At 68.0% G+C, this 57,671-nt stretch carries 47 protein-coding genes and 1 tRNA gene (1 of these 48 running past the window's edge); 19 read left to right on the top strand and 29 right to left on the bottom strand.

Going from position 1 to position 57,671, the window contains the following annotated elements; all coding sequences use genetic code 11:
* Positions 1-155: 155 nt before the first annotated feature.
* The 3 genes from gdhA to AC5RW2_RS12655 all read right to left on the bottom strand — a co-directional run bounded on the left by gdhA (position 156) and on the right by AC5RW2_RS12655 (position 3,784).
* Positions 156-1,496, bottom strand: a complete 1,341-nt coding sequence (gene gdhA, locus AC5RW2_RS12665) for an NADP-specific glutamate dehydrogenase (protein WP_494000635.1) — start codon at positions 1,494-1,496, stop codon at positions 156-158.
* Positions 1,497-1,931: 435 nt separating this feature from the next.
* On the bottom strand, positions 1,932-2,411 hold the full coding sequence (locus AC5RW2_RS12660) for an ArsR/SmtB family transcription factor (protein ID WP_494012833.1): 480 nt from the start codon (positions 2,409-2,411) through the stop codon (positions 1,932-1,934).
* A 170-nt stretch (positions 2,412-2,581) separates the two neighbouring features.
* Positions 2,582-3,784: an acetoin utilization protein AcuC gene (locus tag AC5RW2_RS12655; RefSeq protein WP_494074025.1), complete on the bottom strand. Its 1,203-nt coding sequence runs from the start codon at positions 3,782-3,784 to the stop codon at positions 2,582-2,584.
* Positions 3,785-3,908: 124 nt separating this feature from the next.
* On the opposite strand from AC5RW2_RS12655, the gene AC5RW2_RS12650 reads away from it, so the two are divergent.
* On the top strand, positions 3,909-5,321 hold the full coding sequence (locus AC5RW2_RS12650) for a TrkH family potassium uptake protein (protein WP_494000638.1): 1,413 nt from the start codon (positions 3,909-3,911) through the stop codon (positions 5,319-5,321).
* A gap of 40 nt (positions 5,322-5,361) precedes the next feature.
* Positions 5,362-6,000, top strand: coding sequence for a potassium channel family protein (locus AC5RW2_RS12645; RefSeq protein ID WP_494001300.1), 639 nt, complete (start codon positions 5,362-5,364; stop codon positions 5,998-6,000).
* 58 nt (positions 6,001-6,058) lie between these two features.
* On the opposite strand, the gene proC is transcribed toward AC5RW2_RS12645, so the two are convergent.
* The 5 genes from proC to AC5RW2_RS12620 all read right to left on the bottom strand — a co-directional run bounded on the left by proC (position 6,059) and on the right by AC5RW2_RS12620 (position 13,576).
* Positions 6,059-6,919, bottom strand: coding sequence for a pyrroline-5-carboxylate reductase (gene proC / locus AC5RW2_RS12640; protein WP_494074072.1), 861 nt, complete (start codon positions 6,917-6,919; stop codon positions 6,059-6,061).
* Between the two features lie 308 nt (positions 6,920-7,227).
* Positions 7,228-8,244 (bottom strand): Ppx/GppA phosphatase family protein, encoded by a 1,017-nt coding sequence (locus AC5RW2_RS12635; protein ID WP_494025356.1) that lies wholly within the window; start codon positions 8,242-8,244, stop codon positions 7,228-7,230.
* Positions 8,245-8,333: 89 nt separating this feature from the next.
* Positions 8,334-11,054: a type I DNA topoisomerase gene (gene topA, locus AC5RW2_RS12630; RefSeq protein WP_494074024.1), complete on the bottom strand. Its 2,721-nt coding sequence runs from the start codon at positions 11,052-11,054 to the stop codon at positions 8,334-8,336.
* A gap of 178 nt (positions 11,055-11,232) precedes the next feature.
* Positions 11,233-11,886, bottom strand: coding sequence for an ArsR/SmtB family transcription factor (locus tag AC5RW2_RS12625; RefSeq protein WP_494074023.1), 654 nt, complete (start codon positions 11,884-11,886; stop codon positions 11,233-11,235).
* A gap of 79 nt (positions 11,887-11,965) precedes the next feature.
* On the bottom strand, positions 11,966-13,576 hold the full coding sequence (locus tag AC5RW2_RS12620; RefSeq protein WP_494012838.1) for a DUF7059 domain-containing protein: 1,611 nt from the start codon (positions 13,574-13,576) through the stop codon (positions 11,966-11,968).
* A 129-nt stretch (positions 13,577-13,705) separates the two neighbouring features.
* Between AC5RW2_RS12620 and AC5RW2_RS12615 the strand changes: the two genes are divergently transcribed.
* Positions 13,706-14,284 (top strand): GNAT family N-acetyltransferase, encoded by a 579-nt coding sequence (locus AC5RW2_RS12615; RefSeq protein ID WP_494074022.1) that lies wholly within the window; start codon positions 13,706-13,708, stop codon positions 14,282-14,284.
* A 141-nt stretch (positions 14,285-14,425) separates the two neighbouring features.
* Here AC5RW2_RS12615 and trhO read toward each other — a convergent pair whose 3' ends face one another.
* Positions 14,426-15,331 (bottom strand): oxygen-dependent tRNA uridine(34) hydroxylase TrhO, encoded by a 906-nt coding sequence (gene trhO, locus AC5RW2_RS12610; RefSeq protein WP_494074021.1) that lies wholly within the window; start codon positions 15,329-15,331, stop codon positions 14,426-14,428.
* A gap of 97 nt (positions 15,332-15,428) precedes the next feature.
* Between trhO and AC5RW2_RS12605 the strand changes: the two genes are divergently transcribed.
* Together AC5RW2_RS12605 and AC5RW2_RS12600 are read left to right on the top strand one after the other, a co-directional pair.
* The gene (locus AC5RW2_RS12605; RefSeq protein WP_494000646.1) at positions 15,429-16,103 is read left to right on the top strand and encodes a GNAT family N-acetyltransferase; all 675 of its coding nucleotides are present in this window, start codon (positions 15,429-15,431) and stop codon (positions 16,101-16,103) included.
* A 166-nt stretch (positions 16,104-16,269) separates the two neighbouring features.
* Positions 16,270-18,624, top strand: a complete 2,355-nt coding sequence (locus tag AC5RW2_RS12600; protein WP_494074020.1) for a DEAD/DEAH box helicase — start codon at positions 16,270-16,272, stop codon at positions 18,622-18,624.
* A gap of 122 nt (positions 18,625-18,746) precedes the next feature.
* Here AC5RW2_RS12600 and AC5RW2_RS12595 read toward each other — a convergent pair whose 3' ends face one another.
* The 7 genes from AC5RW2_RS12595 to ssd form a co-directional block, all read right to left on the bottom strand.
* The gene (locus AC5RW2_RS12595) at positions 18,747-19,247 is read right to left on the bottom strand and encodes an Rv3654c family TadE-like protein (RefSeq protein WP_494049471.1); all 501 of its coding nucleotides are present in this window, start codon (positions 19,245-19,247) and stop codon (positions 18,747-18,749) included.
* The gene (locus AC5RW2_RS12590) at positions 19,234-19,674 is read right to left on the bottom strand and encodes a TadE family type IV pilus minor pilin (protein ID WP_494074019.1); all 441 of its coding nucleotides are present in this window, start codon (positions 19,672-19,674) and stop codon (positions 19,234-19,236) included. The genes AC5RW2_RS12595 and AC5RW2_RS12590 overlap by 14 nt, the downstream gene beginning before the upstream one ends.
* Before the next feature lie 3 nt (positions 19,675-19,677).
* Positions 19,678-20,121, bottom strand: a complete 444-nt coding sequence (locus AC5RW2_RS12585; RefSeq protein ID WP_494074018.1) for a DUF4244 domain-containing protein — start codon at positions 20,119-20,121, stop codon at positions 19,678-19,680.
* Positions 20,122-20,248: 127 nt separating this feature from the next.
* Positions 20,249-20,815, bottom strand: a complete 567-nt coding sequence (locus AC5RW2_RS12580; protein ID WP_494074017.1) for a type II secretion system F family protein — start codon at positions 20,813-20,815, stop codon at positions 20,249-20,251.
* Entirely contained in the window at positions 20,812-21,618 is an 807-nt protein-coding gene (locus AC5RW2_RS12575) for a hypothetical protein (RefSeq protein WP_494074016.1), read from the bottom strand. Before AC5RW2_RS12575 ends, AC5RW2_RS12580 begins: the two co-directional genes overlap by 4 nt.
* Positions 21,615-22,778: a TadA family conjugal transfer-associated ATPase gene (locus AC5RW2_RS12570; RefSeq protein ID WP_494074015.1), complete on the bottom strand. Its 1,164-nt coding sequence runs from the start codon at positions 22,776-22,778 to the stop codon at positions 21,615-21,617. Before AC5RW2_RS12570 ends, AC5RW2_RS12575 begins: the two co-directional genes overlap by 4 nt.
* Positions 22,775-23,893: a septum site-determining protein Ssd gene (ssd, locus tag AC5RW2_RS12565; RefSeq protein WP_494074014.1), complete on the bottom strand. Its 1,119-nt coding sequence runs from the start codon at positions 23,891-23,893 to the stop codon at positions 22,775-22,777. Before ssd ends, AC5RW2_RS12570 begins: the two co-directional genes overlap by 4 nt.
* 116 nt (positions 23,894-24,009) lie before the next feature.
* Between ssd and AC5RW2_RS12560 the strand changes: the two genes are divergently transcribed.
* A complete protein-coding gene (locus AC5RW2_RS12560; RefSeq protein WP_494074071.1) occupies positions 24,010-25,710 on the top strand; it encodes a bifunctional 3'-5' exonuclease/DNA polymerase in 1,701 nt (566 codons plus the stop codon).
* 126 nt (positions 25,711-25,836) lie between these two features.
* On the opposite strand, the gene AC5RW2_RS12555 is transcribed toward AC5RW2_RS12560, so the two are convergent.
* Genes AC5RW2_RS12555 through AC5RW2_RS12545 form a run of 3 tightly spaced genes read right to left on the bottom strand, consistent with a single transcriptional unit; the run spans position 25,837 to position 28,992 of the window.
* Positions 25,837-26,541: an NUDIX hydrolase gene (locus AC5RW2_RS12555; RefSeq protein ID WP_494074013.1), complete on the bottom strand. Its 705-nt coding sequence runs from the start codon at positions 26,539-26,541 to the stop codon at positions 25,837-25,839.
* Between the two features lie 2 nt (positions 26,542-26,543).
* Entirely contained in the window at positions 26,544-27,365 is an 822-nt protein-coding gene (gene nth, locus AC5RW2_RS12550; RefSeq protein WP_494049464.1) for an endonuclease III, read from the bottom strand.
* Positions 27,352-28,992 (bottom strand): hypothetical protein, encoded by a 1,641-nt coding sequence (locus AC5RW2_RS12545; RefSeq protein WP_494049463.1) that lies wholly within the window; start codon positions 28,990-28,992, stop codon positions 27,352-27,354. The genes nth and AC5RW2_RS12545 overlap by 14 nt, the downstream gene beginning before the upstream one ends.
* Before the next feature lie 325 nt (positions 28,993-29,317).
* Here AC5RW2_RS12545 and acs point away from each other — a divergent pair, with 325 nt between their 5' ends.
* The 3 genes from acs to AC5RW2_RS12530 all read left to right on the top strand — a co-directional run bounded on the left by acs (position 29,318) and on the right by AC5RW2_RS12530 (position 33,010).
* A complete protein-coding gene (acs, locus tag AC5RW2_RS12540; RefSeq protein ID WP_494049462.1) occupies positions 29,318-31,297 on the top strand; it encodes an acetate--CoA ligase in 1,980 nt (659 codons plus the stop codon).
* 131 nt (positions 31,298-31,428) lie between these two features.
* Entirely contained in the window at positions 31,429-31,881 is a 453-nt protein-coding gene (gene aroQ, locus AC5RW2_RS12535) for a type II 3-dehydroquinate dehydratase (protein WP_494012851.1), read from the top strand.
* Positions 31,882-31,900: 19 nt separating this feature from the next.
* Positions 31,901-33,010, top strand: coding sequence for a DUF2332 domain-containing protein (locus AC5RW2_RS12530; protein ID WP_494049461.1), 1,110 nt, complete (start codon positions 31,901-31,903; stop codon positions 33,008-33,010).
* Here AC5RW2_RS12530 and AC5RW2_RS12525 read toward each other — a convergent pair.
* The gene (locus AC5RW2_RS12525; protein ID WP_494001302.1) at positions 33,007-34,191 is read right to left on the bottom strand and encodes a MarP family serine protease; all 1,185 of its coding nucleotides are present in this window, start codon (positions 34,189-34,191) and stop codon (positions 33,007-33,009) included. The genes AC5RW2_RS12530 and AC5RW2_RS12525 overlap by 4 nt on opposite strands.
* Before the next feature lie 248 nt (positions 34,192-34,439).
* On the opposite strand from AC5RW2_RS12525, the gene AC5RW2_RS12520 reads away from it, so the two are divergent.
* A complete protein-coding gene (locus tag AC5RW2_RS12520; RefSeq protein WP_493966729.1) occupies positions 34,440-35,117 on the top strand; it encodes a Crp/Fnr family transcriptional regulator in 678 nt (225 codons plus the stop codon).
* Positions 35,118-35,250: 133 nt separating this feature from the next.
* Here the strand turns inward: AC5RW2_RS12520 and AC5RW2_RS12515 are convergent, their stop codons facing one another.
* From AC5RW2_RS12515 to sp36, 3 genes are read right to left on the bottom strand one after another with little or no spacing between them, the layout of a single operon-like run.
* Entirely contained in the window at positions 35,251-36,183 is a 933-nt protein-coding gene (locus tag AC5RW2_RS12515; protein WP_494049460.1) for an NUDIX hydrolase, read from the bottom strand.
* Positions 36,167-36,661, bottom strand: coding sequence for a RidA family protein (locus tag AC5RW2_RS12510; RefSeq protein WP_494025339.1), 495 nt, complete (start codon positions 36,659-36,661; stop codon positions 36,167-36,169). Before AC5RW2_RS12510 ends, AC5RW2_RS12515 begins: the two co-directional genes overlap by 17 nt.
* A gap of 2 nt (positions 36,662-36,663) precedes the next feature.
* A complete protein-coding gene (gene sp36 / locus AC5RW2_RS12505; protein WP_493978079.1) occupies positions 36,664-36,819 on the bottom strand; it encodes a Sp36 family protein in 156 nt (51 codons plus the stop codon).
* A 37-nt stretch (positions 36,820-36,856) separates the two neighbouring features.
* On the opposite strand from sp36, the gene AC5RW2_RS12500 reads away from it, so the two are divergent.
* Positions 36,857-39,157: a transglycosylase domain-containing protein gene (locus AC5RW2_RS12500; protein ID WP_494074012.1), complete on the top strand. Its 2,301-nt coding sequence runs from the start codon at positions 36,857-36,859 to the stop codon at positions 39,155-39,157.
* Between the two features lie 2 nt (positions 39,158-39,159).
* Entirely contained in the window at positions 39,160-40,158 is a 999-nt protein-coding gene (locus tag AC5RW2_RS12495; protein WP_494012856.1) for a metallophosphoesterase, read from the top strand.
* 225 nt (positions 40,159-40,383) lie between these two features.
* Here the strand turns inward: AC5RW2_RS12495 and AC5RW2_RS12490 are convergent, their stop codons facing one another.
* Positions 40,384-42,249 carry an HNH endonuclease signature motif containing protein gene (locus AC5RW2_RS12490; RefSeq protein ID WP_494074011.1) on the bottom strand — a complete coding sequence of 622 codons (1,866 nt, stop codon included), beginning with the start codon at positions 42,247-42,249 and terminating at the stop codon, positions 40,384-40,386.
* 105 nt (positions 42,250-42,354) lie between these two features.
* Complete coding sequence (locus tag AC5RW2_RS12485) at positions 42,355-43,005, bottom strand: nicotinamide mononucleotide transporter (RefSeq protein WP_494074010.1); 651 nt, start codon at positions 43,003-43,005, stop codon at positions 42,355-42,357.
* 161 nt (positions 43,006-43,166) lie between these two features.
* On the opposite strand from AC5RW2_RS12485, the gene AC5RW2_RS12480 reads away from it, so the two are divergent.
* The 3 genes from AC5RW2_RS12480 to AC5RW2_RS12470 all read left to right on the top strand — a co-directional run bounded on the left by AC5RW2_RS12480 (position 43,167) and on the right by AC5RW2_RS12470 (position 46,983).
* Positions 43,167-44,963 carry an ABC transporter ATP-binding protein gene (locus AC5RW2_RS12480; RefSeq protein WP_494074009.1) on the top strand — a complete coding sequence of 599 codons (1,797 nt, stop codon included), beginning with the start codon at positions 43,167-43,169 and terminating at the stop codon, positions 44,961-44,963.
* Entirely contained in the window at positions 44,960-46,768 is a 1,809-nt protein-coding gene (locus AC5RW2_RS12475; protein ID WP_494074008.1) for an ABC transporter ATP-binding protein, read from the top strand. The genes AC5RW2_RS12480 and AC5RW2_RS12475 overlap by 4 nt, the downstream gene beginning before the upstream one ends.
* 138 nt (positions 46,769-46,906) lie before the next feature.
* A tRNA-Pro gene (locus AC5RW2_RS12470) sits at positions 46,907-46,983 on the top strand.
* Positions 46,984-47,306: 323 nt separating this feature from the next.
* On the opposite strand, the gene AC5RW2_RS12465 is transcribed toward AC5RW2_RS12470, so the two are convergent.
* Positions 47,307-47,492 carry a hypothetical protein gene (locus AC5RW2_RS12465; RefSeq protein ID WP_494074007.1) on the bottom strand — a complete coding sequence of 62 codons (186 nt, stop codon included), beginning with the start codon at positions 47,490-47,492 and terminating at the stop codon, positions 47,307-47,309.
* A gap of 118 nt (positions 47,493-47,610) precedes the next feature.
* On the opposite strand from AC5RW2_RS12465, the gene AC5RW2_RS12460 reads away from it, so the two are divergent.
* Positions 47,611-52,071, top strand: coding sequence for an NACHT domain-containing protein (locus AC5RW2_RS12460; protein ID WP_494074006.1), 4,461 nt, complete (start codon positions 47,611-47,613; stop codon positions 52,069-52,071).
* Between the two features lie 26 nt (positions 52,072-52,097).
* Here AC5RW2_RS12460 and AC5RW2_RS12455 read toward each other — a convergent pair whose 3' ends face one another.
* Positions 52,098-52,424, bottom strand: a complete 327-nt coding sequence (locus AC5RW2_RS12455) for a hypothetical protein (protein WP_494074005.1) — start codon at positions 52,422-52,424, stop codon at positions 52,098-52,100.
* 330 nt (positions 52,425-52,754) lie between these two features.
* On the opposite strand from AC5RW2_RS12455, the gene AC5RW2_RS12450 reads away from it, so the two are divergent.
* Both AC5RW2_RS12450 and AC5RW2_RS12445 read left to right on the top strand, forming a co-directional pair.
* Positions 52,755-53,912, top strand: coding sequence for an FAD-dependent monooxygenase (locus AC5RW2_RS12450; RefSeq protein WP_494049453.1), 1,158 nt, complete (start codon positions 52,755-52,757; stop codon positions 53,910-53,912).
* 85 nt (positions 53,913-53,997) lie between these two features.
* Positions 53,998-54,720: a hypothetical protein gene (locus tag AC5RW2_RS12445; protein ID WP_494074004.1), complete on the top strand. Its 723-nt coding sequence runs from the start codon at positions 53,998-54,000 to the stop codon at positions 54,718-54,720.
* On the opposite strand, the gene AC5RW2_RS12440 is transcribed toward AC5RW2_RS12445, so the two are convergent.
* Together AC5RW2_RS12440 and purD are read right to left on the bottom strand one after the other, a co-directional pair.
* Complete coding sequence (locus AC5RW2_RS12440) at positions 54,698-55,654, bottom strand: phosphoribosylaminoimidazolesuccinocarboxamide synthase (protein WP_494074003.1); 957 nt, start codon at positions 55,652-55,654, stop codon at positions 54,698-54,700. The two genes, AC5RW2_RS12445 and AC5RW2_RS12440, sit on opposite strands and share 23 nt — an antisense overlap.
* Before the next feature lie 11 nt (positions 55,655-55,665).
* Complete coding sequence (gene purD / locus AC5RW2_RS12435; RefSeq protein WP_494074002.1) at positions 55,666-56,979, bottom strand: phosphoribosylamine--glycine ligase; 1,314 nt, start codon at positions 56,977-56,979, stop codon at positions 55,666-55,668.
* Between the two features lie 67 nt (positions 56,980-57,046).
* On the opposite strand from purD, the gene AC5RW2_RS12430 reads away from it, so the two are divergent.
* Positions 57,047-57,671: the 5' portion of an asparaginase gene (locus AC5RW2_RS12430; protein WP_494012864.1), read on the top strand. Its footprint extends 380 nt past the window's final position; 625 of the gene's 1,005 nt are visible here — the first part of the coding sequence; it begins with the start codon at positions 57,047-57,049; its stop codon lies beyond the right edge, outside the window.

Genomic DNA, 57,671 nt, shown 5'->3' with positions numbered 1-57,671 from the left:
GGTGAGCTTACTCGGGGCGTCCCGCCGCCGCGGAGGCCGGGCCGGTCCGTCAAGCCTGGCCGGACCCGCGGGATGACCCGTGCGCACCAGAACGAAACGGTGCCCGCCGTGGCGGGCACCGTCGTCGTCATCAGTGCTTGGCTGTGTGGGCTGCCTTAGATGAGGCCCAGGGCGAGCATGGCGTCGGCTACCTTCTTGAAGCCGGAGATGTTCGCGCCCGCCACGTAGTTGCCGGGCATGCCATATTCCTCGGCGGTCTCGGCGCAGCGGTCGTGGATGCCGACCATGATGTCCGCCAGGCGCTGCTCCGTGTACTCGAAGGTCCAGGCGTCGCGGCTGGCGTTCTGCTGCATCTCCAGGGCCGAGGTGGCCACGCCGCCGGCATTCGCGGCCTTGCCCGGGCCGAACAGCAGGCCCGCGTCCTGGAAGATGGAGGCCGCTTCGCTCGTGCACGGCATGTTGGCGCCCTCGGCGACGGCGACCAGCCCGGACTCCACCAGGCGCCGGGCGGATTTCTCGTCCAGCTCGTTCTGGGTGGCGCACGGCAGCGCCACGGTGCAGTCGACGTCCCAGATGTTGCCGTCGGCCACGTAGTGCACGGCCGAGCCGCGGCGCTCGGCGTACTCCGAAATGCGGCCCCGCTCGACTTCCTTGATCTGGCGCAGGAGTTCGACGTCGATGCCGGCCTCGTCGACGATGTAGCCGCCGGAGTCGGAGGCGGTGACGACCGTGGCGCCGAGTTCCTGCGCCTTTTCGACGGCGTTGATGGCCACGTTGCCGGAGCCCGAGATGGCCACGCGCTGCCCGTCCAGGCTCTGCCCGCGGGTTTTGAGCATTTCCTGCGCGAACAGCACCGCGCCGTACCCGGTGGCTTCCGGGCGGACCAGCGAGCCGCCCCAGCCGATGCCCTTGCCGGTGAGGACGCCTGACTCGTAGCGGTTGGTGATGCGCTTGTACTGGCCGAACAGGTAGCCGATTTCGCGGGTGCCCACGCCCATGTCCCCGGCCGGAACGTCAGTGTATTCGCCGATGTGGCGGTAGAGCTCCGTCATGAAGGACTGGCAGAAGCGCATGACCTCGCCGTCGGACCGGCCGCGCGGATCGAAGTCGGACCCGCCCTTGCCGCCGCCGATGGGCATGCCGGTCAAGGCATTCTTGAAGATCTGCTCGAAGCCGAGGAACTTGATGATGCCCAGGTAGACCGAGGGGTGGAAGCGCAGTCCGCCCTTGTAGGGGCCAAGCGCGGAGTTGAACTCCACGCGGAAGCCGCGGTTGATCTGGACGTTGCCGGCGTCGTCCACCCAGGGCACGCGGAAGATGATCTGGCGTTCCGGCTCGCAGATGCGCTGCAGGATGGCGGCGTCGGAATATTCGGGGTGCCGGGCGGCCAGCGGCTCGAGGGTTTCGAAGACTTCGGTGACGGCCTGGTGGAATTCCGTTTCGCCTGGGTTGCGCCGGAAGACTTCGTCGCGGACTTCAAGCAGGTGGGCATCCATGGGTGCGTCCCTTCACTAGCTGACGTATGGGGGCACTCAGGTTGCTGCGGGCCCTCACACAGAAAACCATAAGAAGCGGGATCTAAGAAACACACCTGACACATCGCCGAACCACCTCGTAACGCGCCGGACGGCGGTACAGTCGGCCGGTTTGTCGCACTGAACGGGGCAGTTCCGGCACCGCTGGGCGGGGTGGCAGGGCGGAAAGTGCCGGCCGTCACGGGCGAACGCGCCCACCCGTCGGGGCCCGAATGTGCGGCTCATCACGGCCCGGGGCCCTCCGCGTCCCCGCACGGGTGGCCCCTCTGGTACTCCGCCGGGCTGCCGCCGCGTGAGCCGCCTGCGCTCGAGGCCGGGCTGCCGCGCGCAACGGCTCCGGGGTCGCCGGGCACCGGCACCCGGGGCCGCCGCTCACATCGGCACCGTGGCCGCCGCTCAGCCGCGGCGGCGGCGCGGCAGTTTGGGCAGATGCGCGAAGATGTCCGCGGCCTTGGTCGTTGCCTTGTTCGCCGCCTGGCCGAGGGAGCGGCTGAGGTTGGCGGGAACCGGAACCTCGAGGCTCCGCCCCGTCACGGCATGCGCGGGTTCCTGCGGGGCGACGACGGCAGCTGCCACCGCGGGCGACACAGGCCCCGCCTCGGCGGCGGGCAGGACATCGACCCCGAACCCGATGATCCAGTCGGCCACATGCTGCAGCGGCCCGGTCTGCAGCGAGTAGTAGCGCTTCTGGCCCTGGGCGCGCATGGACACGAGTCCGGCTTCGCGCAGCACCTTCAGGTGCTTGGAGACGGTCGGCTGGCTCACCTCCAGCTCTTCGACCAGTTCGCCAACCGCCTTGTCGCCGTCACGGAGCGAGCCGAGTATGTCCCGGCGGGTACCTTCGGCAATCACTGCAAAGACATCATCGATGGCCATTGCATTACCCTAACCGCATATATGCTCCGGGGCACACCCCCGGCGTTGGTCCCGGCGCCGGGCAGGGCAGAATCTCTATACCGGGTTCGGTGCACGACTGCGTCTGGCGCGGCCGCCCGGCCATGGTCTGCCGCCCCACCCGCTGGGGGCCTGGCAAACCCAGTAACGGCCTAATCGAACCAGGGATCGAGCCCGTGGTAGGGGAAAATTTCCTTGCGGGTGGCCATCACGGTGCGGTCCACGCCGTCGTTGGGGTCATAGCCGACCTCCCACGAGCGCCACCACAGGTCGGCGTCGTCGCCCATGTACAGCGGTGCCTGCTGGCCGTACCGCACCTCGACGTAGTCATGCCAGGACTGCGGCACCTCGCTGTGCAACGGAATGGCCCGGCCGGAAACAATGGCGAGCATGTGCGTCCAGGACCGGGGCACCACATTGAAGACGTCGTAGCCGCCGCCGCCCGTGGCGATCCAGCGGTCGCCGCAGACCTCGCGCGCCAGGTCGGCCGTGTCCAGCATCATTTGCCGCTGGGCATCCACGCTCAGCCTAAGACTGCTCAGCAGGTCGCGGGCATGGTTGTCGCAGCCGTGCTGGCTGACGATAACTTCGGGGGCGAAGGCCCTTACCAGCTGCGGCACCACCGCGTGGAAGGCCCGCAGGAAGGCCGCGTCGCCGGAGCGGGGCGGCATGGCGACGTTGACGGAACTGCCCGGTGCCTCCGGGCCCCCGCTCTCGTTCGCGAAGCCCGTCCCCGGGAACAGGTGGGTGCCGGTTTCATGCAGGGAGATGGTCAGCACCCGCGGGTCGTTGTAGAAGATCGACTGGACGCCGTCGCCGTGGTGCGCGTCGACGTCGACGTACGCGACCCTCTGCACGCCGTTATCCAGCAGGTGCTGGATGGCCAGGGCGCAGTCGTTGTAGATGCAGAACCCGCTGGCCTTGCCGCGCGCGGCGTGATGCATGCCGCCGGCGAAGTTCACCGCATGCAGCGCCGAGCCGTCCAGGATCGCGGCCGCGGACTGCAGCGAGGCCCCGGCGATTCGGGCGCTGGCGGTGTGCATGCCTGGAAACACCGGATCGTCTTCGGTGCCCAGGCCGCGCTCGTCGTCGATGGCGTCCGGGTTTTCACTGACCGCCTTCACCGCGGCCACGTAAGCCGGGTCGTGCACGGTCTGCAGTGCCGCGTCGCCGGCGATTTCGGCTGCGGCCAACGTGACGTTCGGGCGGTGGAAGATGGCGAATTCGTCAGCCAGCCTGGCCGTCAGGTCCAACCGGATCGGGGACATGGGATGATGCGCGCCGAAATTGTAGGCCAAGACGGATTCACTCCACACCGCCAGAGTGGGAACCGCGGGAACTGGGGTCGCTGACATCACAGACAGGCTACGCGAAAGCACCGGTGCGCGCGCATTCTTCCCGCGCCCCGTGCGATCAATTGATGATTTACTACTGCAAGGAGCAAGTCAGCGATTTCGGAGCCGGACAGAAGCGATCGGGATGACCAGACAGCAGCCGTCATGGCTAGCCGGGCGGGAACACGAACGATTCTCGCTTTTGCGCACGCTCCGCGACTTCGTGGACAGCGTTGCCAACAGTTCCCCGGCACGGCTGGCGCTGATCGTCTACGTGGCGGTGATCCTGGTCTTCACCGGGCTGCTGTCCTTGCCCGCCGCGGCCCGGGACGGGGTCATCACGCCGCTGCATGACGCCTTCTTCACGGCAGTCTCGGCGGTCTGCGTCACGGGCTTGACCGTGGTGTCCACCGCCGGCCACTGGACCTTCCTCGGCCAGGCCGTGATCCTGCTGGGCATCTTCATCGGCGGCCTCGGCACGCTGACGCTGGCCTCGCTGCTGGCGCTCATGGTGAGCAAGCGGCTGGGCGTGCGCGGCAAGCTGATCGCCCAGTCCGCCATGAGCAACGCGGGCCGCCTGGGCGAGGTCGGCGCGCTGCTGCGCATCGTGATCACCACCTCGGTGATCATCGAGGTGGTGCTCGCCCTGGTGCTGATCCCCCGTTTCCTGATGCTCGGCGAATCCTTTCCCCAGGCCGCCTGGCACGGCATCTTCTATGCCATCTCGGCGTTCAACAATGCGGGGTTCACCCCGCACTCCGATGGCCTGGTCCCCTACGAGACCGACGAGTGGATCCTGCTGCCGCTGATGGTCGGCGGGTTCCTGGGCAGCCTCGGGTTCCCGGTGGTCATGGTGCTCCTGGAGCGCGGTTGGCGCTTCAGCAAATGGAACCTGCACACCAAGCTCACGGTCGAGGTGTCCCTGATCCTGCTGGTGGTAGGCGCCCTGGTCTGGGGCGCCATGGAGTGGAGCAACCCGGAGACCCTGGGCGGCATGAGCACCTGGGACAAGGTCCTGCATGCAACGTTCGCGTCCGTGATGACCCGCTCGCTCGGCTTCAACCTGGTGGACATGAACGACATCGAGCCGTCCACCATGCTCTTTTCCGATGCCCTGATGTTCGCCGGCGGCGGTTCCGCCTCGACCGCAGGCGGCATCAAGGTCACGACCATCGCGATCGTGTTCCTGGCCATCGCAGCCGAGGCCCGCGGCGACCGGGACGTGAAGGTCCATGGCCGGACCATCCCCGAAGGCGCCATGCGGGTGGCCATCTCGGTGATCGTCATGGGTGCCACGTTGGTGGCCTTCGCCGCCGGCCTGCTGCTGGCCCTCACCGGCGAAAGCCTGGACCGAGTGCTGTTCGAGGTCATTTCCGCGTTCGCCACCGTCGGGCTGAGCACCAACCTGAGCGCCGAGCTGCCGCCCGAGGGCAAATACGTGCTCTGCGCCCTGATGTTCGCCGGCCGCGTCGGCACCATTACGTTGGCCGCCGCCCTGGCGCTGCGCGAGCGCCGCCAGCTGTTCCACTACCCCGAAGAGAGGCCCATCATTGGCTGACAAGTCCGCATCGAACAGACGTCCCGCCCACAACGCGCCCGTGCTGGTGGTCGGTCTGGGCCGCTTCGGTTCCTCGACCGCGGAACAACTGGTCAAGCAGGGCCGCGAGGTGCTGGCGATCGAACGTGATCCGGCCCTGGTGCAGAAGTGGTCGGGGCAGTTGACCCACGTGGTGGAGGCCGACGCCACGAACATCGACGCGCTGCGCCAACTGGGCGCCCAGGAGTTCAGCTCCGCCGTCGTCGGTGTCGGCACCTCGATCGAGTCCTCGGTGCTGATCACCGTGAACCTGGTGGACCTGGGCATCGAGCACCTCTGGGTCAAGGCCATCACACCGTCGCACGGCAAGATCCTCTCGCGCATCGGCGCCAACCATGTCATCTACCCGGAGGCCGACGCCGGCCGCCGCGCCGCGCACCTGGTGGGCGGCCGGATGCTGGACTTCATCGAGTTCGACGACGGTTTCGCCATCGTCAAGATGTACCCCCCGAAGGAGACCCAGGGCTTCACGCTGGGTGAGTCGCAGGTGCGCTCCAGGTACGGCGTCACGGTGGTGGGCGTAAAGTCGCCCGGCGAAGACTTCACCTATGCGCGGCCCGAAACCAAGGTCTCCAGCCGCGACATGCTGATCGTCTCCGGACACGTGGACCTGCTGGAGCGTTTCGCGGCCCGCCCGTAGCGGGGCCGCCCGTAGCGGGGCCGCCCGCAAGTCCAGCGGATCCAGGCCCCCTTACGGCTCAGGCCAGCTCGCGCGAGAGTTCGGCCGCCCGTTCGGCAGCGGCCGCGGCACCGCGCGCGATCACTTGCGGCAGCCCGTCGTCGTCGAAGGAGGCGATGGCGCGCTCCGTGGTGCCGTTCGGGCTGGTGACGGCACGGCGCATGACCGCCGGGTCGGCATCCGGCGCAGCGAGCATGATGCCCGCGCCGGCCACGGTCTCACGGGCCAGCGTCATCGACAGCTCCGGTTCCAGGCCCAGCTCCACGCCGGCGGCGGCCATCGCTTCGGCCAGGTAGAAAGCATAGGCGGGGCCGGAACCGCTGACCGCGGACACCGCGTCCAGCTGGTGTTCCGGAACCACGACGACTGTGCCGGCGCCGGCGAATACTTCGCGGGCGGCCTCCAGCTGGGCATCGCTCACGTGGCTGCCGGCGGAGACGCCGACCGCCCCGCGGCGCACCTTGAGCGGCGTGTTGGGCATGCTGCGCACCAGCGGCTGGCCTTCCGGCAGGGCAGCTTCCATCGCGGCAATGGTGACTGCCGCAGCCACGGAAACCAATACGGTCCGCTTCTCCAAAGCCGGCGCAATGGTCCGGCACAGGTCCGCGATGCCCGCCGGCTTCACCCCCAGCACGGCTACGTCGGCGCCCTGCACCGCATGGGCGTTGGCGCCCGGGTCGTCTTGTTCCGCCAGCACCGTCAGGCCGGGATAACGTCCGCGCAGTTCAGCGGCGCGTTCGCTGCGGCGCACCGTCGCCGTCACGTGTTCTGCCGGTGTTCCGGAGGCCAGCAGCCCGGCCAGGATGGCCTCGTTCATGGACCCACAGCCCAGGAAAGCGATGCGGCGTGCGGTTGGTGTTTCCGTGGCGTCAGCAGTCATGTCTGCCATTGAATCATGGTGCCGTCATCCGGCGCGTGCCGTCGTTCGGGCCCCCGCGCACACCGGCGGGGAAGAACTCACAGGTGCCGTTCAGGTGTTTAACGGCGTTGTCCCAAGGTCGCCGTCTAGTGTCTTAAACACCTCATCAAGGTGCGAGTGATGATGGACCGGATCTGCTGGTTTCGGTCCAGGCGCCGGCGAACAGCGGTTGACTCCCCCAACCGACCGCAACGTTCGCCGGCGTCGCCATTTAAGCCCTCCACCGCAGCCCTGCCGCGTGACGTGTCCGCGGTTTTGCGCCGCGGCTGCTAACTGCCCACCTTCTCGACGGCGGGGGCCGGCTCCAGCGCCTGCCGCACCAGCATGGTGCCCACGGGACTGACCGGGGCGTCGCTGTCGTAGAGCAGGTGATCGAAGCGTTTGAGGATCAGCCCCTCGCGCAGCGCCCACGGGCAGATCTGCAGCGTCTCGGTCTCAAACATCTCCATCGCCGCCTCGGCGACCATCGCCCCGGCGAGCAGTTGCGGCGCCCGCACCATCGAGACACCCGGAAGATTGACACGGTCGCTGACCGGCATGGCGGCCAGCCGCCGCGTCCACAGGGACAGGTCCGTGCGGTGCAGTTCCCGCCGCACGTACGGGCCGGCGGCCGAGGGTGCGGCCCCGGCGATCCGTGCCAGCGAGCGGAAGGTCTTGGAGGTTCCGACCACCATGTCCGGCCGGCCGTGGGCAGAAATTTCTTCGACCGCGGGAGCCAGCGTCTCGCGGATATACCCGTACAGGTCCTTGATGCTCTTCACGCTCGGGGGGTCCTCGGGCAGCCACTCCCGGGTCAGCCGGCCCGCTCCCAGCGGCACCGACACGGCGTGTTCGGGCAGTTCGTCATGGCCGATGGCCATCTCGAAGGAGCCGCCGCCGATGTCCAGGTCCAGGATTGTGCCCGACCCCCAGCCGTACCAGCGGCGGACGGCCACCAGAGTCATGCCGGCCTCCTCGGGGCCGGTCAGCTCCTGCAGCGTGACATTGGCTTCCGCCTTGACCCGGTCCAATACTGCCCTGCCGTTGGTCGCTTCGCGGATGGCGGAGGTGCAGAAGGCCAGCATGTCTTCGGCTCCGTGCAGCCCGGCGAACCGCCAGGCTTCTCGGATAAAGCCGATGAGTTCCTGCTGGCCCTCTTCGCTGATACTGCCGTCGGCATCCAGATACGCCACCAGCGACAGCGGCCGCTTGTGCGAGGCGAATGGCACCGGCCGGGCACCCGGGCGGGCATCCACCAACAACAAATGCACCGTGTTGGAACCGATGTCGAGAACGCCCAGACGCATGTTCATATTATGCAGGCCTGCGGCACGGGCACCGCAAACGGGCACCGGGTCCGGCCCCGGCCGCCGCGGGCAGCGGCCCGCGGCGGCCGCTACTTCTTGGCGGCGGCCTTGCGCCGTACCGGCTTCTTCGCCGCCGGTTTCGCCGGTCCCTTGGCGCGCTTCTCCGCCAGCAGTTCGATGGCCTGCTCTCGTGTCAGCTCTTCGATGCTGGTGGCGCGCGGCACCGTGATGTTCGTGACGCCGTCGGTGATGTAGGGGCCGAACCGGCCGTCCTTGACCACGATGTTCTTCTCCGACACCGGGTCCACGCCGAACTCGGCCAGCGGTGCGGCGGCGGTGCGGCCGCCGCGGGTCTTCGGCTGCGCGTAGATTTCCAGCGCCTGTTCCAGCGTGATGGTGAAGATTTCCTCCTCGGAGCCGATCGACCGCGAGTCGCTGCCCTTCTTCAGGTACGGGCCGAAGCGTCCGTTCTGCACGGTGATTTCGGTGCCCTCGGCATCGGTGCCGAGCACCCGCGGCAGGCTCAAGAGCTTCAGCGCGTCCTCGAGGGTGACGGTGTCCACGCTCATCGACTTGAACAGGGAACCGGTGCGAGGCCTGACCTTGGCCGGCTTCTTCGGCGGCTTGGGCTTGCCGTTCTTGTAATACTCCACCGGCTGCGCGGCCAGTTCCTCGGCCGTCGGCTCATGGATCACCTCGGTGACGTAGGCGCCGTAACGGCCTTCCTTGGCCACGATCGTCCGGCCGGTCTCCGGGTCCTTTCCAAGCTCGCGCTCGCCAGGCCCCTGGGTTTCCATCAGCTCGAGGGCTTTCTCCGGGGTCAGCTCGTCCGGAGCCAGGTCGTCGGGGACATTGGCCCGCTCCGGCTCCTCGCCGTCGCCCTCGCCGTTGCGTTCCAGATACGGGCCGAACTTGCCCACCCGCAGGGTGATTCCCTCGGCAATCTCGATCGAATTGATCCGGCGCGGGTCGATTTCGCCCAGGTCGTTCACCACGGTGTTCAGGCCGGTTTCCTTGCGGTCCCCGTAGTAGAAGCCGGAGAGCCACTCGGTCCGGCTGGCCTCGCCGCGGGCAATGCGGTCCAGGTCCTCTTCGAGTTCCGCCGTGAAGTCATAGTCGACGTAGTCGCTGAAGTACTCCTCCAGCAGCCGTACCACGGAGAACGCGATCCAGCTCGGAACCAGGGCGGAGCCGCGGGTGCGGACGTAGCCGCGGTCCATGATGGTGGAGATGGTGGCGGCGTAGGTGGACGGACGGCCGATGCCGCGGTCTTCCAGCGTCTTGATCAGCGATGCTTCGGTGTAGCGCGGCGGTGCCGATGTCTCGTGCCCCACGGCGTCGACCGCCTGCGCGTCCAGCGCGTCGCCCTTGGCGAGGTTCGGCAGGCGCCCGCCGGTGGCATCGTCCTCGTCCTCGCGTCCGGCGTCCTTGCCCTCCTCATAGGCGGCCAGGAAACCGGGGAACGTGATGACGGTGCCGGATGCGGTGAACTCCGCGTCCCGCCCGTCCCCGGCCGTGGCGCCGAGCCGCACGGTCGACGTCGATCCCTTGGCGTCGGCCATCTGCGAGGCCACCGTGCGTTTCCAGACCAGCTCGTACAGCCGGTACTCGTCGCCGGAAAGCTGGCTGCGCACCTGGCCGGGCGTGCGGAAAGAATCACCGGCGGGCCGGATGGCTTCGTGGGCTTCCTGGGCGTTCTTGTCCTTGCCCTTGTAAACGCGGCGGGCATCCGGGACATACTCGGGCCCGTACAGCTCGGAGGCCTGACGCCGCGCGGCGTTCACGGCCTGATCGCTTAGCGCCGGCGAGTCGGTACGCATATAGGTGATGTAGCCGTTTTCGTACAGCTTCTGCGCCACCTGCATGGTCGAGCGCGCGGAGAACCGAAGCTTGCGGGCCGCCTCCTGCTGCAGGGTGGAGGTGGTGAACGGCGCCGCCGGCCGGCGGGTGTAGGGCTTGTTCTCTACCGCGCGGACGGAGAAGCTGGCGCTGCGCAGGGAGTCTGCCAGCGCGGTGGCGGCCGCCTCGTCCAAATGGACGGCGGAGCGGGCCTTGAGTTGGCCCAGATCGTTGAAGTCCTTGCCGGCGGCGACCCGGCTGCCGTCGACCGAGACCAGCTTCGCCTTGAACACCCCGCCCTTGGCCGCGTCCTCCGGCGCCACGGTTGCCACCAGGTCCCAGTAGGAGGCCGCCCGGAACGCCATCCGCTCGCGCTCGCGCTCGACGACCAGCCGGGTAGCCACGGACTGCACGCGTCCGGCGGAGAGCCCCGCCTTGACCTTGCGCCAGAGCACCGGCGAGAGTTCGTAGCCGAAGAGCCGGTCCACGATCCGGCGGGTCTCCTGGGCGTCGACCAGGTCGGTGTCCACCTCGCGGACCTCGGTCAGGGCGCGCTGCAGGGCTTCGCGGGTAATCTCGCTGAACGTCATGCGGTGCACGGGCACCTTGGGCTGCAGCACCTGCAGCAGATGCCACGCGATGGCTTCGCCCTCGCGGTCACCGTCAGTTGCCAGATAGAGTTCGTCGGCGTCCTTGAGCATCGACTTGAGCTCGGACACCTTTTTCTTCTTGTCCGGAGACACCACGTAATACGGCTCGAAATCGTTCTCGATATCCACCGCGAACTTGCCGACCGACGTCTTTTTCAGCTCGGCCGGCAGGTCGGAGGGCTGGGGCAGGTCACGGATGTGCCCCATGGAAGCCGTGACCTCAAAGCCCTCGCCGAGGTACCCGGCGATGGTTTTGCCCTTGGCCGGGGACTCGACGATGACGAGTTTCTTACCGGTTTTTTCGCGGGCCTTGGCTGGCACTGTGCTCCTACGTAAAGAAAGGGTGTTGATGCGCTTGTAAATACGTCCCCCAACCCGGCGGGGTGGAGGACCGTCAGCACTAGGTTAGCCGCAACAGTACCGCGAAACAGAAAACGCCAGCGCGTGCAGCCGGCTGCCTCCGCGGCAACGGACCGCTGCCGATGCCCGCGGCAAGGCCCTAATCGTTGTCGATGTCGCCGGGCAGGAAGGAGAAGACGTAGTACAGCTTTTCCGCCCCTTCTCCCCGGTTTTCGGGATTGGTCGTCGGGCTGTATTCCAGCAGGATCTCGCCGATCCGCCGGCCGAGGTCCTTCCGTTGTTCCTCGGTCAGGTAGAACCGCCCCGTGCTGAGCGCAGCCAGGTGCCCCTCCTGCCGCCAGGTGTCCGGGTTCGGCAATTGCTTGTCCCGTTTGACGTACTTGGACAGGCGTTCGCGCAGGTCGTTCAGTTCCACATCCACCACGCCCATGGTGGCGGCACGGCTGTCCGCCACGCTGGTCACGTCCAGGCGTCCGGCGGCGGCCTGCCAGTGCCGTTCCCGGCCGTCGCCCTGGTTCACGCACCGTTTGACGAATCCCCACTTTTCCAGCGCCCGCAGGTGGTAGCTCATGGCGCTGGGTGTCAGCCCGTGCCGCTGCGCCAACTCCGTGGCGGTGGCCGGCTGCTGCGTATCAAAGAGCTCTTCGATGACCTTCAGCCGCACGTTATGGGCCAGCGCACGGATGGCGCGGGCATCGGAGATATTGACCCTGTCTCCGGCCGCCGGCTCGGCCGGAGTGACCGCCGCTGCCGTGGCCGCCCGGCCGGTCGTCGTGCTTGAAGCCTTAGTCATGATCAGTAAGTGTAATGCCGGTCACCGCTCCCGGGCGGGGCTGCCGGCCAATCCCGGACTGCAATCCGGCAACAATTTCCTATTCGCCGGCAGGCACCAGGAAGCCGTCTGCCACCAGGTTCCGCACTTCGGCGGAGAGTTGCCCGGCGAAGTCCGGCTCCTCGCGGCCCAACAGCGCCGCCAGCGCACCGATGATCTGGTCCACGCCCAGCTCGCCGTCGCACGCGGAAACGAACCCGGCCAACTCGGTGCTCATCAGGTTGGTCCGGCGCAGCCCCGCGCCCTGGCGCAGCAGGATGACGCCGGGATGTTCGGCGCCCGGCCGCTGGTGCCGCTCTTCGGTCACGTCCTCGGCCGCCCGCAGGTGCTGGCGGCCAAAGTCCGCGGCGTGCTCGGCCAGCCAATCGGCCCGCTCGACCGCCGCGGCCAGGTGCGGGCCGATGGGCTGTTCGATCGGATAGGTGATCTCCTCGAACCTCCGCAGCAATCCTGCGCCTGCAGCGGCGGCCGCGGCGTCGGGCAGGGAGCGGCGCAGCCACACGAGCCCGAAGCCGAGGGCCTCCACGTCCCGGGACGCGAAATCGTCCAGGTAGGCGGCGTACGCGGATTCGAACAGCTCGGGGTCGCGGTTCACCGAGGCGTCCCGCAGCCACGTCTGCGCATACTGCGCCGGGCTGAGCTGCTCGCGCTGGATGACCCAGGCGTCGGTGTCCGGCGCCAGCCACTGCTCCAACCGGGCGTGCCAGCTGCCCGCGCCCGCCGGAATTTCCCAGTTGCCCAGCATCTGTGCGACGCCGCCGTCGGCCAGCACCGAGGGCAGGGAGCGGAAGAGGGTGGCCACGATGTCGTCGCCGGGCAGTCCGCCGTCGCGGTAGGTGAACTGCTCGTCGGCGCGTTCGGCCGGGCGACGCGGCGTGATCACGAACGGCGGGTTGGATACCACGAGGTCGAACCGTTCCCCCGCCACCGGCTCCAACAGGCTGCCCAGCCGCAGGCTGACCCGCTCCTCCAGGTGGTCCGGGTCCAGCCCGAGGGCGCCGGCGTTGAGGGCGAGGTTGAACCGGGTGAAGGCCAGCGCCCGCTCCGAGATGTCCGTCGCGGTGGCGTGGCGGGCGTGGCCCAGCAGGTGGAAGAGCTGGATCCCGCACCCGGTGCCCAAATCCAGGGCCCGTTCCACCTCGGTGCGGACGGTCAGCTGGGCCAGCGTCAGCGAGGCCTGGCCGATGCCCAGGACGTGATCGTGCCGAAGGACGCCGGGCCGCTGGTGCGCCCCGAGGTCGCTGGCCACCCACAGCTCGGTCTCGCCGAAGGCGTACGGGCGGAGGTCGACGGCGGCCCGCCACTCACCGCCGTCGCGCTCGGCCAGCCGGAGGGCGGCGAGCCCGTCCACCCCGGTGCGCGGGAACGCCCGCGCCAGCAGCCCGGGCGGCACGCTCCGACCCAACAGCCAGAGGCGCACGACGGCGGCCAGGCGGCCCTGTGCCGGATCCTCCAGCAGGCGGGCGGTGGCCAGCACGGCCGGAACCAGCTGGTCGCGGTCCAAGGCCTCCCACGCCTCGGTTCCGAGCAGCGCCGCGACGCCGTCCACGCTGTAATCCAGGGTGGTCAGGTCGGCGGCCAGGTCCGCCAGCAGCCGCCGGTCGCTGCTGGCGGGCGCATGGGGGACGTCGGAGAAATCTGCACTATCCACGGCCCAAGTCTAGTAACCCGGACAGACACGCCCCGGACCTGCCGGGCCACGGTGCCCGCGGCCCTTCAGCGCTCACAGGTCACTGCTGCCCGTGCCTCCGCGGCGGTTCCCTGATGGTTAAATGACCTCATGCTCGTCACCACCACCTACCTTGAACAGACCGATCCGGCCCAGCTGGTGCCGGGCTCGCGCCCGCTGCCGGATGATGCCGCCGTGGTGCGGGTGCGGCAGATCAGCCCGGAGTTCAGCAAGTTCCTCTACCGCAGCGTGGGCAGCAGCTGGAACTGGGCCGACCGGCTGGTGCTCACGCGCAGCGAATGGGAACAGGCAGTGCGTGCCCCCGGGGCGGAAACCTGGGTGCTGTACACAGCCGGCGCCCCGGCCGGCTACGTGGAACTGTTGGGCCGGCCCGGAGAGACCGGCACCGACGTCGAAATCATGTACTTCGGCCTGTTCCCCGAGGCGATCGGCCGCGGCTTCGGCGGTGCCCTGCTAACCGAAGGCATCCGGCAGGCCTGGCAGTTGCATGGCCGCTGGGACGGGTTTCCGCCGGTGCGGCGCGTCTGGGTGCATACCTGTTCGCTGGACGGGCCGGCGGCCGTGGCCAACTACCAGGCGCGGGGCATGAGCGTGTTCAAGACCGAGGTCGAGGACACCGAACCGCAGGATGCCACCGCGGGCCTGTGGCCCGAGACCGCGAACGCCTGACCCGCCGCGGGGCCGGATGCCGTTGGGTAGCCCGCGACGTCCACAAAACAGCTCCGGGACGCTCCCCTGCCCGGGGACGGACGGCCCGGATGCCGCCGGGCCACACAACGGGAGCGGGCCGGCGGCAGTCAGCAGCGGCAGTCAGGCGGCGGCAGGCTCCGGGCAGCCGTCCGGGCAGCGCAGGGTCTGCGGATCCGCTGCGCATGAGGAACAGTACAACGTCAGCTGGCGGCAGTCCGGATTGGAACAGTTCTCGAACTTGTTGGTCGGCGCCTGGCAGCGGACGCATTCCCCGATGGTCTTGGCGTCCGGCGTGAACTCCAGGTGCATGCGCTGATCGAAGACGTAGAGCGAACCTTCCCACAGCCCGGCGTCGCCGAAGGTTTCGCCGTAACGGACGATTCCGCCGTCGAGCTGGTAGACCTCCTGGAAGCCACGGTTGACCATCAGGGACGACAGCACCTCGCAGCGGATGCCGCCGGTGCAGTACGTCACCACGGGCTTGTCCTTAAGATCGTCGTACTTGCCGGAGTCCAGTTCCTTGATGAAGTCGTGGGTGGTGGCCACGTCCGGCACGATGGCGTCTTTGAACTTGCCGATCTGCGCTTCGAAGGCGTTGCGGCCGTCGAAGAAAACCACGTCTTCGCCCGCCGCCTTTTTGGCGTCGATGAGCTGGTGCAGTTCCTCCGGGCGCAGGTGCGTCCCGCCGCCGACCACGCCGCCCTGGTCCACCCTGAGCTCCCCCGGGGCACCGAAGGATACGATCTCGTCCCGGACCTTGACGCTCAGCCGCGGGAAGTCTTCCGCCCCGCCCTCGGACCACTTCACGTCGAGGCCGCGGAAGGCGGGGTATTCGCGCGTGGTTTTCACGTACTGCTTCACCGCGTTCAGCTCTCCGCCGACGGTGCCGTTGATGCCGTCCTTGGATATCAGGATCCGGCCGCGCAGGCCGAGTTTCTCGCACAGCGCGCGTTGCCAGAGCCGGACGGCGTCCGGGTCCGGCAACGGGGTGAAAGCGTAATAAAGCACAATCCGGTTCAAAGCCACGCATCAAGGTTACGCGGTGGCCGGTAATCAGGGATTGTGACAGGGTTGTCATCGATTAGGCATGCCGCCCGCGCCCGCTGTTCGGTACAGTCCTGCTATGGGTCACGAATATACGACTGACGTCCCCGACGACGTCCTTGCCGCCTGGGTCGCCGGCTGGTCGGCCTGCCGCGGCTACTCCGCCGAAGAGGTCGACGGACACCCGGCCGTGTTGCTGGCGGACAAGACCGGGGACTGGGAGTACTTCGCGTTCGAACCCGGCGACGAGGAATTCGCCGCCGTGGCCCGCGACACCACCAAGTCACCGGGACGGATCTTCACCGTGCTCACGCGCGACGCGCAGCGGATCCATCAGCTCGCGCCGCAGCATGGGCTGCGGGTGCACCACAACGCCCAGTCGCTGATGGTCACCGACATGTCCGGCCAGGACGCCGAGGACCCGTGGTACCGCGACCCCGATTACAAGACCGAGGTCGAGAAGCACGGGAACGTCCACAAGGTCCGGGTGGTGCATGAAGGAAACGAGGCCGCCCACGGCGTCGCCGCCGCCGTCGACAATTTCGCGGTCTTCGACCACATCGAAACGGACCTTAACTACCGTAGGCGCGGGCTGGCCACGCACGTGATGCGCGCGCTGATCGCCTCCGTGCTGGAGCACATGGTGGACACCGGGCTGCTGATCGCCTCGCACGACGGCCAGATGCTGTACCGGCACCTGGGCTGGGACACGGTCTGCGATGTGATGATCCTCAAGCCCGTGGCGGAGGGCTGACCGCCTGCTGCCTGGCACACCGGTGCTGCCTGCCCACCCATGCAGCCCGGCCCGCCCGTGCTGCTGCTTGGCCGATCAGTGCGGGCAGCAGCCGGCCCGCACGGCCCGCAGCTGCCCTGCTGCGGGTGCTGCCCGCCGCGCCCCGGTGTGGTGACACAATGTTCGGGTGGCCCTGCACGATTCCCTGATTCCGCTGCTCGGCTCCGGTCCGGAGCCAGAGCAACTGGTGCATGTCCGCGAGCTTCCGGCCCGGGAGGCCGTGGTCGAGCCGTGGCCGGAGTGGGTCCACGGTGATATCCGTGCCGCCTATGCCTCGCTCGGTGTGCACGAGCCGTGGCGCCATCAGGTGCGCGCCGCCGAGGGTGCCCATCAGGGCCGCCATACGATCATTGCCACGGGAACTGCCTCCGGAAAGTCGCTGGCCTACCAGGTGCCGGCCCTGGACGCCATCCACCGCACGGCCCTGGCAGACACCGTGAGCCTCGAGCCGAGCGGCGCCGTCGCCCTGTACCTGGCCCCGACCAAGGCGTTGGCGGCCGACCAGCTGGCGGCGATCAAGGCGCTGAAGCTGCCCACCGTGCGGGCGGAAACCTACGACGGCGACACCGATCCGGGTGCCCGCCGCTGGATCCGGGACCATGCCAACTTCGTGCTGGCCAACCCGGACATGCTGCACTTCGGGATCCTGCCCAACCACGCCTGGTGGGCACGGTTCTTCCGCCGGCTCCGCTTCGTGATCATTGACGAGGCGCACAGTTACCGCGGTGTCTTCGGCTCGAATGTTGCCAATCTCGTGCGGAGGCTGCGCCGCGTCTGCGCCAGTTACGGGGCGGACCCCGTGTTTATCGGCGCTTCCGCCACCTCCGCGGACCCCGCAACCTCCTTCGGTCGGCTGATCGGCGCGGAAGCAGAGGCGGTGACCGAAGACTGCTCGCCGCACGGCTCCACGACCGTAGCGTTCTGGGAACCTCAGCTCACCGAGCTCACAGGCGAGAACGGCGCCAAGGAACGGCGCACGGTGGTTGCCGAGACCTCCGACCTGCTGGCCAATCTCGTCGCGGCGCAGGTGCGTACCATCGCCTTCATCAAGTCCCGCCGGGGTGCCGAGACGATTTCCTCCATCACCAAACGGCTGTTGGACGACGTCCACCCCTCGCTGCCCGGGCGGGTGGCTGCCTACCGCTCCGGCTACCTGCCGGAGGAACGCCGCGAGCTGGAAGCCAAGCTCAGGTCGGGGCAGCTGCTGGGCGTCTCGAGCACGTCGGCGCTTGAGCTGGGCATCGACATCTCCGGGCTGGACGCCGTCCTGGTCGCGGGCTGGCCGGGCACCCGCGCCTCCTTGTTCCAGCAGATCGGCCGCGCCGGCCGGTCCGGGCAGGACGCGCTGGCTGCCTTCGTGGCCAGCGACGATCCGCTGGACACGTATCTGGTCCACCACCCCGAGGCCGTCTTCAACGTCTCCGTGGAGGCGACCGTTTTCGACCCGTCGAACCCCTACGTCCTGGGACCGCACCTGTGCGCCGCGGCCCAGGAGCTTCCGTTGACGCCCGCGGACATCGGGCTGTTCGGCGCCGCGGCTCCCGGCCTGCTCGACCAGTTGACCGTCGACGGCTATCTCCGGCGCCGGCCGGCCGGCTGGTACTGGACCCATCCGGAAAGCGCGGCGGCCATGGTGAACCTGCGGGCCGACGGCGGCGGGCCCATCAGCATTGTCGAAACGGAATCCGGGACACTGCTCGGGACCATGGACTCCCCGCAGTCGCACTATCAGGCACACAACGGCGCCGTGTACGTGCACCAGGGCACGACATACGTCGTGGATGAACTGAACGAGCAGGACCACTGCGCGATGGTGACCCGGGCCAATCCGGACTACTACACCCAGGCCCGCGACGTCACGCAGATCGAAGTGCTCGGCGCGCAGCGAACCGAGCAGTGGGGCGAGGTCCAGACCTGTTTCGGCGACGTCAAGGTCACCACCAAAGTGGTCTCCTTCCAGCGCAAGGCCTTCATCTCCAACGAGATCCTGGGCGAAGAGCCGCTGGATCTTGGGGCCAGGGAACTGTTCACCAAGGCCGTCTGGTTCACCATCGGCGAGCAGCAACTAACGTCGGCGGGGTTGGTCGCGGCCCGTGTGCCCGGTGCCCTGCATGCGGCCGAACATGCCGGCATCGGGCTGCTCCCGCTGGTGGCCTCCAGCGACCGGTGGGACATCGGCGGGGTATCGACGGCACTGCATGCCGATACCGGCAAGCCGACCATCTTCGTCTACGACGGGCATCCCGGCGGCGCAGGCTTCGCCGAGCGGGGCTTTGAGGCAGCCAGGATCTGGCTGGCGGCCACCCGGGACGCCATCCGGTCCTGCGAGTGCGAAACGGGCTGCCCCTCCTGTGTGCAGTCCCCCAAATGCGGCAACAAGAACAATCCCTTGGACAAGTCGGGGGCGGTCACGCTGATCGAGGCTCTGCTTTCCCAGGCTGGCCCTGCCCCTGCCGACAGGCACCAGGCGGCCGTCGCCTAGCTAAGGGCCCCGCCGCCCCGCGTGGCTCGGCAAACACTGCACGCGCCTGGTGGGAAACAGCGCTTCGTCCGCGCTGCCGATGGTTATCGCCTTGGGGCTGGCCACCCCACGCTGTTGATGGCTTACCCGCCCGGTGGTGGCCCCGCACGTGCCCGGCCCTCGGCATGCGTCCACTGTCCGTCAAGCCACCCCAGCACGTCGGGCAGCCGGGTTCGGGTTCGGACGTCGACCACCACACCGCCGGGTCCGGAACGGCGGCACGCCAGCAGCTCGGCGTCCTGCTTGCGTGCCACGTCTGCGGCCAGGGTACATGGTTCGCCGGCCAGCAGGCCGCGGGCAGCATCGGCGCCGGCCAAGGCAGCCAGGTCGGCCGCCTTCCCCGCCCGCGCCGATGCCAAGCCCGCCTGCATCACCGTGACGAGCACCGCGAGCATCAGGCACAGCATGAGCACCAGCCCCACCGACAGCACCGTTCCGGCGCCGTGGTCCGTGCCGTGCGGTCCGGTGACGCCAGCGCCGGCGCCGTCGCCGTGGTCAGTGCTGTCCGGTCCGGCTGTTCCGAAACCGGCACCCGCACCGGGTGGTGCGGCACGGGGCGCCGGCCGTCGCTTAGCCGGCTCCATTTCCTGCGCCTGGCGGAATCACCGGCCCGCCGGTCGGCTCGGCAGGCGCGGATGCCCGGGCCTCCAGCGTCCAGCCGCCAACCCCAGGCCATGGACCGGATACCTGAGCAGTGACATGGACCGTAACCCAGCCGCCGCCGCTGCCGGACGCCAACGTAGCGCCGTCCCCGGCGATGGAGCGGACCGTGTGGGCGGCTGCTGTCTCCGGCTCGCCGCGGCCGAGCTGCCGGACCGCGGCCTGTGCGGCCTTCTCCACATTCAGCTGTGCTGCTCCGGCGGCCGCACCAGCCAGCAGGAAAGCCAGCACGACGACGACGGAGGGCAGGACAACGGCGAACTCCGCCGTGACGCTGCCGCGCTCGCCGGCGCGCTGGGCGGCCGGGGCACACCGGCCGGTGCTGGAGCGGGTGGGGCGGCACACAGACATCGGTCAGACCGCCCTCAGCGCCAGCTCCACCAAATCCGTGAGCATGCCGCGGACTTCGCCGCTTCGCAGGATCAGGACCAAGAGACCGGCGAACGCCACCGCGGCAAGCGTCGCGATGGCATACTCGGCGGTAGCCATTCCGGCTTCGGAGCCGGTCAGGTGCCGCCAGTTTCTCCGGGCGAGCCTGTTCCGACCGTCTGCCGGGAAGTCAATGACATCCGCCAGACTGCCGGGGCCGTCTGGCGCCGTGGGCAGTAGTGCCGCCGCAGGCCGTTGTGCCGCGGCGTTCCCGGTCGGTTCCGCTGATGGGGATGGTTGCCCTGCCGTGGCCCCGGGTGGTTGCGCCGTCGCGATCTGTCGCGCCGTCTTGTCCTCGGGTAGTTGCACTGCAGGGTTCGGCGGCAGCGAACGTGGTGTGCGGTCCCGGATTTCGGCCAGTGACAACATGTTTTCCTCCTGGATGAGACCGCCGGATTGCGGTTATTCGAGCTTCCCCGACCGGGCCAGGAGCCCGGCACCGCCGGCTTGGTCCCGGTGCACACTCCGGGATGGAGCCTGCGCTGTGGAGGAGTGCTTACAGCTTGGGCACGAGGGCGACGAGCACCGGCACGACGCCCAGCGCAATGAAGGCCGGAAGGGCGCACAGCCCCAGCGGAAGTACAAGCCGGGTGCCGAGCGCGGCCGCACGCTGCTGGTCTTCCTGATGTCCGCGCCGGCGCAGCTGGTCGGCTTGGGCAAAGAGCACCGCCGCCGAGGGCGCACCCGTTGCGGCACCGAAGCGCAGGGAGTCACGCAACACGTGCAGTCCGGAACCGCTCTCTGCGAGCGCCCAGGCCTCCTGCCATTCCACGCCGAGCAACAACGCCGAGGCGACCTGGTCCAAAGCCGTCTTCGTCGTTCCCTGGCTGGTGGCAGCGAGGGCAGCAACGGCGTGAGGCAAGGGAAGTCCCGCTGCCAGCATCGCGCCCAACAAGTCCAGGTGCAGGGCCGGATCGTCGGGCGCTTCGTCCCTGCCGCCACCTTTCCGGGTTCCGCCTGAAACCAGCGGCAGCTTCGCGGGGATGCGGCGGGCGCCGACCAGTCCCGGATACAGCAGCCAGGCAGCAGCAAAGAGCAGTACACCGGTCAGCACCGGAATCACAGGCCCTCCCTTCCGGCAGCATGGCGCACGAGCTGCCGGGACCAGAAGCGCGCGCCGACCATGAGCGCCGCCCCGGTGACCAGGACCGGCCACCCCGTCGGTGACAGCAGCAGCGTGGCGACGGGGTCGGCATCCATCGCGGCGCCGAGCCCAAGTCCCAGCAGCGGCAGCCACCCGAGCAGGGCCGCGGTGGCCTTGGGTCCCGCCAGCGCGATTCTGCGCGCAGCCCTGGCATCAAGCCGATGCTGCAGGTGTCGCGCATAATTCTCCAGCAGCAGTGACAGTGGTGCCCCGGTCCTCTCGGAAACCTCCCAGCAGGAAGCCAGATCATGCCACATCCGTTGCACGGCGGCGGCCTCGGGTCGTACCCGCCGGCCGTCGCCCGGCCCCTGCCTCCGCAGAACCGGTCCTATTCCCAGCCCCAAATCCGCGGCCTGTGCTGCCGCCTCAAGGGTCGGGAGCAACAGCCCCACTTCCCGCGCTGCCGCACCCGACGCCGGCCCCGTTCCATCCCGCCGTCTTGAGCCGGGCGCGGACCGGTCTGGCAGTCCCGTTGCGGCGTAGAACGAGAGCATGTCCGGCCAGAGCTGGGCCGGCGTGCGCCCGGAACTCAACAGCGCGGCCAGCTGCCGCACGAAGAGGGGCAGCAGGTCCAATTCGGCGCCGGCGGACCGGCGCCGCGTCCCGCTGCCGGCCAGGGTACGTTTTGGGCCGCGGCGCACCTCCGCCGACCGGAATCCGCGACCCGCCACCAGCAACAGGCAGGCTGCCGCACTCAACAGGAATACCGCGAGGCCGGTCACGGGAACAGCCGTTCGCTGAGTGCGTCTGATCCGGTCGAGTGCCTGATGCCGGCTCCGTCAGCGGCCAGCGCCGGAATGGTCTGCAAGCCACCCGAGGGATCGCGCTGCAGCAGGCAGATCTCCTGCACGCAGCGCCCTTCCCCGGTCCGGTGCATCGAGATCACCAGGTCCAGTGCGCTCGCGGCCTGAAGTACGACCGCTTCGGCGCTCATCCCGGCGAGCGCGCCCATGGCCGCCAGCCTGGCCGGGACCGCCGCGGCGGAGTTTGCGTGGATGGTGCCGCCGGCTCCGGCGTGGCCGGTGTTCATCGCCGCAAGGAACTCGCGGACCTCGGCGCCCCGGCACTCTCCGACCACCAGCCGGTCAGGCCGCATCCGCAGGGCCTGCCGAACCAGTTCCGCCATGCCGATCGACCCGGTGCCCTCGACGTTGCTGGTCCGGCTCTGCAGGCCCACCACATGCGGATGATCCGGGTCCAGTTCGGCGGCATCCTCGACCAAGACCATCCGTTCCTGCGGGCCGGCGATCCCCAACATCGCCGAAAGCAAGGTCGTCTTGCCTGACCCGGTGGCTCCGCAGATCAGGAAGTTCAGGCGCTGCCGGACGACGGCTTCGAGATAGGGCCGCCACTGCGGCGCGGCGATGAGCAGTTCCGCGAGCGTGAAGCGGCGCGGACGATGGAGCCGGATCGAGAGCAGCGTCCCGCCGGTTGAAACCGGTGGCAGCACGGCATGAACCCGGTATCCCGCAAGGCGCACATCCGCGCACGGGTTCCCGTCGTCGAGCCTGCGCCCGCCGGCTGCGACCAGACGTACGGCCAGCGCCCGGACCTCGGCGTCGCCGGCGAAAGCGACGGGGGCACGGAGCAGACCGCCGTCGCCGTCGGTCCAGACGTCCTGCGGGCCATTTACCAGGATGTCCGTGGCTCCCGCGTCCGCCAGCGGTTGCAGCGGCCCCAGCCCGCGCAAGTCTGCGGCCAGTGAGTCCACCGCCTGCAACGTACCGGCCGTACCCAGCAAACGGCCGCTCGACTGAACGGCTGCTGCCAGGCGGGCTCCCGTCACCGGCGATGGATCGGAGAGCACCGCGCGGCGGAAGGGCTCCAATCCGATGGCGGAGACCGCTGCCGGGGCAGCCCGCCTGCGTCCCGCCCCGTTCATGACCCGCTGCCCTGCCCCGGTGCGGGGTTGAGGCGCGCCAGCAGGCCGGCACACAACGCGCGGATCCGCCTGTTCGAGGCCAGATCCAGCAGGCGCCCTCCCCGCTGTGCCGCCGGGACCGCGCGCAGGTGCGGCACATAGCCGGCCAACGCCACCCCCAGCTCGTCGGCGATCAGCTGTTCGTCGGCTCCGGCCGGCAACGGTCCCCGCACCACCAAGTGCAGGTTCGTTCCGGCTTCGGCCGCTGCCGCCGCGGCCGCCGCGGCCCGCAGGGAGCGGCTGTCCGTCCGGGCCAGCAGCACAGTGTCGTTAGCCGGAGGCCCGGTCTGGGGCGGTCTTCTCAGCCGTCCGGCGTCGACAACCACCAAGCCAAAAGCACCTGCCGCGGCCGCCATGATCTCCGCCGCCACCTCGTCCTGCGGGGCGCCGTGCAGGGCGGGGTCCCCTGTCCCCGGCCAAGACAGCAGGGAGAATCCGCCGGTCGCCGGCAAGGACGCCGCCAATTGGACCGGGTTCACCGTTCCCTGCACCGCCGCCAGATCCGGCCAGGCTAGGCCCGGGACGTCGGCGGCACCCAGGGCCGCCGAGAGCCCTCCGCCGAGCGGGTCGTCGTCCACCAAGACCGTGGCCGTTCCCGAGCGGGCAGCCTCCGCGGCCAGCCAGGCGGCCAGGGCAGAGGCCCCTACTCCACCGCTGGCCCCGTGCACGGCAACCACCTTCCCGGCCGTTTCACGCCGCCAGGTCCGGCTCAGGTATTCCGCCAGCCACACCGCGCCCTCGGGCAGCACCGCCACCCGCCCGGCCCCCGTGGAGGCCGCCAGGTCCCAGAGGGCCGGTGCCTCGTCGATGAATCCGACCACGATGATGTCCCCGTTGGTCCGCTGCACCCGGTGATGCCCGTCGGTGCCCAGCAGCATCGGGGCGGCCCCACGAGCGGCATCCGGGGCCCCCTGCAATCCGTCGGGGCGTCCGTCGGGGCGAAGTGCCAGCCCGGCCGCGGCGGCGATCCTGGCCACTTCATCCCGCAGCCGGTCGGTGCCGCCGACGAGGACGACGTCCGTCGCTTCCGCTGGTTTCCAGCGGGACCGCTCGGCGGCGGTGTGGTGTCCTGGCATGCCCCGATCTTCGCTGAACTCCCGGCCCGCGCCCGCCACGCCAACTCCGGATGTGGGCCGCAAAGGACGGCTTGAGGTGTGTGGAGGACCGGTCGGTGCAGAATTGAGGTGTGTACATGGTCCTGGCCTCCGCCGCGCGGAACATTTCCGTGCCGGAGGGCACAGAACCCGTCGCTTACCTGCAGCGCACCAACGCGCATGGCACCCCCACCGGGCCGCCCGTCGTCGTGCCCCAGGGACGACTCGCCTCGACGGTCCGAAGCCTGGACGGCGAGGGACCCCGCTGGGTCTTCGAAGCCACGCGCGCCGCGTATCAGCCGCTGCTGGCCGCCGGCACCCGCGTGGACCGCAGCCACGATCTCACGCTCGCCCGCAACATCCTGGCGCTGTCGGTCCACGCCCCGGACACCGGGTATGTCCGCGCGCTGCGGGAGGCGCCGGCCGCGCATCAGGACGAAGAGCTGCCCCGTCAGCTGCCGCCTCCGCAGCAGTCCCCGGACCAGTTCACCCTCTTTGACGAACCACAGCCCGGCGGCACCGAGCTGGAGGACCTCGTGGCCGAGCTGCAGGACCAGTTGGCTGCCGTGGCCGCGTCCGTCCACCGCGGCCGGCTGCAGCTGCTGCTGGCGGCCGAATCGGCAGGCGCCCTGATCGCCACCGAGATGGAGCACGCCGGCGTGCCGTGGCGCGAGGACGTGCACCTGGGCATCCTTGAGGACCAACTGGGGGCACGCCCGCGGGAAGGCCAGCGGCCGGACAAGCTGGAGGAGCTCGCCGTCAGGCTCGGACAGGAGCTGGCCAATCCCACGTTCAACCCCGACTCCCAGCAGCAGCTCATCCGCGCCCTGCACCGGGCCGGTATCGAGGTCAAAACCACCAGCTCCTGGGAATTGAAGCAGCACACCCATCCGGCAATCGAGCCGCTGCTGCAATACCGCAAGCTCGCCCGCCTGTTCACTGCCAATGGCTGGGCCTGGCTGGACGCCTGGGTCCGGGACGGCCGCTTCCGGCCCGAGTACGTGGTGGGCGGCGTGGTCACCGGGCGATGGGCCTCGCGCGGCGGCGGGGCCCTGCAGATACCCGGCCAAATCCGGGACGCCGTCCGCCCTGATCCCGGCCACAAGCTCATCGTCGCGGACGCAGCGCAGCTGGAACCCCGGGTGCTGGCGGTGCTGGCGCAGGACGAGGCCCTGGCAGCGGCCGGCCGCGGCAAGGATCTCTACCAGGGCATTGCCGACGCCGGATTCGGTGGCGACCGTGCCAAGGCGAAGATCGCGATGCTCGGGGCCATGTACGGTGCGACCACCGGCGAGTCCGGCCGGCTGATGCCCCAGCTCACCCGGACGTATCCGCAGGCCATCGCGGTGGTCGAGCGCGCGGCCCGGGCCGGCGAGGCGGGGCAGGTGGTCAGCAGCTACCTGGGCCGCAGCTGCCCTCCGCCGTCGGAACGCTGGCTGGCCTCCCAACGCACATCCACGGCCGAAGAGCAGCGACGGGCCGATACCCTCGCGCGCAGCCGCGGCCGCTTCACCCGCAACTTCGTGGTGCAGTCCACGGCCGCTGAATGGGCGCTGTGCTGGCTGGCGGAATTACGACGGCGGCTGCGCGCCTGCGCGGCGGAAGGAACCTTCGTGGGGGAAATGGTGTTCTTCCTTCACGACGAGGTCATGCTGCACGTCCGCGAGGACCGTGCCCAACTGGCCTGCCGGCTGGTGGAGGAATCCGCGGCTGCCGCCACCCGCCTGGTCTTCGGCGCCATCCCTGTGGCCTTCCCGGTCAGTGTGGCGGTGGTCGATTCCTACGCCGACGCCAAGTAAGGCAGCGTGCCTCCCCCAGCTGGCCACCGGACCATGACCGTCAGCCCGGCCGGAGGGCCCAGACGGGAACCAGCCGTCAGGCGGCCGCAGGGCGCAAGCTGCCGGCCAGGGCGGGCGGGGCAGCCGTCAGCCAGCCGCAGGGCGCGGGGCGATCGGTGCCGGGATCACGCGCGACCTGTCCCAGTCCAACGACCATCCCAGGTCGTCAAACAGGTGACTGAGCAGTATGGCGGTGAAGCCCCAGACCACCACTCCGTGGACCAGGAACGCGGGGCTGCGGAAAACCTGGCCGCCGCGGCGGAGCACCGACATCCGCCGGTTGGCAGGATCCAGCAGGTCGGCGACCGGCACACGGAAGACCTGCGCCGACTCGGCAAAGTCGACCACGTCGACCGGCGAGGGAGCGGCCCACCAGGCCAAGACCGGCGTCACCAAAAAGTTGCTGACCGACAGCGGGATGTCCGGCAGGACTCCCAGGACTTCGACGCCGGCCGCGTCCAGGCCTGTTTCCTCGACCGCTTCGCGGACCGCCGCGGCGGCGGGTCCGTCGTCGTCGGGGTCGATGCGGCCGCCCGGAAACGCCACCTGCCCGGGATGCGAGGAGAGGCCCGCGGCGCGTTCCACGAAGAGCAGGTCAAGATCATCCGGGACGGCCGAATCGTGGAAGTGGGCAGGTGCGTCGTCCAGGGCGCCGAAGAGCAGGAGCACCGCGGCCGGGCGCGCCGTCCCCTGGTCAAGCGCGACGTCGTACCAGCGCTCCCGTTCGCGGACGGAGAGCCGCTGGTCCATCGGCAGCTCCACCAGCCGCTGCAGGTCCTGCTTGGCGCTCATCGTCAGGCTCCCAGCGGAAAGCCCGCTGCGCGAAGCTCCCGCCTCGTCTCCCCGGCCATCATCCGCGCCAGCAGTTCTTCGCGTCCCGGCGCAAGTTCGTACTTCAGCAGTTTCCGCGCCTTGTCCGGGTCCACCTCTCCCTCGCCGTAGGACGGGCACCATTGGGCGACGGGACAGGCGCCGCACGCCGGCTTCCGGGCGTGGCACACCCGGCGGCCGTGAAAAACAACACGGTGCGAGAGCATGGTCCAGTCCTTGGGCTCGAACAGCTCCGCAACATCAAATTCCACCTTGACCGCGTCGGTCGACTCGCTCCACCCGAAGCGGCGGGACAACCTGAGGAAATGCGTGTCCACGGTGATCCCCGGGATCCCAAACGCATTGCCCAGCACCACATTCGCCGTCTTTCGGCCGACGCCGGCGAGCTTGACCAGGTCGTCCAGGTTTCCCGGGACCTCGCCGTCGAATTCGTCGACGATCTGGTTGGCCATCTTCAGCAGGCTCTGGGCCTTGGCCCGGAAAAAGCCCGTGGGCTTGATCAGCTCCTGCAGTTCGGCCTCATCGGCTGCTGCGAGGGCGCGGGCGTCCGGGTAGCGCTGGAAGAGCACCGGAGTGGTCATGTTGACCCGAACGTCGGTGGTCTGCGCGGAGAGGATGGTCGCCACGAGCAGTTCGAAGGGGTTGGAGAAATCCAGTTCCGCCACCGCATACGGGTAGTGTTCGGCGAGCTCCTTGTTGATCCGCCGGGCGCGGCGTTTGCGCGCCAGCAGGGACTCCTCGGTCTTGCGCCGGCGGGTGGCCGGCGCCCGATCAGGCACGCTCAATGTTCGTCAGGTCCCTCAACACGCCCACCCGGCCGTCCGTGTGCTGCACCAGGAATTCGTCGCCGCGGTCCTGCAGCGCCAGGATCCACGACCCGGGCTCCACCGTGAACATGGCCTGGCCGGTGTTCTCGTCCAGCACCGGGCGGGTGCGCCCGACGGCGAACCAAAAGGCCTCGTATTCCCCTTCTGCTTCCTCGTCCTCGTAGTGTTCCCTGGTGGCGCTGATGGGAGCAGAAGCCGAGGCAGCGTCGGCGACGGCGCGAGCGGTGACCTTCTCCCCGACCGACGGCATGGCCGTGGTGGCTGCCGTCGTCGTCTGGTCGGCGGGTGTGGCGGCACTGGCTCCGGCCCCGGTCGGCTTGGCGGCTGCACCGCCGACGGCCGCACCGGCGGCCGGTTCGGCGGCTGCACCACCGACCGGCCCGCCGGCGGGAACGGCCGACTCGTCCTGCCGTTCGGCTGCGCCATGCTCGCCTGTGCCGCCGGCAAGATCCGCGGTTCCGGTGCGGCCCGTTGTGGCAGGCTCCCGGGATTGCCGGCCGCCGGCGGACGCGGCAGACCCGCCCACCACCGTTCCGGCGGAGTAGCCGACGTCCGTGGCCACGCCGCTCGCCGAGGACGCGGCGGCGCGCGCCGTTGCGGATCCGCTCGCATCGGCGGTCACGGGGATGCCGACGGCCTCACCGTCTGCCGCCCCCGGCGACAGGGAATCTTCCGGTTCAAGGTCCTCGGCCCGCTGCGTGCTGATCGGGCTGGCGTCGGTGTCCCGTCCCGACGCGATCGTCGCGGTGCCGGTGCCGGTTCCGTGTTCCGGCGAGTTCATGGCGTGGGCGGCCGCGGCGGCGCCTGCCACTCCGGCCGCTCCCTTACCCGAGGGTGCAGCGAACTGCCCGGTGGAAGGTTGTTGCGCTCCGGCGTAGTGTGCGGCGGACGGAGCAGGTGCTGCGGAACCGGCGGGGACCCCTGCGCCGCGCGCTTCCGCCGCATCGTCAATCCGGACGGCACCTGCCCTGGCCGTTCCCTGGCGGGCGGCTCCGCTGTGGCCGGCCGGTTGTCCGACCCCCGTCTGGTTCGCGCCGGGCTGGTTCGCGCCGGGCTGCCCGGTGGCGGGCTTGGGTTGCTTCGGCCGGGGTGCAGCCGGAACAGCGTCGCGCGCCACGGGGTGGGCGACGGCCTCGGGACGGCCGGCGAAATCGACGGCAAGCTGCGGAATCCAGCGCGCGCAAACGGTTCCCGCAAAGAGCACCACCGCGCCGATGAATCCGATGACTCCGCTAACGCTGAAGACGGTAACGATCGTCAGGAAGTAGAACGCCAGCGCCAGCGAAGCGACCACCGAGGCGAATTGGTCGACCGACAAAGAGCCCACCCGCAGCGGCGTCTGCGGGGCCAGCCGCCGCACGACAAACAGGACCAAGACCACCGCCGGAAGCAGGATACCCAGCCCCAGTTGGAACAGGCCGCCCGAATTCCATAGGTTCACGCCGATGCCCTGGAGAACTTGCAGGGGCATCACCGACGAGAGGAAAAGCAGGACGATGCCGGCGCCCACCACCATGTCTCGCACGGTGAACGGGCCGGCCACCGCAGTTCCTGCCGTGCCGTGGGTCTGGGAGCTCTGGGACATCTTCGATCCTCCGGTCGTTTACGGTTGCAGCGCGGGCCGGGCCCGCCGTGGGTCGTTGCGGGTTGCACCGCGGGCTTGGACCGCCGCGCAACCTTCTGGCGCTGGTCTCAGCGTAGTCAAGGAACCCACCCTTCACTAGCCGGATTCCCGCGGGCGACGGCGCCACCGGGTGCCGTTCACCGCAGATTCACCTCCATTTACATCGTGCAGTGTGACGCTCAACACCGCCGGCGGCGCACAAAGGATTAGGCTGGCAAGCAGCAGGTGCGCCCGGCTGACAAGCCGGGGGCACGCCAATGACCCAGCACGACGAAGGGGCCCTCACATGTCTGAAGCCAACGGAACGCAGTCGACCGCCGCCACCGGCGACGCCCTGGAAAACCTGCTCCACGAGAAGCGTAGATTTGCGCCCAGCGCTGAATTCGCCGCCGCAGCCGTAGCCAAACAGGACGTTTACGCAGACGCAGAGGCGGACCGCCCGGCTTTTTGGGCCAAGCAGGCCCGCGAGGTCCTCTCGTGGGACACGGACTTCAGCCAAGCGCTGGACTGGTCGGACGCCCCGTTTGCCAAGTGGTTCGTCGGCGGCGAGCTGAACGCGGCCTACAACGCGCTGGACCGGCATGTGGAGAACGGGCTGGGCGACCGGGTGGCGATCTACTTCGAAGGCGAGCCCGGCGACACCCGCACGTACACCTACGCCCAGTTGACCGAGGAGGTAAAGAAGGCCGCCAACGCCTTCGAATCCCTGGGCGTAACCAAGGGCGACCGGGTCGCCGTCTACCTGCCGATGATCCCGGAAGCCGTGATCACCATGCTGGCCTGCGCCCGGATCGGTGCCGTGCACTCGGTGGTGTTCGGCGGCTTCTCCGCCGACGCGCTGCGCTCCCGCGTCGACGACGCCGAAGCGAAGCTGGTGGTCACCGCCGACGGCACCTGGCGCCGCGGCAAGCCGTCGCCGCTGAAGCCCGCCGTGGACGAGGCCCTCTCCGCCCCCGGCCACACGGTGACCAACGTGGTGGTGGTCAAGCGCAACGGCGAACCCGTCGACTGGCAGCAGGGCCGCGATGTGTGGTGGGCGGACACGGTGGAGGCCGCGTCGGCGGAGCACACGCCCGTGCCGCACGACGCCGAGCACCCGCTGTTCATCCTCTACACCTCCGGCACGACCGGGAAACCCAAGGGCATCCTCCACACCACCGGCGGCTACCTGACGCAGTGCGCCTACACCCACAAGGTGGTGTTCGACCTGAAGCCGGAGACGGACGTGTTCTGGTGCACCGCGGACATCGGCTGGGTCACGGGCCACTCCTACGTCACCTACGCTCCGCTGATCAACGGCGCCACCCAGGTGATGTACGAGGGCACCCCCGATTCCCCGCACCAGGGCCGTTGGTGGGAGATCGTGGAAAAGTACAAGGTCTCCATCCTCTACACCGCCCCGACGGCGATCCGCACCATGATGAAGTGGGGCGAGGAGATCCCGGCCAAGTACGACCTGTCCTCCATCCGCGTGCTCGGTTCGGTCGGCGAACCCATCAACCCGGAGGCCTGGATGTGGTACCGCCGGGTCATCGGCGGCGATAAGGCACCGATCGTGGACACTTGGTGGCAGACCGAAACCGGTGCGCACATGATCGCCCCGCTGCCCGGAATCACCGCCGCCAAGCCCGGTTCCGCGCAGGTGGCGATCCCCGGCATCGCCGTCGACGTCGTGGACGAACTTGGCGACTCCGTCCCGGACGGCCACGGCGGCTACCTGGTGATCCGCGAGCCGTGGCCGGCCATGCTGCGCGGCATCTGGGGCGACCCGGAACGGTTCAAGGAAACCTACTGGTCCCGCTTCGAGAACATGTACTTCGCCGGCGACGGCGCCAAGAAGGACGAGGAGGGCGACATCTGGCTGCTTGGCCGGGTCGACGACGTCATGAACGTCTCCGGCCACCGCCTCTCCACCACCGAAATCGAGTCGGCGCTGGTCTCCCACCCCGCGGTCGCCGAGGCCGCCGTCGTCGGCGCCAAGGACGAAACAACCGGCGAAGCCGTCGTGGCGTTCGTCATCCTGCGAGGCGGGGCGGCGGAAGACCCGGACATCGTCGCCACCCTGCGCGCCCACGTCGGCAAGGAAATCGGGCCCATCGCCAAGCCGCGCACCATCCTGGTGGTGCCGGAACTGCCCAAGACCCGCTCCGGCAAGATCATGCGCCGCCTGCTCAAGGACGTGGCCGAAGGACGCGAGGTCGGCGACGCCACCACCCTAGCCGACAACACCGTCATGCAGCAGATCGCGACCTCGCTGAAGGCCTGACGGCCGACAGCCGGCTGAATGCCGGGTCCTCCGCCCCTGGGGCGGGAGGGCCCGGCATCACACCGCGAGGCCAGGACGCCCCGCTGGAACAGGTCAGTTCCCCCGAGACGCGATTGAGGCATAGTAAAAGCATGACTGCAGATATCCCCGGCACCCGCCGCGTCCTAATCCTCAACGGCCCCAACCTGAACCTGCTGGGCACGCGCGAGCCGGACGTCTACGGCACCGCCACGCTGGCCGACGTCGAGCGGCTCGCCACCGACGCCGCGGCCGCCCGCGGCTGGACCGCCGAGTGCGTACAGTCCAATCATGAAGGGGAGCTGATCGACGCGGTCCACGCCGCCCGCGGCACGGCCGATGCGATCGTCATCAATCCCGGCGGCTACAGCCACACGTCCGTGGCACTGCGCGACGCCCTCTCCGGCGTAGCCCTCCCGGTGGTCGAAGTGCACATCAGCAACATCCACCGGCGTGAAGAGTTCCGCCACCACTCCTACATCTCCGGCATCGCGGACGCCGTCATCGCCGGCGCGGGCATTACCGGCTACCGGCTGGCGGTCGAATACCTCGCCGAGGCCCTGTAGCGGAACGGCCGCGGCGACGATGGATGGACAGCGAGGGGACACCGCCGGCTGGTACCGGAACTTCGGCGTGCACGAGGCCGCAGGCCAGTCCCCGGTGTACGTCGAATGGGCCCTGGGCATCAGCGACGATCCCGAGGTCCTGGCGCTGATCGACGCCCTGCCCGCGTCGAAGCGCCAGCCCAACCTGATCCTGGCGGCCTCCCGCTCCCTTGGCGCCGGCGCGACGGAGTACGCGGGCTTCCGCGACTTCCTGCTGTCGCGGTGGGACGCGGTCCGGGAGGTGGCACTGGCGCGCACCACGCAGACGAATGAACCCGGCCGCTGCGCCGTTTTCCTGCCGTCCCTGGCGGCCATCGCCGCCTCCGAAGCCAAGCCGCTGGCGCTGATCGAGGTGGGCGCCTCGGCGGGGCTGTTGCTCTATCCCGACCTGTACCGCTACCAGTACGACGGCGGTGCGGTCCTCGCGCCGCGGTCCTCGCCTGCCACCCGGGCCGGGGCGGAAACGGCGCCCTCCGGGGCTGCGGCGGAATCGGCGTCCGCGGGGGCCGGGGCGGAAGCCGCGCCCGCCGGCGGTGAAGCTCAGCCGCCGCTGCTGGAATGCTCCACCTCCGGCCGGCCGCCGCTGCCCGAAGTCCGCTGGCGCGCCGGAATCGACCTGAATCCGCTGGACCTTAACGATGCCGACGACGTCGCCTGGCTCGAGGCCCTGATCTGGCCGGGGCAGGAGTTCCGCATCCGTCGGCTGCACCAGGCCATCGAGGTTGCCCGCCGCACACCGGCCCGGCTGGTGGCCGGCGACCTGACCGAGCAGCTGCCGGCACTGGTGGCCCAGGCGCCCGGGGATGCCGCCGTCGTCGTCTTCCATTCGGCAGTGCTGGCCTACCTGCCCGAGCCGGACCGTCGGCGGTTCCGCACCCTGGTGGAGGGGCTCATCCGTGAGCGGGGCGTGCACTGGCTCGCGCACGAAGGTCCCGGCGTGATGCCGCTGCCGGATGGTGACTCCGGCATTCCCGGCCTGGACGACCGGACCCGCCGGGGCCGCTTCCTGCTCTCGCACAACGGGCGCCCGGTGGCGGTCAGCGGCCCGCACGGCCAGTTTCTGGACTGGCTACCGCAGGAGAGCCGCTAGCGGGTCACGCATTGACCGGCGGAGATCGTCTCCTGATAGCCGAGGGCTGCGTCGACGACCGGCTGGACCTCCGCCAGGGTCAGGGCGTAGCCCACCGGCACGTCCTCCGTGGACTTGGCGAAGACCACGCCGGCCACGTTTCCGTCCGCATCAAGCAGAGGTCCGCCGGAATTGCCCTGCTGCACGTTCGCCGCCAGGGTGTAGACCTCGAGCGACGACGGGTCCGCACCGTAAATGTTCTGCACCAGCACCTGCGAACGGCCCTGCACGGTGGCCGGCTTGCTCTGGAAGGGACCGCCGGCCGGGTAGCCCTGGAACGCCGCCAGGTCGCCTTCGGACAGTTCGCCCGCCAGCGGCAGCGGCCGCACGTCCAACCCATCCACGGCCAAAACGGCCAGGTCGCGCACCGGGTCGAAGAACACGACCCGTCCGGGCAGCACCCGGCCGTCGGGGATCTCCACCACCGGTTCGTTGACGCCGGCCACTACGTGGGCGTTGGTCAGCACGCGGTCCGGGGCCACCGCAAAGCCGGACCCGGTCTGGTTCTGCCCGCATTGGAAGGCCGTCCCCGCGATCCGCAGCACGGAGGCCGCCGCCTCGTTCAGGGCCGCGGTATCGGTGCTGGCATCGGGAACCGGCGCCGACTCCTGCGGCACCTGCGGGTCGAGGACCAGCGGGATGCCGTCCGCAACAACGATCGAGCGCACCTGCGCCGCCCACGCCTTCACCGGATCCGGGGTGAGGTTTTCGATCGACGCGATCACCTTGGACGCGGCTATCTGCTGCGAGATGAACGGCACGCCCATGGTGCCCAGGCTGAACGCCAGCATGGAGATCACCAGCGCGGTCACGGCGAGATTCATCAAGCCGCCCAGCAGCCGGTCCAGCGGCCGCAGCGGCGGGAAGTCCATCCGACGCCGGATGGCCGCGCCGATACCCGTTCCCAGGGCGTGTCCGAGCACCACGAGCAACATGGCCACGGCAATGGCTGCGGTCAGCCGCCAGGCGCTGTCGGGGACCCATTCACTGACCAGGGGGATGGCGAAGAAAGCTGCCACCGCTCCCAGGGCGATGCCGGCGATGCCGCCGAGGGTGAGCAGGAACCCCTTGCGCAGACCTGAGACCAGGTACGCCAAGAGGATCAGCAGCAGGACAACGTCCAGGATGGTCAGGCCGAAAATCACTCATTCTCCGTTGCGGTGGGATGTGCATCAGTCTAGGCGGTCCGCCCGCGGGAATTATTAACCGCCGTTACGGGTTGTCACCTCCGGCAGCCCGTGCCGGTGCTCGATGCCGCGCTTTCCTCCTCTGGGAGCGAAAAGCCTTGTGGAAGATGTCACACGGGGTTTACATACGGCAAAATGGAGAACAGTGCCCCCACGGGAGAGCAGCTTGAACCCCAGCCGAACAGTACTAACTTGGAGAATTCATGGACGTAGAGATCCTTCGCCGCGCACCTCTTTTTGCCACTCTTGACGACGACGTTTTCGCCGCGCTGACCGACGAGCTGACCGAGGTCGACTTGTCCCGCGGTGCATCGGTGTTCCGCGAAGGTGACCAGGGCGACCAGCTCTACTTCATCGTCTCCGGCAAGATCAAGCTGGGCCGCACCGCTGCCGACGGCCGCGAGAACCTGGTGGCCATCCTCGGCCCGGGCGAGCTCTTCGGTGAGATGGCCCTCTTCGACCCGAGCCCGCGCAGCACCTCGGCGACCGCCGTCTCCGAGACCCGCCTCGCCGGGCTCAAGAACGAGAACCTGCGCGGCCTGCTGGAGACCCGCCCCGAAGTGTCGGCGCAGCTGCTGCAGGCTTTGGCCCGCCGCCTCCGCCGCACCAATGACTCGCTGGCCGACCTGGTCTTCTCCGACGTTCCGGGCCGCGTAGCCAAGGCCCTGCTGGACCTGGCCGACCGCTTCGGCCGCCCCGCCACGGACGGCATCCTGGTGGCACACGAACTGACGCAGGAAGAGCTGGCCCAGCTGGTCGGTGCCTCCCGCGAAACCGTCAACAAGGCGCTGGCCGAGTTCGTCCAGCGCGGCTGGCTGCGCCTGGAAGCGCGCGCGGTAGTCATCCTGGACATTCAGCGGCTTCGCCAGCGTTCGCGCTGATTTCCGCCACAAAAGTACGACGGCGGGGGCTCACCGATGGTGGGCCCCCGCCGTCGTTGTGGCTTGAGATGGCGGGTACCGTCGGCCGTCCGGCACGGGCCGTCGGGGCTGGGGTCCCTGTTGGCGGAGCGGCTCAGCGTCCCCGCGGGGCGGCGCCGCCTTCGGTGGCCGCGTTGGCCGTGACCTGCAGCATGGGCACACCGTCAACCTGGATCAGTTCCGGGTGGTAGAGCCGCTGCGGACGCTTGTGCGAGAGGTAGGCGATGCAGCCGCGGGCGCCGGCGATCTTCTCCACGATGATTTCCACTGCGGGCGAGGTCACCTCGCTGAACGTCAACCCGCGGGTGTCGGGCTCGTCCACAAGATCGCCCAGTGTCGTGGTCGTCCGCCCCGCCACCAGCTCCTGCGCCGGCAGCCAGGAGGCCCACACCCCCTTGCTTTCCAGCAGGGACGGCCGTTGATTGGCCGGCTGGGCCGCAGCGAAGTAGCGCGTGTCGAAGCGGCGATGGGCAAAATCGGGGCTGAGCCAGTGGGCCACGGGTTTGAGCAAGTCGGTACGGACGCCGAGTCCGCGCTTGCCGAGCGCTTCGCCGAAGGACACCTCCTGGGCGGCGACGGCCTCGCGGGTCCGCATCCAGTCGGCGCCGGAGGTGGACTCCGGCAGGGTGGATTCATCCGGACCGGCCAGCAACACGCCGGTTTCCTCGAACAGCTCGCGGATGGCCCCCACGACGTGGGCGTGGGCCAGGCGGTGGTCGTCCAGCCCGAGCATCTCGGCCCATTTGCTCGGCGAGGGGCCGTACCAGGTCACCGGGTCGCCGTCGCTCTCCTCCACGCTGCCGCCGGGAAAGGCCACCGTGCCCAGCGGAGAGGAGCCCGACCGGTAGCCGAGGTAGGTTTCCGTGCCGGCCGCGCCGTCCCGAACGAGGACGACCGAGGAGGCCATCCGGGGCTTGCGCGGCGTACGTTCCCCGTGGTGGAACCAGCTGTGGGCCGCGCCCAGCTGGTCCGGTACCACGGGGAAGAGCCGCTGCTCCTCGCGCAGCGGACTAGCTGAATTCGGCAATCAGTTCTACCTCGACCGGCGAATCCAGCGGCAGCACGGCCACGCCGACGGCGGACCGGGCATGCGCGCCAGCCTCGCCGAGGACCTGCCCCAGCAGCTCGGAGGCGCCGTTGATCACACCCGGCTGGCCGGTGAATGCCGGATCGGAGGCCACGAAACCGACGACCTTGACCACCCGGGTGATCCGGTCCAGGTCACCGATGACGCTCTTGACCGCTGCCAGGGCATTCACGGCGGCCGTCGCGGCGAGGTTTTTCGCCTCGTCGGCACTGACCAGGCCGGCACCGTCGCCCACCTTTCCGGCGGCCGGAAGTTCGCCGTTGACGAACGGCAGTTGCCCGGAGGTGTAGACATAATTCCCGGAGACGACCGCCGGGACGTAGGCGGCCACCGGAGCTGCCACCTCCGGCAGGGACAGTCCCAGACCGGCCAGGCGCTCTTCGACGGTGGACTTCCGGGCTTCAGTGGTTTCCGTCATGGCTACTGCTTCTCCCGCTTCAAATAGGCAACCGGATTGGTTCCGTTCGGACCGGGGAACACCTGGACGAGCTCCCAGCCGTCCTCCCCCCACTGGTCAAGAATCTGCTTGGTCGCGTGGATAATGAGCGGAATTGTCGCGTATTCCCATTTGGTCATAACTCAAAGGGTAGCGCTTGCTTGTAAACTGAACCCCATGGCCGCTCGCAAATCCCCCTTCTTCGACACTGCGACCACCCTAGGCAAAGTTGTTGGCTTCCTGGGTATCAGTGCGCTCTGCGGCGTGCTCGCAGCCGGTCTGCTGGTTCCGGCCGCAGCCGTGGCCGGTGTCGGGGCAACCTCATCGATCGAATACTTCGACCAATTGCCGGACGAACTGCAGACGCAGCCGCTGTCCCAGCCGTCGCGGATCCTCTCCGCCGACGGCAAGCTGATTGCCACGTTCTACGCCGAAAACCGCGTCCCGGTGACCCTGGACAAGGTCTCCCAGCACATGCAGGACGCCATCATCTCCATCGAGGATGTGCGTTTCTACGAACACAACGGTGTGGACCCCCAAGGCATCATGCGCGCCGCGGTGACGAACATGGCCGGCGGGGACCTGCAGGGCGCGTCGACGCTGACCATGCAGTATGTGAACAACGTGCTGATCGACGCCGGCGCTTCCGCGGGCAAGGGGGCCGAAGAGCTGACCATCAGCGGCACCAAGGACATCGGCGACAAGCTGCGCGAGGCGAAGCTGGCCATCGCCGTCGAAAAGGAATTCAGCAAGGAAGAGATCCTGCAGGGCTACCTGAACATCGTGTTGTTCAGCGGCCAGGTCTACGGCATTGAAGCCGCTGCGAAGACCTTTTTCGGCGTTCCGGCGTCCAAGCTGAACATCCAGCAGTCGGCCATGCTGGCCGGCATGGTGCAGTCGCCCAACTACTTCAATCCGGTGAACAACCCGGAAGCCACGCTGGAGCGCCGGAATACGGTGCTGGCGGCCATGCGTAACGCGGGAAAGATCACCCAGGCGGAGTACGACGAAGCCGTTGCCAGCGACCTGGGCTTGAATCTCAAGCCGGTACGTTCCGGCTGTGTCGCGGCAAACTTCGCCGACTACTTCTGCAGCTACGTGCAGCACGCCATCATGCAGTCCGACGCGTTCGGTGCGGACTCCACCGAACGGGCGAAGCTTTTGGCCCGTGGCGGCCTCACCATCAAGACGACGCTCGACTCCCGCCTCCAGAAGGAAGGCCAGAAGCAGATCGAGCAGGAAGTCCCGGTGGGCGATGAGTCCGGCGTCGGCTCGTCCATGGTCTCGATTGAACCGGGCACCGGCAACATCCTGATGATGGCCCAGAACACCAACTACAGCCCCGAAGACGGCGCGGCCAATACGGAGCTGAACTACAACGTCGACGCCGATATGGGCGGCGGCAACGGCTGGCAGCCTGGCTCCACGATGAAGCCCTACACCATGGTCGCCTGGCTCGAAGCGGGCAAGGCGCTCAACGCGTCGGTCGACGCGCGCCGGACGGAGTACCCGGCGCAGTACAACTGGAACGCGAGCTGCCTGCCCCCGGACGCGTGGTTCAGTGAGTGGGACTTCCAGAATGCGCTGCCAGGTTTCGAGCGGACAATGACCGCCAGCCAGGGCCTGACGTGGTCGATCAACTCCGCTACCGCAGCCATGGCCGCGCAGCTGGACCTCTGCGACATCCGGGATGCGGCAACACGCCTCGGCGTCCGGACGGCGACGGACAAGGAACCGATCAGCATTGAGCACCCGTCCTTCATCATCGGCACGACCAACGTGTCCCCGATGACGATGGCGGCTTCGTTCGCGGCGTTCGCCAGCGGCGGCGTGTACTGCAAGCCGATCGCGCTGACCTCCGTGACGGACGCCCAGGGCAACAAGTACGAGGTGCCGAAGAAGTCCTGCGAACGGGCGATCTCGGAGGAAGTAGCTGCTGCCGTCAGCGTCCCGCTGGAGAACCTGGTCAACCTGCAGCTGGGAGGAATCCATCCGATTGGTGTTCCCGCCGCTGTCAAGACCGGCACGACCGACAAGTCTGAGTACACCTGGACGGTGGGTTACACCAAGGGCATTTCCACTGCTTCCTGGGTGGGCAACCCTCATGCCTACAAATCGATCAACAACATCCCCATCAACGGCGTAACGCGCGACTACGTGGACGGTGCGACCATCGCCGGCGGGCAGTGGACCGATTACATGGAGAAGGTCGCCGGCCTGTACAAGACGGGCAGCTTCGGCTCCGCTCCGAGCAGCATGATGTATCCGCCCCGACCGGTCCAGACCCCGGCACCCGCCGAGTCGAACAACAACTCGAATTCCAGCAACAGCAGCGACGACGGGGATTCGGGCGGCGACTCCGGTGACTCCGGCGGTTCCGGTGACTCCGGCGATTCCGGCAACGGAAACGGCGGAGGCAACGGCAACGGCGGGGGTAACGGAAACGGCGGAGGCAACGGCGGAGGAGGCAACGACTAACCGTGGACACTGACTTGTTGCGGGCACGGCTCCGGACCGCAGGCACGCTGGCCCTGGGGGCCACGGCTGCGGGCGGGGCCGCGCTCGTCTACGGCTCCGTTATCGAGCGGAACCTCTTCAAGGTCCGCGAAGAAACGCTGCCCATCCTGCCCGCCGGACGAGGCCCTCTGAGGATCCTGCACCTGTCCGACATCCACATGACTCCCGGGCAGACGCTGAAGCAGAGGTGGCTGCGGCAGCTGGCGTCGCTGGAACCGGACTTGGTGGTCAACACCGGCGATAACCTCAGCCATCATCAGGCCGTGCAGCCCCTGCTGGACTCGCTGGCACCGCTCATGGATGTTCCGGGCGTGTTCGTCCCGGGCTCCAACGATTACTACTCCCCGGTGATGAAGAACCCGTTCTCCTACCTCACCGGCCCCTCCTCTCAGCCCAAGGACTACGCGGAGCGTGAACTGCCCTGGCGGGAGATGCATGCGGCTTTCGGCACCGCGGGCTGGATCGACTTGACCAACCGGCACCAGTCGGTGGTGGTGGACCGGGTGCGGCTGGACTTCACGGGGGTTGACGATCCGCACCTGCAGCGCGACCAATATTCGGGTTTCCCCAACGGTTCGACATCCGCCGATGAGGCCGCATTCCTGCGGATCGCGGTGGCCCACGCTCCGTACCAGCGGGTGCTGGACCGGTTCACTGCCGACGACGCCGACCTGATGCTGGCCGGGCATACCCATGGTGGCCAGGTCCGCTTACCCGGCTACGGGGCCTTGACCAGCAACTGCGATCTGCCTACGTGGCGCGCCCGGGGGCTGACGTACTGGGAGCACGAGGGGCGTAGCGTCCCGTTGAACGTGTCGGCCGGGTTGGGAACGTCGCGTCTGGCTCCGGTGCGCTTCGCCTGCCGCCCGGAGGCTGTGCTGCTGACACTGACACCGGCTAATCCGGCCGGCGAAGTCCCTGCCGAAGGCCGCCCCACCGGGCCCGGCCCCGGGCTCAGCTGAGCACAGAAGCACGCTTGTCCATCTGGTCTTACACCAGCTCTCGCCTTCTTCTCTGCAGCCCACTAATGCATCATTAAATGCGCCCCGTGTGCCCGCCCGCTAAGACTTCCTCAGCAGCGCCCTGCGCGCCCGCCCGCTAAGACTTCCTCAGATGTGCCCTGTGCGCCCGCCCGCTAAGACTTCCTCAGCAGCGCCCTGCGCGCCCGCCCGCGCCGAATCGCTAGGTCAGGCTAGGAGTGGTTGGGGTGGGATGTGGGTTTGCCAGTAGGAGTTGCGCAGCGGTTTGCGGCGCGGGTCGATGTAGTCCGGCGGGGTGAACCAGGGGATCCCGTCGACGACGTTGATCTCCCAGTTGCCTTGCTCGATCAGGTCGTGGTGGAGCAGGCAGAGGCACACCCCGTTGTTCACGCCGGTGCGACCGCCGGCCCACCACGGGATGATGTGGTGCGCCTCCGTCCAGAACGCGGGCATGCTGCACCCGGGGAAGGCGCAGCCCTTGTCCCGGGCGACCAGGGCCCGGCGGATGGCCCTGTTGAAGAACCGTTGGGACCGGCCCAGGTCCAGGATCTCGCCCTCGGATCCCAGGACCGCCGGGATGATCTCGGCGTCGCAGGCCATCCGGCGGACCGTGGTGGCCGAGACCGGGCCGTTGAAGACCGCGCTGCCGCCGCCGGAGAGCAGCCCGGCCAGCTGCTCGTACCCGGTGGTGACGATCACCTGGGTGCGGTGCCCGCCCGAGTCCGGAAGCCTGCCGGTGTTCAGCGCGATCCGGCACGCCCCGACCAGGCCCGCGAGCAGCTTCTGCGCCCGGGTGGCGTCATCCATCGCCTCCACCACGGTCGGATCCACACCGGCGGAACTATCGCTGCTGGCTTCGGCCCCGGAGGACAGATCGCCCCTCGCGCCGGTTATGTAGCCGCGGTCACCCTCAGCGGCACCGGCTCCGCCCCTGCCTGCCTCCGCGGCACCGGCGCTGGGACCGGTGCCGGGACCGGCGCCGGGAACATCGTGGTTACCGCCGCTGCTGGCCGTGCCGGCGACCGTGGTTCCGTCACTTTCGGTGTGGGACTCCCCAGAACCGGCCGGACCCGCCTTTGCGGTGTTGGCGTTGCCGGTTGCGTCTGCTTCGCCTGTGTCTGTAGGGGTGCTGCCGGTGGCGGTGGTTTCGATGGCGTCGGGGCGGATCCTTGGGTTCGCGGCGCTGTTCATCACGGTGGCGAGGGCTTCGTACTGGGCGTCGGTGGTGTTGATGACGAACTGGTGCAGCCCGCGGCGCCGGCCGCGGTAGAACATGCCCTGCCGGGCCCGGAGTTCCTCCGCGGACGGTTCGGCACCGTCCTGGTCGACGGCGGTTTCCCACGTTCTGGCCACCATCACCAGGGTGTCCGCGTCGGCGTCCGCGGCCTGTCGGACCAGCGACGCTTCCATCGCCTGCAACGCCTCCGGGCTACCGGCGTGGCGGGCCCGGTCCAGGGAATCGACCACCAGGGCCGCGGCCTGGCCGCTGACCTGCCCGCCGGCCATGGCCTCGGCCAAGACCGGCAGCGCCGGCGCACCCGGTTCCCCGTCCAGCCGGACCGGCGCGGCGATCGCCTTGCCCACCCGCAGCCGGCGCCGCGCCTCGACAATCCCGATCCCCAACCGGGAGCGCAGATACTCCGCCGTGTTGGCGAACTCCGTCTTGCGTCGGCGCCGCACCTGCTGCGCCCCGGACCTGCCCGGGGCCGCTGCGTCCACGCCGCCGGTGCTGATCGCCGCCGCCGGGTCCGCCCACTCCCCCGCCCCCGCGGTGCCCGACGTGGCGGCACCGGGCTCTGCGCCGGCCCCGGCGCTTGCTCCGAGTCCTGACACCGTTGCATGTTCCCCGTTGGCGGCGATGTCCGCCCCCTCCACCGCGTGGGCGCCGACGGCCTGCAGGAACTCCACGAGCTTCGAAACACCCTCGACCGCCGCCACCGTGTTGGCCAGGTCCCGGGTAGACAGGGACCCCGACTCGGCGGGAAAACGGTAGGCAACATCCTGCAGCAGGACACACGCCTGGTCCAGAGATGCTTCCATCTCCCCGGTGCGGTCCAACGGTGCAAGAGCCATACCACAATTTTATTCGTACACAGATTCGATAGCCATCAAAAGGGCCCAGTGTGTAGGAGTAGTGCCCTAGGGCCGCGGTCCAAGCCGAAGGACGGCGCCGCGATGCTACGTCGAAGCGGCCGTCTCCGCGTGCGCCTCGCGCCATTTGGACCAGCCGTACAGACTCAAAATTCCCAGCAGGACGGTGAACACGATGGCGTCAAGTGCAAAGAGGACCTGCGGGTTTGCGTTCGCTGCCAGTCTGGTCAGCCCCATCAGCGAGAGGGCGACGCCGATCCACCACGCTTCGATAACGCCGCGCGCGAGACCGAGGTACAGCAGCGGAGTCAGCAGGCTAACGACCGCTGCTTCAGCAATGGCCGCCGGGTCGGCCATGTGCATCAGCATCATGGGCAGCACGTCGATACAGAAGAACAGCAGGACAAGCACCATCAGGCAGGCCGCGGCCAGCCAGTCGGATTGCTCTACCGGGTGGACCGGAAACCCGCCGGTCGCCGGCTGCCGGCGCGACCGCGGGCCCCATCGCCACCGCCACCATCCGTAGGCGGCCACCGCAGGCAACACCAGGACGGCCAGGCTAAATGCGCCAGCCACGCCCATCAACACCATGGACAGGACCGGTTCCGCCAGCAGCACCAGCCAGCCGGCCGGTTTCCGCAGCACCAAGAGCAGGACGCCGGCCACCCGCAGCAGCGGAAAGAGCATTGACATCCACAGGAACACCCCGAAGCCGTTCGCGACGTCCGTCAGATCCATGCCCGCCCCCGTTGGTGAATGGTTCCGCATAGCCTAGCAAGCACTGGTTTCCCAACGCGTCGGCTCGGGCCGGGCCAACAGTGACCAGCGCCTCAACGCGGTCGCTAGGATAGTTGCTGCAGTACACGAAGCCCTCCGAACCACTGCAACGAATCGACCACATGACTGAGTTATCCCTCTGGCGCTCGATCGCCCGGCTCAAACACTATGTCCGGCCCATCCTCCCCCGGCTGATCCTGGGATTCTTCAGCGCCCTCGGCGCCAGCCTGGTGGCACTGGCCATTCCCCAGGTCTTGCGCGGCCTGGTGGACACCATCCATACCGGTGGCCGCCCCTCGGAAGTCTGGGGCCCCGCCGTCGTCATTGCGGTGCTGGGTGTGGCCGAGGCCGGCCTGGTGTACCTGCGGCGCGTGTTCGTGATCGCGCCCGCCACGGACGTGGAGATGGGCATGCGCACCAGCTTCTACCGGCACGTGCAGCATCTGCCGGCCGCCTTCCATGACCGCTGGGGCTCGGGCCAGCTGCTTTCCCGCTCCATGGCGGACCTGGGCCTGATCCGGCGTTGGCTGGCGTTCGGGTCGCTCATGCTGGTGGTCTCCTTGGTGACTGTGGTCGCGGGGCTGGCGCTGATGTTCGCGCTGAACCAGTTGCTGGGACTGATCTTCCTGGCCGCCGCCGTGCCACTCGTCTGGCAGGGGTTCCGCTTCCGTACCGCGTTCGGCGCTTCCTCCCGGCTGAGCCAGGACCAGGCGGGCGACCTCGCCACCACCGTGGAGGAATCGGTGCACGGGATCCGGGTGCTCAAGGCCTTCGGCCGCGGCAAGTACGCGCTGGAGAACTTCCACGGCCAGGCCGAAGAACTGCGCCAGACCGAACTGGCCAAGGCCCGCACGCTGTCCAAGTTCCTCGCCACCGTCGTGTCACTGCCCGATCTGGTGCTGGGCGCCGCGTTGGTCATCGGCATCATGCAGGTCTCCGGCGGGCACATGACCGTGGGCGACCTGGTCGCCTTCTTTGCCACCGCCGCCGTGGTGGCCGGTCCGGTGGAAGCGATCGGTTCCCTGATGGGCATGACGCTGACGGCGAAGACCGCCCTGGACCGGCACTTCGACGTGATGGATACGAAGAACACCATCATCGACCCGGACGTTCCCGCACCGGCCGGCCCCGTGCGCGGGGAACTGCGCCTGTCCAACGTAGTCTTCCGCTATCCCGACGCCGCCGCGGACGCGGCCCCGGTCCTCGACGGCGTGGACCTGCACGTGCGCGCGGGTGAAACCCTGGCGCTGGTAGGGGTCACCGGCTCGGGCAAGAGCACCCTGCTGCAGCTGATTCCCCGGCTGTACGACGTCACCTCCGGCGCCGTGTTTCTGGACGGTACGGATATCCGTCATCTCCCGCTGGCCGAGCTGCGCGCCCGCGTGTCGGTGGCCTTCGAGGACTCTACGCTGTTCTCCACCTCGGTCCGGGACAACGTGCTGCTCGGTGCCCGCCCGGGCGGGGAAGATCCAGACATCCTCCTCTCCCGGGCGCTCGAGGTGGCGCAGGCCGGGTTCGCCTACGACCTGCCGCAGGGCGTGGACACGCGGATCGGCGAGGAAGGACTGAGCCTGTCCGGCGGGCAGCGGCAGCGGATTGCGCTGGCCAGGGCCATCGCCGCGCAACCGGCCGTGCTGGTGCTGGACGACCCGCTCTCGGCCTTGGACGTGCGGACCGAAGAAGCGGTTACGCAGCGGCTGCGGGAAGAACTGCGCGGCACCACCACCGTGATCGTGGCCCACCGGCCCTCCACCGTGGCGCTGGCCGACCGGGTGGCGCTGCTGCAGGACGGACGGATTACTGCGGTCGGCAGCCACTCGGAGCTGCTGCGCAGCAGCACACACTACCGGTACGTGATCGCCTCGCTGGCGGCCGAGCCCATGGTCGAAGACGTCCTGGACGCAAAGGAAGCCCGATGAGTTCCATGACCGGAGTCGCCGGCGAAGACAACATCAACCTGGACCAAACCGACCGCAGAGCCGTCAGGCGGCGCTCCCTGCGGCTGCTGGGCGAACTGGTGTCCCCGCACAAGCGGCTGTTCGCGCTCTCCATCGTGCTGGTGGTGGCCAGCAACGCCGCCCGGGCCGCCGGTCCGGTGCTGGTGGCCTTCGGCATCAACAATGCGCTGCCGGCCTTCACCGGCGGCGACACCATGCCCCTGGTGCTGGTCGGCGCCGCCTACGCCGCCGTCGCGATCGCCGGCGGATCCCTGCTGGCGGCCTACATCTACGTCACCGCCCGTCTCAGTCAAGCCATGCTGCTGGCCCTGCGGGTCCGGGTCTTCCGGCATACCCAACGGTTGAGCCTAAAGTTTCACGAAACCTACACCTCCGGCCGGATCATCTCCCGGCAGACGTCGGATTTGGAGGCGCTGCGGGAACTGCTGGACAACGGCGTCACCCAGCTGACCTCCGGCGTGATGTTCATGCTCTTCACCGCCATCAGCATCGCCGGACTGGACTGGAAGAGCGGGCTGATCATCCTGGTCGCCGCCATACCCATCGCCTTCGTCACCCGGTGGTACCAAAAGGGCTCCGAGCTGGCCAACCGCGCCTCCCGGGTGGTGTCGGCCCGGCTGATCGTGCACTTTGTGGAAACCATGACCGGCATCCGGGCCGTCAAGGCCTTCCGCCGCGAGCACGACAACTCCGAACGCTACAACAAGCTGGCCGCCGACTACCGCGGCGCGACCCTGCGGAACATCAAGTACTTCGGCGTGCTCCAGCCGGTGCTGAACGGCGTCGGCAACCTGACCGTGGCCGTGGTGCTGTTGATCGGCGGCTTCCGGGTGCTTGACGGCGATCTTGCCATCGGCACCCTGGTCGCGGTGCTGCTGGCCACCAAACAGGTCTTCCGCCCCACAGAACAGATCGCCATGTTCTACAGCTCCTTCCAGTCCGCGGCCTCCGCGCTGGAAAAGGTCTCCGGGCTGCTGGAAGAAGAACCAACCATCGTCTCCCCGGCCCGCCCGGTCCCGCTCAAGGACGCCCGCGGCGCGATCCGGTTCCGTGATGCCGTCTTCGGCTACGGCGACGGCCGGGTGGTCCTGCCCAGATTGAACCTGGACATTCCCGCCGGCCAGACGGTCGCCGTCGTCGGGCAAACCGGGGCCGGCAAGTCCACCGTGGCCAAACTGATCGCCCGCTTCTATGACCTGACCTCCGGGTCGCTCACCCTTGACGGGATCGAGCTGCGGCAGCTGTCCAACGAAGACCTGCGCCGCGCCGTCGTGATGGTCACGCAGGAAGCGTTCCTGTTCAGCGGCAGCGTCGCGGAGAACATCGCCCTGGGCAACCCGGAGGCCAGCCGCGCGCAGATCGAGGACGCCGCGCGCGCCGTCGGCGCCCACGAGTTCATCCTGTCTCTGCCCGAGGGCTACGACACCGACGTGAACAAGCGCGGCGGCCGCGTCTCGGCCGGCCAGCGGCAGCTCATCTCCTTCGCGCGCGCGTTCCTGGCCGACCCGGCGGTGCTGATCCTGGACGAAGCCACCGCGTCGCTGGACATTCCCAGCGAGCGCCAGGTCCAGGAGGGCCTGCAGACGCTGCTGGGCAACCGCACGGCGCTGATCATCGCGCACCGGCTTTCCACCGTCGAGATCGCCGACCGGGTGCTGGTCATCCACGAGGGCCGGGTGGTTGAGGATGGGCCGCCGGCGGAACTGATCGCCGGCGACGGCCGCTTCGCCCAACTGCACGCCGCGTGGAAGGACTCGCTGGTCTGACCGAGGCTTGGCCGGGCCGACGTCCGGTCTGACCGAGGCCCGGCCGGGCCACCGCCGATTTCTCCTTTGGGGGCTGTCTCCGCTATCCTTGAACAGTTGCTTTCGCGGCCGTCACGACGACGGCGGGGGCAACGGTATCGGGGTGTGGCGCAGCTTGGTAGCGCGCGTCGTTCGGGACGACGAGGTCGCAGGTTCAAATCCTGTCACCCCGACCAGAGTGGCTTTATTCGAACCATGGTCTGAATAAAGCCACTTTAGTTTGAACAATAGAAATGGCGTCGAGAAATCGGCGCCATTTTTGTATTTTGGGACTGCCCGGCGAGTACGTGTGAAACGCCAACCCGGCGTGTTTGCGGCCATTGGGTCGGCCTTGGAACAGATGCCGCCCCGTGACGTTTCGGACGACCGGAAGGCCATCTGGGCGGCGAAAATGTCGTCGAAGGGTTGATTCAGGTCTGCGCCAACCGCGTCGTCTTGGTGGGCGAAGAATCGCAAGAAGAACGACTCGTTGAGTAGTCTCCGGAGCTTGTCTGTTGCCCTATCGCAGTAGGCTTTCCGGGTCAGCAATCCTATCTAGCGCCTTGGTGAGCAGCTGGCCGCCTACTGCATTTTCTTCGCCCGACGTTGGCGAGACCCTCTTCAGCTCGAGAGCGCTGAAGAGGGTCTCGTGCATCTTCTCGCGAACCTTCGACAGAATGCCGTCGGCCGCGGCGAATATCGCCATCAAGGCCTTTCTGTTCTCGTGGGTGATAGTGTTTCCCCGCAGCTGCGCAATAAGCGTCAGCTGGCTGAAGTGTGTCGAATACGCGGGAACAAGAATTTACCTGCAGGTTGGAGTCGCTGTGAGCCCGAGGCCGGGAGGTGAAGCGGACAAGCTGGGCAACAAGTACGAGGCGGCGTGGGCAATTAGGCATGCGCTCTACTGCATTACTGATGGCCGCCATTCGCTGACACTCGAAGACCTGGACATCGAAGTCGGCAAAGGTTCGGAGTTCACTTTTGCGAGCAGTGCGTCCACAGAGGTTCATCAGCTCAAACGCCAGAATGGAAACAGTAATAGCTGGACGGTGAAGTCCCTCGCTGACCTCAATGTCTTCGAAGCGGCGGCCACTCATATTGCGGCAGGTCGTGAATTTCACTTCGTATCTCTAGTACCTTGCCGTCCGTTGCAGGAGTTGGCTGAGCGAGCTCGCAAGTCGGCGGATCTGACCTCGTTCACCCAATCCTTGCTGACAGGCGAGCTCCGTCCTGTCTTTGATCAGCTGTCCGCCGCGGCTATTCTTGGTAGTTCTTTGAAGGCATGGAACACCTTGCGGGGCATGTGGTTTTCCGTCCAGGACGAGCACGACATCATCCGAATGAACGCCATGCTCGCCGGACGTCAACTGGGTGGGGCGACGGGGCATCTAATTGCGCTCGCGATCGGAGACATTCTTCTCGACAACCTTGGCCGTCGTCTTACTAGGACTGAACTTCTGGAGTTGCTCGCTCGGCAAAATATCCGTCTGATCGAGGCTGCTTCGCACCAAAACGCACGCGAGCAAGTAGCTGCCCTCACAAACAGTTGGCGCGAGTCGGTCCGACGCGAACTACTGCAGCCCCGAATTGAGCGTGCAGAAGCCTCTCAGCTAATCGACGTGCTTCACGATTACCGGATGGGCTTCGTGGCTGGCATGGCGGGTGGCGGCAAAAGTTCAATTTTAGAGCAATCCGTCGAGTCACTTGAAGCAGCAGGCGCGAAAGTGCTTGCGATTCGCCTTGACCGCCTTGATTCGTTTGCTTCGACGACGGACTTAGGCCGGCAACTGGGACTTGAGACCTCGCCGGCTGTTGTGCTGGCCATGGCAGCCGAGGACCGGGACGCTATTCTTATCATCGATCAGCTCGATGCAGTAAGCCTTGCGTCGGGGCGAATGCCCGAGAGCTTCGACATCGTTGTGGACCTCATCGGAGAAGCGTTGTCGGTGTCGGGCATAAAAGTCATCCTCGCCTGCCGTGAGTTCGACATCGACAACGACCATCGGATTCGATCACTGACTGACCGTCCGGACACGGTGAAGGTGTCCGTCGGCACTCTTTCTGATGAAGCAGTCAACGCCGCCGTCACTGGGATGGGTCTCGACGCGACGCGGCTGACCACTTCCCAGCGGTCAATCGTGCGAACTCCGATGCACCTCGTGCTACTCAAAACGATAGCCGGCCAAGAGGGAGCGTTGGCGTTTCAATCCAAGGGCTCGCTGTTCGAGGCCTACTGGGAGCGTAAACGGCAAACTTCTCGCGCAAGGCGAGCTGAGGTGCGATTCAACGAGGTCCTCAGCCGGGTCGCGAACGCGGCGAGCGACCGTCAGACGCTATCCGTCCCAGTCGAGGTTCTTGATGACGGCGACCTGATCGAGGACGCGCATGTGCTCGTATCGGAGCACGTCCTGTCACGTGACGGCGACCGGATCGCTTTCTTTCACGAGACGTTCTTCGACTACGCGTTTGCCCGGCAATGGGTGTCGCGATCAGAGTCATTGGTGGACTTCCTGCTTCGGGACGAGCAAGAGCTGTTCCGCAGAGCTCAGGTTCGTCAGATCCTGCAGCACCTCTATGAACGCGAGCCTGAACGGTTCCGAGTTGAAGCATCGGCCGTGTTGGTGAGTGAACAGATACGCTTTCACATCAAAGCGACAGCGCTCGCAGTCCTCTCCAACCTCAGCGCTCCAACCAGCCAGGACGCAGAGGCGGTCTTCGAGGTTGCCGCAACGGCGCCGTGGCTCGAGGAGCAACTCTGGTCGCACATAGGCCGAGCCCCGTGGTTCAAAAGGTTGCACGAAGACGGCGCAATCGCTGCCTGGCTTGATAGCGGTGAGCCGGCTCTTCAGCAGCGTGCGGTCAACCTGATGGCAAGCGCGCTCAAGGAACTGCCAGGCGAAGTTGCCGAGCTTCTACGTGCGCGTCGAGCTGCGCCCGAGTACCTCAACTGGCTGCGCCGGATCGCCCGGTTCTCGGATGCCCACGAGAATCGTGCGCTGTTCGACCTAGTACTCGCGGCGGTCGTCGAAGGCGGCTTTAATGCCGCTGATCGTGAGTTGTGGCTAGCGGTTCATGACCTCGCGAAGCACAAACCGCTCTGGGCGATTGAGTTGATTCAGGCACGGGTCGTTAACCACGCAGATGGACTCTTGCTCGACGACAGCGGGAAGGTGGCTCTCCTTAAGCTTCGCGAGTACGGCGCAGCAGAGCTGGTGCGCGAAGCCGCCGCAGCGGAGCCCCTGGTCTTTGCCCAGGCTGTCGTTCCGTATCTACTTCAGGTTATGGCCGTCACGGCCTATGAGCCGCGCCCCGATGAACCCATTCGTGACCGACACTTCTCCGTGCGGCTTGATGTCGACGATCTTGGCGACAGGGAGCTTGACGATGCGCTTTTTACCGGCTCAGTTCGCGCACTCGAAGCGCTTACCCGGACCTCACCTCACCTAGCTCGACCGCTTCTCGAGGAACTTGCCGCAGATCCTCACGATGCGGCGCAATTCTTGCTCTACCGGGCGCTCACTGCCGGTGCTGCCAATTTCGCTGATTGGGCGGCGACCCTGATCTTGGAAGGCGGTGCACGTCTTGATTGCGGCTACATATCAGACTCGGACTGGGCCGCGCGCGAGTTGGTCCAAGCTGGTGCTCCGCACCTCAGCGATGAAATTCACCAGCAACTTGAAGACCTGTTCCGCGACCTGCGCAACGCCTACGAGAGTCGACACAGTTTCGGACGGTCTGCGTTCACTTTCCTCTCGGCACTTGAGGAGCATCGACTTAGCCCAGCCGGCGTGCGTCGGCTGGGAGAGTACCGCCGAAAGTTTCAGGAAGATGCACCGTCAAAGCCGCGAGGCATAATCGGCGGCACAATCGGTTCGCCCATTGGGCCGCAAGCAGCGAGCAAGATGACCGATGAGCAATGGCTTAAAGCCATGACCAAGTACAGCTCTGACGAAACGAATTGGAGCACGTGCACTGGTGGAGCCCGCGAACTGTCGCATACCCTGCGCGAGCAAACCGCTGCGGACCCGAGCCGCTTCGCCCGTCTAGCACTCAGGCTGACACCGGAACACAATGCAGCCTATGCCAATGGTCTCTTGATGGGCTTCGCGGACGCAGGACGCTCTGACGAGACGGGGCCACTGATTTATGACGCCGTTCGACACATTGCGTCCCTAGGTCATGATGACGTCGACCGTTGGCTTGGGAACGCGCTGCGGCACTACTACCGCGACGTGCCGCTTGATCTAGTCGAACTTCTCCGCAATCGCGCGCTTCAGTCTTCGGACCCCGCAGACGACTCGCCCATCTTCACTCAAGAGGGAGACGACGGCAGAAGTGCTGCCGATATGCACAACAACGGCATTAACACGGCCAGAGGCAGTCTTGCCGAGACGCTTGGTGATTTGTTGGTTTACGACGTCGATGGCGAGCGAACCGAGCTCGTTCGACCGCATCTCGACGCACTCGCTAGCGACCCGGTTCTCTTCGTCCGATCGTGCGTTGCACATACCGTGGCAGCATCACTCCGACATGCTCGTCCGGATGCCGTCGCAGCGTTTGAGAAGTTGATCGATGCCGACGACCGAATCTTGGCCGCAGTGATGGTGCAGCGGTTGATGGTCTATATCGGCAATGTCGATCCAAAAATCATTGCCCCCGTCATTCAGCGGATGCTTGAGTCCCAGGACGCCGAGGCCCGTGAAGCGGGCGGAGCACTCGCCGCATTTGCTGCCCTCGAATGGAGCCGTCCCGAGTTGATGGCGCAAGTGTTGGCAGGTGACGCCAAGACGCGCAAGGGCGCCGCAGAAATATGCGCCAATCGAGTTGATTGCACGTTGAATGCCGAGCTTGCGAGCTCGGCTCTTATCGATCTAATGAATGATGATGATGACGAAGTCCTAGAGGCCGCCGCGAAGGTTGCTCCCCATCTACGCGGCCACCCACTACGTCCATTCGCCGACCTGCTGACTGCACTGATTAAATCGCCGGCCTACGACCATGCCACGCCGCAGTTACTGCTAACACTGCAACACGCACCAGACAAGATTGATCAACTCATTCTGCAAGCATCGCAGCGGTTCATTTCCGTCTTTGGCAGTGATGCTAAAGACATCAGGACCGGTGCCGCTGGCGACGCGCATTACATTAGCGAGCTTGTAGTCCGTGGATTGGCCCAATCTCGTAGCAGAGGACATCGGGCGGCATTGCTCGACGTCTTGGACACCCTCCTTGAGCTCGGTGTATACGGCGTGGACAACACGATCGCAGAAGCTGAGCGACTGTAAGAACCTGTAGACAGGCGAGCCGGTGCTTAGCAACCTTGTCCGTCAAAGAGAAATGGAAGCTCCATGTGCTGCTCAATGCCATGATCGAGATGGCATGTGAAGAGCAAGATCTGGACGACAAGCCCGAGCGTTAGTCCGATGCACCGGCCAGGACAAACAATCGTGCGGTATTGCAGCTGCAGCCAACGCGCTTCGCGATCTCGCGTTTCCATTCCCTGCTTTGGCAGCCGAAGAATCTCCTTCTCCTTTACTGGAGTTAGATTATGAGCTTGGGAGGCGACACCCTTCTCAGCAAGCAGTCGCAGGAAGGTCGACTTCGCGATGCCCTGCTCGCGAGCCAGCGTGTTGCTCATCTCGCCGACGTGGTAGCGAGCCACGATTTGCGCCAGCTTTTCAGCCGTGAAGCGGTCTAAAGTCCGATATGGCTGAGTGTTGCGCTTTGCCTCCGGCGGGCGGCTTGATCAGTCCAACATCCATCCATCCGTTTCAGAGCGGCCGCGACGGTCGTCAGCTGATCGATTTGGTGGCAGCTATGCTTCGAGTAACGTCCCAGGACCCCGACCAATCACCGGGAACTCCCGCTGCTCTTCGGAGCGGCGGGAGTTCTTGCTTTTCCGCTCCCGGAACCGGTTTGTACCGGCCGAAAGTTGTGAACCCGGCCCAAAAGCGGGAAGTATGGACCCATGGGGTCTCTGCAGCGCTCGGCGCTCATCGTAGGGGCCGGAATCGGCGGGCTCGCCACTGCGCGGGCCTTGCAACGAACCGGCTGGAAAGTCCACGTGGTCGAACGCGCCGGAACGCTGCAGCAGCTGGGCACCGGGCTGACGATCTGGGCCAACGGGACACGCGCCCTGCAGCGGCTCGGCGTGCTGGACGCCTTTGAAGAGGCCTCCCTCCCGGTCGGCGGCAGCTCGCACGACCAGTTCGGCAACGTGCTGTCCACGTTCAGCAGCGACGACCTCCGGCAGCGCTACGGCCACCCGCTGCGTTCCATCCACCGCTCGGACCTCACCACGCTGCTGAACGACTCGCTCTACGTCAACACGGTGCATCTGGGTTTGCAGGCGGTGAAGTTCCGGCGCGATCAGCACGGCGGGACGGTCACGCTGAACAACGGCGGCTCCCTGCACGCGGACCTGGTGGTCGGCGCCGACGGCCTGCGCTCGCTGGTCCGCCACGACCTAATCGGCGACGGCGCCCCGCGGGCCTCCGGCATCACCGCCATGCGCGCGGTCTGCCCGATCGGCGACCTCGATCCGGGCTGGCTGCCCTGGGGCGAGTCCTGGGGCAACGGGGAGGTCTTCGGCATGATCCCGCTGCCAAGCGGCCTCATTTACTGGTACGCCACCATGCCCAACCACGTGCTGGCGCAGGACGACGAGGTCCTCTGGCGCACCCTGGCCCTGCAGCGCTTCGAGGGCTGGCACCCGGCCGTCCGGGCGGTCATCGGCGCCACCAAGAGCCAGGACATCATGGCGCACGAACTGTTCGACCGGAAACCCGCCGCCGTCTGGTCCGGCAGCCACGCCACCCTCGTGGGCGACGCCGCGCACCCCATGCTGCCGTTCCTCGGCCAAGGCGCAAGCCAGGCCCTCGAGGACGCGGTCGCGCTGGCCGGCGCGCTGAACGCCGACTGGAACATCACCACGGCCCTGCGCAACTACGAACGGGCGCGGGGCCCGCGCACGGCCAAGGTGGTCGAGCGCTCGCGCAAGATGGCGGCCATGGCACGGCAGCAGAAGCCGTGGAAGCAGAAGCTCCAGCGGACGGTGATGAGCAAGGCGCCGCAGGCCCTGGTCTTCAAGCAGTTGGACGACGTCGTCGGCCGCGTCGACAAGTGAGCCGTAGGCGCCGCCTCGCCCTCACCATTGACTCTGCCCGCGCCCCGTATTGGAATGGAAGATAACTCCGTCAGCAGGGGTGCCGATGTTCCTCGCAGAGTTCGCGCAGCTGGCCGTCGCCACGGCCGTGCTGGCTGCCGTGGTTTTCCTGACCTCCTACACGGTGGAACGCGGCCTGCGCCGCCGCCCCGATCCGGACACCGCGTTCTGGTACTGCTTCTCCGGGCTGTGCTGCGCCCTGGCCGTGGTGCTCGCCGCCGCGGCCGTCTTCCCGTCCGCCGTGCCGCTCTGGCTGCTGCTCGCTGCCGGCTGCGCCGCGCCCGCCGTCTGGCGGATCAGCCGTACGGCCGCCGCCGCCATCCGCAACCAGGACAGCCGGGACTGGCATGAAGCCGCGGCCCGGCATGACGGCCTCCGGTCCCGCTGGCTGGCCTATGAACTGGATCCGGCGCTGGCCATCGATTACCCGGACATGTCGGACGTCTCGCGCCCGGCCACCGCTGCCATGCTCCGCGCCCTGAAACGTGCGGACGCGCTGCGTTCCCTAGGTCCGGCCGACGACGGCGGTGCCGGCGGCTATCCCGCGGCCGTCGCCGAAGCCGCGGCCCGGCTGGCGGCCGCCGAGCTCGCGGCCGGCCGCCTCCCGGAAACCGCTCCCGGCTCCCCCGCGGGCCCGGCCGGGCTGCCGGCCGGCCCTCTGCCGGCCAGCGGGCTGCCGGCCGGCCCTCTGCCCGACCCCATGGGCGCGGCCGGGAGCACCCGGCCCGGCCCCGCGCCGCTGCCGATCAGGCGAACGTCCGCCCGGTGAGCCGTTCGTAGGCTTCGACGTAACGCGCCCTCGTCTTCTGCACGATGTCCTCCGGCAGGGCGGGCGGCGGGGCGTCCGAGTTCTTGTCCCAGCCGGAGGCGGGCGACGTCAGCCAGTCGCGCACGAACTGCTTGTCGAACGACGGCTGCGCCCGGCCCGGCTCGTAGGTGTCCGCGTCCCAGAACCGCGAGGAGTCGGGGGTCAGCACCTCGTCGCCGAGCGTGATCTCCCCCGTCGTGGGATCGACGCCAAACTCAACCTTGGTGTCAGCCAGGATGATTCCCCGCTCCCGGGCGATGGCTTCGGCGCGCGTATAGATCTGCAGCGTCTTATCGCGCAGCCGGGCCGCGGTCTCCGCCCCGACGGTCTGGACCACCGCGTCGTAGGTGATGTTCTCGTCGTGCTCGCCCACCTCGGCCTTGGCCGAGGGGGTGAAGATGGCGGGCTCCAGGCGGGAGCCGTCCACCAGGCCGGCGGGCAGCGGCAACCCGCACACGGTCCGGGATTGCCGGTACTCGGCGAGGCCGGACCCGGTGAGGTAGCCGCGGGCGATGCATTCCACCGGGTACATGTCCAGTTTCTTGCAGACCATCGCCCGGCCGGCGACCGCGTCGGGCACCTCGGTGGACACCACGTGGTGCGCCACCGGGTTGTCCCCTTGGGCGAGCTGTTCGAACCACCACAGGCTCAGCTGGGTGAGGATCCGTCCCTTGTCCGGGATCTCGCTGGACAGCACGTGGTCGTAGGCGCTGATCCGGTCGCTCGCCACCACCAGCACGGTGTCGTTGCGCCGGTCCAACAGGCCTTCGGCGGCGATGTCGTCGCTGGCCGTTTCCACCTGCTGCGGGGCGGCCGGGACGTACAGGTCGCGGACCTTGCCGGAGTAGACGTGCTTCCAGCCGGGCAGTTCGAGTACTTCGGGGGCAAATGCCATGGTTGACGTCCTCAGTCTCTCTGTGCGCCGGCCCGGGAGTTCGTGCCGGACGCGGGCACCTTGATCTTGCCCTCGGCCGCCAGCAGGGCAATGTCGCTGCGGTACTGCGCCCCCTCCAGGCTGATGGCGTCGATGCCCTCGTAGGCACGTTCGCGGGCTTCCACCAGGTCTTCACCCAGGGCGACGACGGCGAGCACCCGCCCGCCGGCGCTGACCACCTTGCCGTTCCCGTCCAGGGCGGTCCCGGCATGGATCACGTGCACGTCGGTCAAGGCATTGGCCTTCTTCAGGCCGCGGATCCGATCCCCGGTGCGCGGAGTTCCCGGGTAATTCTCTGCCGCCAGCACCACCGTGACGGCGGACCGCCTGGACCAGACCAACTGTTCGGTGTCGTCCAATTCCCCCTTGGCGGCCGCCAGCAGCAGCCCGCCCAGCGGTGTGCGCAGCCGGGCCAGTACCGCCTGGGTTTCCGGGTCCCCGAAGCGGGCGTTGAATTCGATCACCCGCAGGCCGCGGCCGGTCACGGCCAGCCCGCAGAACAGCACGCCCACGAACGGGGTGCCGCGGTGGGCCATCTCGCGGATGGTCGGCAGCGCGACGCGGTCCATGACTTCGTCCACGAAACCGGGCGGCAGCCAGGTCAGCGGCGTGTAGGCGCCCATGCCGCCGGTGTTCGGGCCCTCGTCGCCGTCGAAAATCCGCTTGAAATCCTGCGCCGGTACCAGAGGGATGGCGCGTTCGCCGTCGGAAATCACAAACAGGGAGACTTCCGGGCCGTCGAGGAATTCCTCGATGACCACGGAACCGCCGGCGTCGAAGCAGGCCTGGGCATGTGCCAGGGCGGCGTCGCGGTCTTCGGTCACCACCACGCCCTTGCCGGCCGCCAGCCCGTCGTCCTTGACCACGTAGGGAGCCCCGAACGAATCCAGGGCCTCGGCCGCTTCGGCGGCGTTGGTGGCCACGTGAGCCATGGCGGTGGGCACGTTCGCCGCGGCCATGACCTGCTTGGCGAAGGCCTTGGAGCCTTCGAGCCTGGCCGCTTCCTTGCTGGGGCCGAACACCGGGATCCCCGCCGCGCGCAACGGGTCGGCCACGCCGGCGGCCAGCGGGGCCTCCGGGCCCACCACCACCAGGTCGGACTCCAGCCGCCGGGCCAGCTCGGTCACCGCCGCCGGGTCGCCCGCATCCACCTGGTGCGTGGGCACGATCTGCGCGATGCCGGCGTTGCCGGGGGCGGCATGCACCTCGGTGACAAAGGGATCGGCCAGCAGGGAACGGATTATTGCGTGCTCGCGGCCGCCGGGGCCGATCACAAGTACCTTCACAAGGAACTAGCCTACTGGTCGCGGGGCGGAGCCTCGAAGTTGTTGCACCGGCCCCTAAACTGAGTCCATGCCCGAGACATTCAAAGCCGCGGACGCCGTGGAACTGGCCGTCGTCGAACGCAACGGTTTCATCGAGTCCCGCCATCTGGGCTCCGCGGTGGTCATGGCCGCCGACGGCACCGTGGTGACCGAACTCGGCGACATCAGCGCACCGATCTTCCCGCGCTCAACGCTCAAGCCGTTCCAGGCCCTGGCCGCCATGCAGTCCGGCGTCCCGCTGCGCGGCGACCAGGTGGCCCTGGCCTGCGCCAGCCATGTGGGGTCGCTCGAGCACATGGACGTGGTGGAGGGCATGCTCAAGGCCGCCGGCCTGACCGACGCCGATCTTCGCTGCCCGCCGGCCTGGCCGCAGGACGAGCAGGCGCGCGGCTGGCTGGTCCGCACCGAACGCGGCCAGCAGCGGCTGTCCTTCAACTGCTCCGGCAAGCACGCCGCCTTCCTCTGGGCCTGCGTGGAGAACGGCTGGAATACCCAGACCTACCTGGAACCGAACCACCCCCTCCAGCGCCGCGTGATGGAGGTCATCGAGGAGTACGCCGAAGAAAAGATCGAGCACATCGCCGTCGACGGCTGCGGCGCCCCGGCGCCCGCGCTGTCGTTGACCGGCCTGGCCCGGGCCGTGGGGAAGCTGG

The organism is Arthrobacter sp. B0316-1-20, from assembly GCF_059091865.1.
The sequence above is the reverse complement of the archived record's forward strand: the minus strand, read 5'-3'. Positions and strand labels throughout refer to the sequence as shown.

Bases quoted from the DNA above. Each gene is read 5' to 3' on its own strand.
- gdhA (WP_494000635.1), bottom strand. From the start codon at position 1,496: ATGGATGCCCACCTGCTTGAAGTCCGCGACGAAGTCTTCCGGCGCAAC.
- AC5RW2_RS12660 (WP_494012833.1), bottom strand. From the start codon at position 2,411: ATGGCCATCGATGATGTCTTTGCAGTGATTGCCGAAGGTACCCGCCGG.
- AC5RW2_RS12655 (WP_494074025.1), bottom strand. From the start codon at position 3,784: ATGTCAGCGACCCCAGTTCCCGCGGTTCCCACTCTGGCGGTGTGGAGT.
- AC5RW2_RS12650 (WP_494000638.1), top strand. From the start codon at position 3,909: ATGACCAGACAGCAGCCGTCATGGCTAGCCGGGCGGGAACACGAACGA.
- proC (WP_494074072.1), bottom strand. From the start codon at position 6,919: ATGACTGCTGACGCCACGGAAACACCAACCGCACGCCGCATCGCTTTC.
- AC5RW2_RS12635 (WP_494025356.1), bottom strand. From the start codon at position 8,244: ATGCGTCTGGGCGTTCTCGACATCGGTTCCAACACGGTGCATTTGTTG.
- AC5RW2_RS12625 (WP_494074023.1), bottom strand. From the start codon at position 11,886: ATGACTAAGGCTTCAAGCACGACGACCGGCCGGGCGGCCACGGCAGCG.
- AC5RW2_RS12615 (WP_494074022.1), top strand. From the start codon at position 13,706: ATGCTCGTCACCACCACCTACCTTGAACAGACCGATCCGGCCCAGCTG.
- AC5RW2_RS12605 (WP_494000646.1), top strand. From the start codon at position 15,429: ATGGGTCACGAATATACGACTGACGTCCCCGACGACGTCCTTGCCGCC.
- AC5RW2_RS12595 (WP_494049471.1), bottom strand. From the start codon at position 19,247: ATGGAGCCGGCTAAGCGACGGCCGGCGCCCCGTGCCGCACCACCCGGT.
- AC5RW2_RS12590 (WP_494074019.1), bottom strand. From the start codon at position 19,674: ATGTCTGTGTGCCGCCCCACCCGCTCCAGCACCGGCCGGTGTGCCCCG.
- AC5RW2_RS12585 (WP_494074018.1), bottom strand. From the start codon at position 20,121: ATGTTGTCACTGGCCGAAATCCGGGACCGCACACCACGTTCGCTGCCG.
- AC5RW2_RS12570 (WP_494074015.1), bottom strand. From the start codon at position 22,778: ATGAACGGGGCGGGACGCAGGCGGGCTGCCCCGGCAGCGGTCTCCGCC.
- ssd (WP_494074014.1), bottom strand. From the start codon at position 23,893: ATGCCAGGACACCACACCGCCGCCGAGCGGTCCCGCTGGAAACCAGCG.
- AC5RW2_RS12560 (WP_494074071.1), top strand. From the start codon at position 24,010: ATGGTCCTGGCCTCCGCCGCGCGGAACATTTCCGTGCCGGAGGGCACA.
- AC5RW2_RS12555 (WP_494074013.1), bottom strand. From the start codon at position 26,541: ATGAGCGCCAAGCAGGACCTGCAGCGGCTGGTGGAGCTGCCGATGGAC.
- AC5RW2_RS12545 (WP_494049463.1), bottom strand. From the start codon at position 28,992: ATGTCCCAGAGCTCCCAGACCCACGGCACGGCAGGAACTGCGGTGGCC.
- acs (WP_494049462.1), top strand. From the start codon at position 29,318: ATGTCTGAAGCCAACGGAACGCAGTCGACCGCCGCCACCGGCGACGCC.
- aroQ (WP_494012851.1), top strand. From the start codon at position 31,429: ATGACTGCAGATATCCCCGGCACCCGCCGCGTCCTAATCCTCAACGGC.
- AC5RW2_RS12530 (WP_494049461.1), top strand. From the start codon at position 31,901: ATGGATGGACAGCGAGGGGACACCGCCGGCTGGTACCGGAACTTCGGC.
- AC5RW2_RS12520 (WP_493966729.1), top strand. From the start codon at position 34,440: ATGGACGTAGAGATCCTTCGCCGCGCACCTCTTTTTGCCACTCTTGAC.
- AC5RW2_RS12510 (WP_494025339.1), bottom strand. From the start codon at position 36,661: ATGACGGAAACCACTGAAGCCCGGAAGTCCACCGTCGAAGAGCGCCTG.
- sp36 (WP_493978079.1), bottom strand. From the start codon at position 36,819: ATGACCAAATGGGAATACGCGACAATTCCGCTCATTATCCACGCGACC.
- AC5RW2_RS12500 (WP_494074012.1), top strand. From the start codon at position 36,857: ATGGCCGCTCGCAAATCCCCCTTCTTCGACACTGCGACCACCCTAGGC.
- AC5RW2_RS12490 (WP_494074011.1), bottom strand. From the start codon at position 42,249: ATGGCTCTTGCACCGTTGGACCGCACCGGGGAGATGGAAGCATCTCTG.
- AC5RW2_RS12485 (WP_494074010.1), bottom strand. From the start codon at position 43,005: ATGGATCTGACGGACGTCGCGAACGGCTTCGGGGTGTTCCTGTGGATG.
- AC5RW2_RS12480 (WP_494074009.1), top strand. From the start codon at position 43,167: ATGACTGAGTTATCCCTCTGGCGCTCGATCGCCCGGCTCAAACACTAT.
- AC5RW2_RS12475 (WP_494074008.1), top strand. From the start codon at position 44,960: ATGAGTTCCATGACCGGAGTCGCCGGCGAAGACAACATCAACCTGGAC.
- AC5RW2_RS12465 (WP_494074007.1), bottom strand. From the start codon at position 47,492: ATGGCGATATTCGCCGCGGCCGACGGCATTCTGTCGAAGGTTCGCGAG.
- AC5RW2_RS12455 (WP_494074005.1), bottom strand. From the start codon at position 52,424: ATGAGCAACACGCTGGCTCGCGAGCAGGGCATCGCGAAGTCGACCTTC.
- AC5RW2_RS12450 (WP_494049453.1), top strand. From the start codon at position 52,755: ATGGGGTCTCTGCAGCGCTCGGCGCTCATCGTAGGGGCCGGAATCGGC.
- AC5RW2_RS12445 (WP_494074004.1), top strand. From the start codon at position 53,998: ATGTTCCTCGCAGAGTTCGCGCAGCTGGCCGTCGCCACGGCCGTGCTG.
- AC5RW2_RS12440 (WP_494074003.1), bottom strand. From the start codon at position 55,654: ATGGCATTTGCCCCCGAAGTACTCGAACTGCCCGGCTGGAAGCACGTC.